General features: G+C 49.9%; 46 protein-coding genes and 1 pseudogene. 23 read left to right on the top strand and 24 right to left on the bottom strand.

Annotated elements, in window-relative coordinates:
• Together ACQY6F_RS08075 and ACQY6F_RS08070 are read left to right on the top strand one after the other, a co-directional pair.
• Positions 1-128 (top strand): annotated as a pseudogene (locus tag ACQY6F_RS08075) (aldo/keto reductase); the annotation flags it as partial.
• A gap of 341 nt (positions 129-469) precedes the next feature.
• Positions 470-1156: a MaoC family dehydratase gene (locus ACQY6F_RS08070; RefSeq protein WP_428773511.1), complete on the top strand. Its 687-nt coding sequence runs from the start codon at positions 470-472 to the stop codon at positions 1154-1156.
• A 79-nt stretch (positions 1157-1235) separates the two neighbouring features.
• Here ACQY6F_RS08070 and ACQY6F_RS08065 read toward each other — a convergent pair whose 3' ends face one another.
• Complete coding sequence (locus ACQY6F_RS08065; protein WP_428773510.1) at positions 1236-2054, bottom strand: phosphate ABC transporter substrate-binding protein; 819 nt, start codon at positions 2052-2054, stop codon at positions 1236-1238.
• Between the two features lie 135 nt (positions 2055-2189).
• Between ACQY6F_RS08065 and ACQY6F_RS08060 the strand changes: the two genes are divergently transcribed.
• Positions 2190-2543, top strand: a complete 354-nt coding sequence (locus ACQY6F_RS08060; RefSeq protein ID WP_428773508.1) for a DUF3024 domain-containing protein — start codon at positions 2190-2192, stop codon at positions 2541-2543.
• A gap of 113 nt (positions 2544-2656) precedes the next feature.
• Here ACQY6F_RS08060 and rnb read toward each other — a convergent pair whose 3' ends face one another.
• Positions 2657-4663 (bottom strand): exoribonuclease II, encoded by a 2007-nt coding sequence (gene rnb, locus ACQY6F_RS08055; protein ID WP_428773513.1) that lies wholly within the window; start codon positions 4661-4663, stop codon positions 2657-2659.
• Between the two features lie 365 nt (positions 4664-5028).
• On the opposite strand from rnb, the gene ACQY6F_RS08050 reads away from it, so the two are divergent.
• A complete protein-coding gene (locus tag ACQY6F_RS08050) occupies positions 5029-6897 on the top strand; it encodes a DEAD/DEAH box helicase (RefSeq protein ID WP_428773507.1) in 1869 nt (622 codons plus the stop codon).
• A gap of 225 nt (positions 6898-7122) precedes the next feature.
• Here the strand turns inward: ACQY6F_RS08050 and malK are convergent, their stop codons facing one another.
• Positions 7123-8244, bottom strand: coding sequence for a maltose/maltodextrin ABC transporter ATP-binding protein MalK (gene malK, locus ACQY6F_RS08045; RefSeq protein WP_428773506.1), 1122 nt, complete (start codon positions 8242-8244; stop codon positions 7123-7125).
• 652 nt (positions 8245-8896) lie between these two features.
• Here malK and malE point away from each other — a divergent pair.
• The 3 genes from malE (at position 8897) to malG (ending at position 12630) form a co-directional block, all read left to right on the top strand.
• Positions 8897-10078: a maltose/maltodextrin ABC transporter substrate-binding protein MalE gene (gene malE, locus ACQY6F_RS08040; RefSeq protein ID WP_428773504.1), complete on the top strand. Its 1182-nt coding sequence runs from the start codon at positions 8897-8899 to the stop codon at positions 10076-10078.
• Positions 10079-10153: 75 nt separating this feature from the next.
• Positions 10154-11728, top strand: a complete 1575-nt coding sequence (malF, locus tag ACQY6F_RS08035; protein WP_428773502.1) for a maltose ABC transporter permease MalF — start codon at positions 10154-10156, stop codon at positions 11726-11728.
• An 11-nt stretch (positions 11729-11739) separates the two neighbouring features.
• Positions 11740-12630: a maltose ABC transporter permease MalG gene (gene malG, locus ACQY6F_RS08030; RefSeq protein ID WP_428773501.1), complete on the top strand. Its 891-nt coding sequence runs from the start codon at positions 11740-11742 to the stop codon at positions 12628-12630.
• Positions 12631-12993: 363 nt separating this feature from the next.
• Here malG and ACQY6F_RS08025 read toward each other — a convergent pair whose 3' ends face one another.
• The 3 genes from ACQY6F_RS08025 to ACQY6F_RS08015 all read right to left on the bottom strand — a co-directional run bounded on the left by ACQY6F_RS08025 (position 12994) and on the right by ACQY6F_RS08015 (position 15568).
• Positions 12994-13242 (bottom strand): hypothetical protein, encoded by a 249-nt coding sequence (locus ACQY6F_RS08025; protein ID WP_428773500.1) that lies wholly within the window; start codon positions 13240-13242, stop codon positions 12994-12996.
• Positions 13243-13366: 124 nt separating this feature from the next.
• Entirely contained in the window at positions 13367-13852 is a 486-nt protein-coding gene (locus tag ACQY6F_RS08020) for an acyl-CoA thioesterase (protein ID WP_428773498.1), read from the bottom strand.
• 279 nt (positions 13853-14131) lie between these two features.
• Positions 14132-15568 carry a glyceraldehyde-3-phosphate dehydrogenase gene (locus ACQY6F_RS08015; protein ID WP_428773497.1) on the bottom strand — a complete coding sequence of 479 codons (1437 nt, stop codon included), beginning with the start codon at positions 15566-15568 and terminating at the stop codon, positions 14132-14134.
• A 536-nt stretch (positions 15569-16104) separates the two neighbouring features.
• On the opposite strand from ACQY6F_RS08015, the gene ACQY6F_RS08010 reads away from it, so the two are divergent.
• Positions 16105-18837, top strand: coding sequence for an ATP-binding protein (locus tag ACQY6F_RS08010; RefSeq protein WP_428773496.1), 2733 nt, complete (start codon positions 16105-16107; stop codon positions 18835-18837).
• On the opposite strand, the gene ACQY6F_RS08005 is transcribed toward ACQY6F_RS08010, so the two are convergent.
• A complete protein-coding gene (locus tag ACQY6F_RS08005; RefSeq protein WP_428773494.1) occupies positions 18820-19272 on the bottom strand; it encodes a dCMP deaminase family protein in 453 nt (150 codons plus the stop codon). The two genes, ACQY6F_RS08010 and ACQY6F_RS08005, sit on opposite strands and share 18 nt — an antisense overlap.
• Positions 19273-19646: 374 nt before the next feature.
• On the opposite strand from ACQY6F_RS08005, the gene ACQY6F_RS08000 reads away from it, so the two are divergent.
• From ACQY6F_RS08000 to ACQY6F_RS07985, 4 genes are all read left to right on the top strand, one after another.
• A complete protein-coding gene (locus tag ACQY6F_RS08000; RefSeq protein WP_428773492.1) occupies positions 19647-20261 on the top strand; it encodes a LysE family translocator in 615 nt (204 codons plus the stop codon).
• Between the two features lie 43 nt (positions 20262-20304).
• Entirely contained in the window at positions 20305-21291 is a 987-nt protein-coding gene (locus tag ACQY6F_RS07995) for a Gfo/Idh/MocA family protein (RefSeq protein WP_428773490.1), read from the top strand.
• Between the two features lie 63 nt (positions 21292-21354).
• Positions 21355-21753, top strand: coding sequence for an OsmC family protein (locus ACQY6F_RS07990; RefSeq protein ID WP_428773488.1), 399 nt, complete (start codon positions 21355-21357; stop codon positions 21751-21753).
• A gap of 92 nt (positions 21754-21845) precedes the next feature.
• On the top strand, positions 21846-22445 hold the full coding sequence (locus tag ACQY6F_RS07985) for a hypothetical protein (RefSeq protein ID WP_428773487.1): 600 nt from the start codon (positions 21846-21848) through the stop codon (positions 22443-22445).
• Between the two features lie 89 nt (positions 22446-22534).
• Here ACQY6F_RS07985 and ACQY6F_RS07980 read toward each other — a convergent pair whose 3' ends face one another.
• From ACQY6F_RS07980 to ACQY6F_RS07945, 8 genes are all read right to left on the bottom strand, one after another.
• Positions 22535-23014: a L,D-transpeptidase family protein gene (locus tag ACQY6F_RS07980; RefSeq protein ID WP_428773485.1), complete on the bottom strand. Its 480-nt coding sequence runs from the start codon at positions 23012-23014 to the stop codon at positions 22535-22537.
• A gap of 114 nt (positions 23015-23128) precedes the next feature.
• Positions 23129-23296 carry a hypothetical protein gene (locus ACQY6F_RS07975; protein ID WP_428773483.1) on the bottom strand — a complete coding sequence of 56 codons (168 nt, stop codon included), beginning with the start codon at positions 23294-23296 and terminating at the stop codon, positions 23129-23131.
• A gap of 61 nt (positions 23297-23357) precedes the next feature.
• Positions 23358-24989 (bottom strand): BatD family protein, encoded by a 1632-nt coding sequence (locus ACQY6F_RS07970; protein ID WP_428773482.1) that lies wholly within the window; start codon positions 24987-24989, stop codon positions 23358-23360.
• Positions 24983-26830 (bottom strand): vWA domain-containing protein, encoded by a 1848-nt coding sequence (locus ACQY6F_RS07965; RefSeq protein WP_428773480.1) that lies wholly within the window; start codon positions 26828-26830, stop codon positions 24983-24985. Before ACQY6F_RS07965 ends, ACQY6F_RS07970 begins: the two co-directional genes overlap by 7 nt.
• A complete protein-coding gene (locus ACQY6F_RS07960; RefSeq protein ID WP_428773479.1) occupies positions 26823-27788 on the bottom strand; it encodes a vWA domain-containing protein in 966 nt (321 codons plus the stop codon). Before ACQY6F_RS07960 ends, ACQY6F_RS07965 begins: the two co-directional genes overlap by 8 nt.
• A 1-nt stretch (position 27789) precedes the next feature.
• A complete protein-coding gene (locus ACQY6F_RS07955) occupies positions 27790-28263 on the bottom strand; it encodes a DUF4381 domain-containing protein (RefSeq protein ID WP_428773477.1) in 474 nt (157 codons plus the stop codon).
• 6 nt (positions 28264-28269) lie between these two features.
• The gene (locus ACQY6F_RS07950; protein ID WP_428773476.1) at positions 28270-29190 is read right to left on the bottom strand and encodes a DUF58 domain-containing protein; all 921 of its coding nucleotides are present in this window, start codon (positions 29188-29190) and stop codon (positions 28270-28272) included.
• 6 nt (positions 29191-29196) lie between these two features.
• Positions 29197-30153: an AAA family ATPase gene (locus ACQY6F_RS07945; protein ID WP_428773474.1), complete on the bottom strand. Its 957-nt coding sequence runs from the start codon at positions 30151-30153 to the stop codon at positions 29197-29199.
• Positions 30154-30461: 308 nt separating this feature from the next.
• Here ACQY6F_RS07945 and ACQY6F_RS07940 point away from each other — a divergent pair, with 308 nt between their 5' ends.
• Entirely contained in the window at positions 30462-30662 is a 201-nt protein-coding gene (locus ACQY6F_RS07940; protein WP_428773472.1) for a restriction endonuclease subunit S, read from the top strand.
• A 125-nt stretch (positions 30663-30787) separates the two neighbouring features.
• On the opposite strand, the gene pyrC is transcribed toward ACQY6F_RS07940, so the two are convergent.
• A complete protein-coding gene (gene pyrC / locus ACQY6F_RS07935; protein WP_428773470.1) occupies positions 30788-31816 on the bottom strand; it encodes a dihydroorotase in 1029 nt (342 codons plus the stop codon).
• A 202-nt stretch (positions 31817-32018) separates the two neighbouring features.
• Here pyrC and ACQY6F_RS07930 point away from each other — a divergent pair, with 202 nt between their 5' ends.
• Entirely contained in the window at positions 32019-33839 is a 1821-nt protein-coding gene (locus tag ACQY6F_RS07930) for an MOSC N-terminal beta barrel domain-containing protein (RefSeq protein WP_428773469.1), read from the top strand.
• 80 nt (positions 33840-33919) lie between these two features.
• Here ACQY6F_RS07930 and ACQY6F_RS07925 read toward each other — a convergent pair whose 3' ends face one another.
• Positions 33920-34816: a DMT family transporter gene (locus ACQY6F_RS07925; protein ID WP_428773468.1), complete on the bottom strand. Its 897-nt coding sequence runs from the start codon at positions 34814-34816 to the stop codon at positions 33920-33922.
• Positions 34817-34915: 99 nt separating this feature from the next.
• Between ACQY6F_RS07925 and ACQY6F_RS07920 the strand changes: the two genes are divergently transcribed.
• The gene (locus ACQY6F_RS07920; protein ID WP_428773466.1) at positions 34916-35704 is read left to right on the top strand and encodes an AraC family transcriptional regulator; all 789 of its coding nucleotides are present in this window, start codon (positions 34916-34918) and stop codon (positions 35702-35704) included.
• Here the strand turns inward: ACQY6F_RS07920 and ACQY6F_RS07915 are convergent.
• Positions 35699-36610, bottom strand: coding sequence for a M14 family metallopeptidase (locus tag ACQY6F_RS07915; protein WP_428773465.1), 912 nt, complete (start codon positions 36608-36610; stop codon positions 35699-35701). The genes ACQY6F_RS07920 and ACQY6F_RS07915 overlap by 6 nt on opposite strands.
• 164 nt (positions 36611-36774) lie before the next feature.
• On the opposite strand from ACQY6F_RS07915, the gene ACQY6F_RS07910 reads away from it, so the two are divergent.
• Positions 36775-37683, top strand: coding sequence for a DUF808 domain-containing protein (locus tag ACQY6F_RS07910; protein WP_428773464.1), 909 nt, complete (start codon positions 36775-36777; stop codon positions 37681-37683).
• Between the two features lie 21 nt (positions 37684-37704).
• Here ACQY6F_RS07910 and ACQY6F_RS07905 read toward each other — a convergent pair whose 3' ends face one another.
• A complete protein-coding gene (locus tag ACQY6F_RS07905; protein WP_428773463.1) occupies positions 37705-38355 on the bottom strand; it encodes a DsbA family oxidoreductase in 651 nt (216 codons plus the stop codon).
• Between the two features lie 215 nt (positions 38356-38570).
• Between ACQY6F_RS07905 and ACQY6F_RS07900 the strand changes: the two genes are divergently transcribed.
• Positions 38571-39941 (top strand): alpha-amylase family protein, encoded by a 1371-nt coding sequence (locus ACQY6F_RS07900; protein WP_428773461.1) that lies wholly within the window; start codon positions 38571-38573, stop codon positions 39939-39941.
• A 24-nt stretch (positions 39942-39965) separates the two neighbouring features.
• Here the strand turns inward: ACQY6F_RS07900 and ACQY6F_RS07895 are convergent, their stop codons facing one another.
• On the bottom strand, positions 39966-40604 hold the full coding sequence (locus tag ACQY6F_RS07895; RefSeq protein ID WP_428773460.1) for an AraC family transcriptional regulator: 639 nt from the start codon (positions 40602-40604) through the stop codon (positions 39966-39968).
• Positions 40605-40762: 158 nt separating this feature from the next.
• On the opposite strand from ACQY6F_RS07895, the gene ACQY6F_RS07890 reads away from it, so the two are divergent.
• Complete coding sequence (locus tag ACQY6F_RS07890; protein WP_428773458.1) at positions 40763-41866, top strand: 1-acyl-sn-glycerol-3-phosphate acyltransferase; 1104 nt, start codon at positions 40763-40765, stop codon at positions 41864-41866.
• A 93-nt stretch (positions 41867-41959) separates the two neighbouring features.
• Here ACQY6F_RS07890 and ACQY6F_RS07885 read toward each other — a convergent pair whose 3' ends face one another.
• On the bottom strand, positions 41960-42556 hold the full coding sequence (locus tag ACQY6F_RS07885) for a hypothetical protein (protein ID WP_428773456.1): 597 nt from the start codon (positions 42554-42556) through the stop codon (positions 41960-41962).
• Positions 42557-42738: 182 nt separating this feature from the next.
• Positions 42739-43038: a YfcZ/YiiS family protein gene (locus tag ACQY6F_RS07880; RefSeq protein ID WP_428773455.1), complete on the bottom strand. Its 300-nt coding sequence runs from the start codon at positions 43036-43038 to the stop codon at positions 42739-42741.
• A 498-nt stretch (positions 43039-43536) separates the two neighbouring features.
• On the opposite strand from ACQY6F_RS07880, the gene ACQY6F_RS07875 reads away from it, so the two are divergent.
• From ACQY6F_RS07875 to ACQY6F_RS07855, 5 genes are all read left to right on the top strand, one after another.
• A complete protein-coding gene (locus ACQY6F_RS07875; protein WP_428773453.1) occupies positions 43537-43998 on the top strand; it encodes a TetR/AcrR family transcriptional regulator in 462 nt (153 codons plus the stop codon).
• A 150-nt stretch (positions 43999-44148) separates the two neighbouring features.
• Positions 44149-45153, top strand: a complete 1005-nt coding sequence (locus tag ACQY6F_RS07870; RefSeq protein WP_428773452.1) for a response regulator — start codon at positions 44149-44151, stop codon at positions 45151-45153.
• Positions 45153-45599, top strand: a complete 447-nt coding sequence (locus ACQY6F_RS07865; protein WP_428773450.1) for a PAS domain-containing protein — start codon at positions 45153-45155, stop codon at positions 45597-45599. The genes ACQY6F_RS07870 and ACQY6F_RS07865 overlap by 1 nt, the downstream gene beginning before the upstream one ends.
• 42 nt (positions 45600-45641) lie before the next feature.
• Complete coding sequence (locus ACQY6F_RS07860) at positions 45642-47099, top strand: NAD(P)H-hydrate dehydratase (protein WP_428773448.1); 1458 nt, start codon at positions 45642-45644, stop codon at positions 47097-47099.
• A 278-nt stretch (positions 47100-47377) separates the two neighbouring features.
• On the top strand, positions 47378-48421 hold the full coding sequence (locus ACQY6F_RS07855) for a GMP reductase (protein ID WP_428773447.1): 1044 nt from the start codon (positions 47378-47380) through the stop codon (positions 48419-48421).
• Between the two features lie 166 nt (positions 48422-48587).
• Here ACQY6F_RS07855 and ACQY6F_RS07850 read toward each other — a convergent pair whose 3' ends face one another.
• Together ACQY6F_RS07850 and ACQY6F_RS07845 are read right to left on the bottom strand one after the other, a co-directional pair.
• Positions 48588-49409: a TniQ family protein gene (locus ACQY6F_RS07850; RefSeq protein WP_428773446.1), complete on the bottom strand. Its 822-nt coding sequence runs from the start codon at positions 49407-49409 to the stop codon at positions 48588-48590.
• Positions 49410-49853: 444 nt separating this feature from the next.
• The coding region (locus ACQY6F_RS07845; RefSeq protein WP_428773445.1) for a PhzF family phenazine biosynthesis protein at positions 49854-50375 on the bottom strand (522 nt) is incomplete at its 5' end.

Below are 50375 nucleotides of genomic sequence, written 5' to 3'. Positions count from 1 at the left end.
CGCTGCCGATTATCGGTTCCGGTAAGCTGGAGCGAGTGCAAGCTGCTGTAGCTGCGCTGGAAATTGAGCTGACCCGCGAACAGTGGTATCGCGTTTGGGTAGCATCAAAAGGACACGGGGTACCATAGAGCTCTGTCGTTATAGTCTTATTCAATGAAGCCACTGACATGTCAGTGGCTTTTTACTTTCTAGTGAGTTCTTTGAATAGCTTGGCAAACTTTATGCTTAGTTTTTATTCGATGTGGTTTTGCGGCAAAAAACTACCGTTTCCGTATCATTCTTACAGAAAAGTAAAGTTAAAACTCTAATTTGCACTTTCCCAATAAAATAGTGTTTTATTGATAAGTTATTGATATATAGAATTAAAACAGGTTTGATCATACACATGTACGCCCGAAAGTCGTTGCACATCAGTGTGGAGTGTTTCACAATTACGTAAATTCATTCTTATTGAATGTTGAGGAGCAATATGAAAGTCGCGGATCTGTTTAAACATCGTGGTGAATCTGCATCTAAGCAGCACAATGAATTTATCCAGTGGATGTCACCGACTATGCGCGAGTATTGGGGGGATTTTCTCACCAAGACTAATCACAGCCGACAAATATTGTCCCGGCTGCGTGATTTTCATTTTCCGGCCAATAACGATGATGTAGTTGAGGCTGAGCCCGCGCCGGTAGTATTAAAGCCGGAAGCTCAGAAGTTGTATGATCAGTTGCAGCTACAGCTGGGTGATATTATTCACACCGGTGACTGGCTGGAAGTGGGTCAAGACAGAATCAATCAGTTTGGCCAGGTGACAGAAGACATGCAATGGATCCATACCGATCCTGAGCGTGCCGCTGAAGAAAGTCCGTTCAAGACCACCATCGCACACGGTTTTTTAACCTTGGCGTTATTACCTAAACTGACTGACAGTGTTGATGAAAGCAATGCGATGTTTCCGACCGCTAAAATGGTGGTCAACATTGGCCTGAACCAGGTGCGTTTTCCTTACCCGGTAAAAGTGGGCAATCGCATTCGGGCGGTCAGTACACTCAAGAGTGTTACGCCACTGAAGTCTGGGTTAGAAATTGAGCGGGAAATTAAAGTCGAAATTGAAGGTGTTCGTCGTCCTGCTGCGGTTGTCGTCTCAGTGATCCAACTGCGCTTCTAGACTTGGAGCAAGCGCGTTCAACGCGCCGGAAAGTTACATTGAAAAAGGAGAGCACTGCTCTCCTTTTCTGTTTTGTGGCTTATTTTTTCACTGGAATATAGCCATATTCACTGATGAGCGCTTTTGCCCTTTCACTTTGCAGGTACTTGAGGAAATTCTCACCATCCGCTGAAAGTTTGCCATCCGGGTACACGACGATAAACGGACGTGACAGCTGGTATTCACCACTGGCAATAGACTTGGAACTGGCGTGTACCCCTTCAAAATCGATCGCTTTAATGGACTTGTCCACCGAGCCAGTGGAAATAAAACCGATCGCCTGTTTGTTGTGATTAACAATGGTTTTCACCATAGAATTACTGTTCACGACCAGATTGTCAGGGTTAATGTCAGACACCAATCGATCGTTGATCACTTGAGTCAAACCAAGCAGGCTTTCAAAACTGTAGCGGGTACCGGATGAAGCTTCTCGAGTTACAACAGCAATTTTCTGATCGTTGCCGCCGACTTGCTTCCAATTGTCTATCTTGCCTTTGTAAATATTGTACAGTTGTTCCCGGCTCAGGTTCTGCACCGGGTTAGACTGGTTCACTACCACCGCCAGTCCATCAAAGGCGATCGTCACTACTTTAACCGATTCGTCCTGCTCTTGTTCGGTCAGGTAGCGTGAACTCATGCCGAGGTGAGCAACGCCTTTTTTAACCAGAGTAATACCGGCGCTTGAGCCAACGCCCTGTACCGCAATGTAAGTTTCCGGATGGGTGGTATTAAAGTCTTCAGCCAAAACATCCATTAAACGAGCCACCGATGTCGACCCCGAAATGTTGACCTCTTTTGCCATCAATTGGCCAGGGATCAGTAAACTTGCCATAAGCGCAACCAGTGCGGCTCGAAACATAACTCTCTCCATCATAAAAACGCTGTTGGCGGCTATGATATGTCGACTAGATGACATTTTTGTGAAAATGTATACAGAACATCTAACTTCGTGTATCTATTATGGATTGAAGTATTCCACTGCAGTGAAACGATTATGAGTTTAATCAGTCTGTTGCAAAAACAAGTTGAGAGTCGGGCCGGTAGTGTGTGCGAAACTCGCAACCAAAGCTTGCCGGTGGAATTGGGCAAAGCAATTTATGAAGTGCGCGACAAAGGCGTGGTGTTTTTTCAACAACATTATCTGCTGGACTCATCACACTGTGACTACACCAGTTATGTTGCCAAAGTGGAGTGGGATGAAGTGGAAAAATGCTGGCAGCTGTCGATCCCTGATTTGGAACATCAACAAGAGAACGCCTGGCTGCCGTATCCCTATTTACCACAGAGTAATGATTTAACAGCGATAATGCGAGAGATCAGCAAAGATCCCAAGCAGCTGTTCTGGTAAGGCTTCGCAAAGGTGGGCTACCAAGCCCATCCTGCCATCGACGTTCTGTTGTCGCAACCAGAAACTAAAAAAGCGCCTCGAGGCGCTTTTTTATTCATCAAGAACAGCAGTGGTTATTGCTGCTCCAATGCGACTTCTTGCGGTTCTGGTGCTGAATCGGCAAAGACTTCGGTCGGTTTGGCCAACAGACTGCGGTTTTCCTGGTTCACTTCCACCAGGACCACTTCCAGTGTATCACCGAGTCGGTAGACCACTTCGTTGTCAATGCTGACGCTGCCCTGTTCGCCGTCACATTGCAGGCGCTCTTTGTTATTCAGGATCATTGAACCTGGAATGAAAGCCGCAGCGCCGTTTTCCAGCAAGCGGATACGCATACCGGCACGGTTTACGTCAAACACTTCACCGGTAAACGCGGTCTCTTTGGCTGGTTCTTCAGCCAGAGTGCGGGCATACAGCCAATCAGCGACGTTACGTTCGGCGATTTTGTGGTGTTTACGATGAAGTGCCAGTTCCTCACCAACGCTCTCATCGGCGTGTTGAACCGGTTCTTTACCAAGAATGTGCGCTTTCAGTAAACGGTGGTTGATCATGTCACCATATTTACGGATCGGCGAAGTCCAGGTCGCGTATAACTCAAGACCCATTGCGTAGTGTGGCAGTGGCTGATTACCTATTTCACTGTAGGTCTGGTATTTGCGGATCCGGTTGTCCAGATAGCTGGTTTCCTGCTGACCTAACCAGCGACGCAATGCTGCAAAGCCTTCCAGCGTGGTAATGCTTTCTGCGCTGAATACTTCATTACCCTCTGGATTAACCAGTTCTACCACATCTTTAATCTTGTCGGACTTGAAACCTGAGTGGCTGTTGAATACGCCACTATTGAAACTGGCTTGCAGAATCTGACCCGCACAGATATTGGCGGTAATCATAGATTCTTCTACCAGACGGTTAGCACTGCGACGCAGGTCCGCATGGATGGCAATAACGTCGTTATCTTCGCTCAGTTCAAATCGGTAGTCCGGGCGATCCGGGAATACAACCGCATGCTTTTCACGCCACTCTGCGCGCGCCAGAGAGAACTGGTACAAATCCTGAACCACCTGGGCGATGGTTTCATCTGGTTGCCAGGCGTCACTTTGGCCATTTTCCAGCCAGTCTGATACATGGTTGTAGGCCAGGCGCGCATGAGATTTGATGTTGGCGGCAAAGAAACGAATGTCGTCACCAATCACACCGTCTTTGCTGATGGTAACACTGCAGCAAATCGCTGGCCTGACCTGGTCCTGGATCAGCGAGCAGAGTTCGTCGGCTAAATCGCGTGGCAACATAGGAATATTGCGACCAGGCAGATAAATAGTAAAACCGCGTTCACGTGCGACTTTATCCATTTCATCTTCCGGGGTGATGTAAGCGGTAGGGTCGGCGATGGCGATGGTCAGTTCAAAGTCACCTGACTCGGTTTTTCTGGCATGCAGGGCGTCATCCATATCTTTGGTTGACTCGCCATCGATGGTGACGAACGGCATTGAGGTCATGTCCACCCGCTGCAGTTCAGGGTCATCTTTGAGCTGCCAGTCATCAATACCAGCAGGTTCGCTGTTCGGCAGATCGTTCTCAGCCAGCGTTACCCACCATGGTGCGATTTTGTCTGCCGCATCGGTGATTTTTTCACTGATCTCGACAAAAAATCCGTTGTCACCTTTCAGAGGATGGCGAATAAGATGGGCAACCACCCAGTCGCCTTCGGCAAATTCGTCTTGCTTCAGGCCCTTACGGGTTTTTGCTTTCAGAGACATTCGCTTGAGTTGTGGATGGTCAGGGGACACATTCAGTTTGCCCTTGAACATTTTTACCCGGCCGATAAAGCGGGTCAGATTCTGTTCCGTCAGCTCTTGCGGCTCGGCGACTTCGCGATCATTCTCGGTACGAATGATGGCGACGACCTTATCACCGTGCAGACATTTTTTCATGTACGGTGGCGGGATGAAAAAGCTGGTTTTGCTGTCGACTTCCAGAAAGCCAAAGCCTTTATCAGTAGCTTTAATCGTGCCTTCTTTCTTGGGTAAATTTTCTTGAATTTGCTGCTTGAGCTGAGCGAGTAACGGGTTATCTTGGAACATCTTCATCGATCTAACTTAACGGATTGCGCTCACTATAAACATTGCGTTGCGCGATTACTACCAAAAGGCGGACTTTAATGGTGGTTTTTTTAGACATTTTCAGTGGAAGAATAATGGATCAGTCACTTATTGACAGATTAATGACCAATTTTGCCTCCTGAGAGAAAAATATGTGATGTGACTCAATTTTTTCTGGCTTTTTTTGTGCGTTTAGGGAATAATCCGCCTCCCTTATATGTCCCTAGTGGCTTGATGCGTTGTGGTAAATAGCTCGCATCTGGAAGAGATCAATACGGTTATTGGATTGATTTTGGAATTGGTAAAGCACGTGGGACCTTTCTTTCATTATTATTAGTGGGATCCCAATGCAAGATTCTGTAATTCAATTCAGTGACTTATCGCTGAATGACGCCATCCTTTCTGCTCTTGATTCGATGGGCTTTGTATCACCAACCCCGATTCAGGCTGCAGCCATTCCGCATCTGATGGAGGGCAAAGACGCCCTTGGTAAAGCGCAAACCGGTACCGGTAAAACAGCGGCATTCTCATTGCCTCTGCTTAACAAGCTGGACCTGGCGCAACGTAAACCTCAGGCTATCGTACTGGCACCGACTCGTGAACTGGCTATCCAGGTTGCGGCAGAAATGAAAAACCTGGGTCGCAATATCCAAGGTTTGAAAGTTCTGGAAATTTACGGTGGTACCTCAATCGTTGACCAAATGCGCGCGCTGAAAAATGGTGCTCACATCATCGTCGGTACGCCGGGTCGTGTACAAGACTTGATCAACCGCGAACGCCTGCATCTGGACGAAGTTCATACTTTCGTACTGGATGAAGCGGACGAAATGCTCAATATGGGCTTCGTTGATGACGTAACCGAGATCATGGAACATGCGCCGGAATCGGCTCAGCGCGTGCTGTTTTCTGCCACCATGCCTCCAATGCTGAAAAGCATTGTAGAGCGTTTCCTACGTTCTCCGGCTCATATCGACGTGGCAGGTAAAAACCACACCGTTGACAAAGTAGAGCAGCAATTCTGGGTAGTGAAAGGCGTAGAGAAAGATGAAGCCATGTCTCGCCTGCTGGAAACGGAAGAGACTGATGCGTCTATCGTATTCGTTCGTACCCGCCAGGATACTGAGCGCCTGTCAGACTGGCTGTGTGCCCGTGGCTTTAAGTCCGCTGCACTGCACGGTGACATTCCTCAGTCACAACGTGAGCGTACCGTTGACAACATCAAGCAGGGCGTGATCGATATTCTGGTTGCGACAGACGTAGTTGCTCGTGGCCTGGATGTGCCGCGTATTACTCACGTATTTAACTACGACATTCCTTTTGATGTTGAGTCATACATTCACCGTATCGGCCGTACTGGTCGTGCCGGTCGTAAAGGTAAAGCGATCCTGTTGGTACGTACTAACCAGATCCGTATGCTGCGCACCATCGAGCGTGTAACCAAGTCTTCAATGGAAGAGATCCAACTGCCATTGCGTGACCAGGTTGCAGAAGCACGTGTTGCTAAACTGGCCACTGAACTGGCAGCAGATACAGAACACAAGTCGCTGGACAAATTCGCTGAACTGGTTGAACAGCTACAACAATCTCTGGAGATTGATGCTGCGACGCTGGCTGCTATTTTGCTGAAACGTCAGCAAGGTAAACGTCCACTGTTCTATGTTGGCCCAGACCCAATTATTGAAGCGATTGAGCGTGATAAAAACCGCCGTCGTGAACGCCGTGAGACTGGCGGCCGTGGCCGTGATTTTGGTGGTAATTCAGGTGAATGGGATACTTACCAACTGCAAGTGGGCCGTGAGCAGGGCGTTCAGGTTAAAGACATTGTCGGTGCGCTGGCAAATGAGCTGGGCCTGACCAAAGGCTCTATCGGGGCTATCAAGCTTGAACGTGGCGAGACTTATGTTCAGCTGCCGAAATCTATGTCAAGTGCCGTTACTGGCAAGCTGCGCAAGCTACGTATCCGCCAGAAAGAAGCTGGTGCGGTTGTGGTGCAGTATGACGACTTCCGTGAGTCGCGTGGCCGTCGTGAAGGTGGTCGCCGTGACAACTTCCGCGGTGGTCGTGAGGGCGGCCGTGACGGTAATTTCCGTGGTAACCGTGAAGGTGGCCGTGGCGAACGTCGCTTCGACCGTAACCGAGGTGGCGACCATCGTGGTAACTACCGTGGCGAACGCGGTCATAGTCAAAGCCAAAGCCAAAGCCGTCGTGACGCATAATCACAACGACTGATCTTGTCTGGTAGTAATTGATATCCCCGCTGGTCACCCAGCGGGGATTTTTTTATCTGTACAATTATTTGACTTATATTGGCGGCAGGGTGAATGGTGTTTGCACGACCAATTCGTTTCAATTCAGACGTGTAGAAAGAAAAACCCCCGACAGGTGTCGAGGGTTTGATTAACATTTTTAGTTGATAAGCGTCGGTACGCTTGTGTAACCAATTACTCTTTGAAGTCCACACCACTTTCACGGTGCAGACGGCGGCATGCATTGCCGTCTGCGTGGAACAGGTGGCAGCGGTGCGCAGGAATGCCAATTGACAACTTGTCACCGACTTCCAGCGGCAGCGTATCTGGCTGGCGGTAGATGATGTCGGCATCCGCACCTTCCAAATTCATGTATGCCTGGGTTTCGTTGCCCAGTTTCTCGATGATCATGATTTCACCATCGATAACTGCATCGCCTTCTTCGGCAGTAACCAGGTGTTCAGGACGAATACCCAGTGACATACGCTCGCCGCGGTTTACGGTAGTGCCGTCGACCGGAATCCAGAAAGACATACCGTTGGATAACTGGACTTTCACGCGCTCTTTTTCGACTTCATCGATAAATACGCTCATGAAGTTCATCTTCGGTGAGCCGATAAAGCCTGCAACGAAACGGTTCTCTGGGTAGTGGTACAGCTCCAGTGGGCGACCAACCTGTGATACAAAACCGGCATCCAGCACAACAATTTTGTCCGCCATGGTCATGGCTTCTACCTGGTCATGGGTTACGTAAATCATGGTACAACCCAGCTTGCGCTGTAGCTTGGTAATTTCTGAACGCATCTGTACCCGAAGGGCAGCATCCAGGTTAGAAAGAGGTTCATCAAGCAGGAATACGTTAGGTTGAGAGACCAGTGTACGGCCGATAGCGACGCGCTGACGCTGACCGCCCGACAGGGCTTTTGGCTGGCGTTCCAACAGGTGGCTTAGCTGCAGGATTTCGGCGGCATGCTCAACACGCTTATCGATTTCCGACTTGTCTGCTTTAGCCAGTTTCAGGCCGAAAGACATATTGTCGTAAAGGTTAAGGTGTGGGTAGAGAGCGTATGACTGGAACACCATACCGACGCCACGCTTAGAAGGTTCTACTTCGTTCATGCGCTGTTCACCGATGTAGAGATCACCTGACGTGATGTCTTCCAGACCTGCGATACAGCGGAGTAGAGTCGATTTACCACAACCTGATGGACCAACGAAGACGACAAATTCGCCCTCTTGAATTTCCAGGTCGACGTTTTTTGAAATTAATACGTCACCGTAAGCTTTACATACATTTTTTAACGTGACACTCGCCATCTAGCTTGTCCTCGATCAAGATTTGTTACCACTGTCACTCATTATAGAAATGATCTGGAGCTCAGTAGTAGTAGGAATTTGGTAAGGTGAACGTGAACTTTAAGAAAATATGGGTGATGGAGCAACGGTTGCTCACATCACCCACCAAAGCCAAAGGCAGGTTTGCCTCCCCCTCACAAAAAAAGTGTCTCCCCCGTACTAAAATAATTACCACGAACACAAATTTTGCAACAACAAACCAACCAGGCAATGCAAGCCAGTCTTATTCGTTAATGAATTACTGGAAAGGGTTCTTACCATCCACTCTTGGATGTGAGGTAGTTTGCTGAATATTAGGGGGTCTTACATCCTCCTACTCTATTTTTTTATAGGGGTAGTAATAGGGGAGGAGGTAGTAAGGGGCGGAAAATACAGAGCGGGATCCACATCAAAGAAATTCAACCACTAAGCGAGATATCGATCACGTCCAGGTTTTATTTTGTGATCTTACTCAATAGCCAAACAGGATGACGATCACGAAAATAGTCCATAATAGGGAGGGCGTAGCTTGCAGGAGGATGAGTCACTTAGCGTTTTCTATGAACATGTATGTCGAAATACGGCGAAACCTCTTGGTTGAGCCCTACACACAAATATAAAAAAGGATATGAACATGAAAAATGCCCTAAGCACAGTAGCACTAGGTACTCTGGTTGCTCTAGGCTCTTTTGGTGCACATGCTGCCATCGAAGAAGGTCAACTGACTATTTGGATCAATGGCGATAAAGGCTATAACGGACTTGCCGAAGTTGGTAAAAAGTTCGAAGAAGATACTGGTATCAAGGTGACCGTTGCTCACCCTGATGCACTTCAAGACAAATTCCCTCAAACCGCTTCTACTGGTGACGGTCCGGACATCGTATTCTGGGCTCACGACCGTTTTGGTGGTTACGCAGAAGCTGGTCTACTGGCTGAAGTAAAACCTTCTAAAGAGATCAAAGAAGGTATCGTAGACTTCGCATGGGACGCAGTGAAATACAAAGGTAAACTGGTTGGTTACCCTATCGCTGTTGAATCTCTGTCTCTGATCTACAACAAAGACTTGGTTCCAAACCCACCTAAGAACTGGGAAGACGTTGCAGCGCTGGACGCTCAACTGAAGAAAGACGGCAAGTCAGCCATCATGTGGAACCTGAAAGAACCGTACTTCACATGGCCGCTAATGGCTGCTGACGGCGGTTACGCATTTAAATACACCGCAGATGGTTACGATGTTAAAGACGCTGGTATCAACAACCAGGGCGTAAAAGACTCCATGAACTTCGTAAAAGGCCTGGTCGACAAAGGCGTGATTTCTCCAGATATGGATTACTCAGTATCTGAATCTGCATTCAACCAAGGCAAAACGGCTATGACTATCAACGGTCCTTGGTCTTGGGGCAACATCGAGAAGTCTGGTATCAACTACGGCGTAGCGACTCTGCCTAAGTTTAACGGTCAATCTTCTAAACCATTCGTTGGCGTTCTGACGGCTGGTATCAGCACTGCTTCTCCTAACCGTGACCTGGCTGTTGAGTTCATCGAGAACTACCTGCTGACTAACGAAGGCCTGAAGAAAGTGAACGATGACAAACCACTAGGCGCTGTTGCTCTGAACTCATTCCAGCGTGAACTGGATGCAGATACACGCATTGCAGCGACTATGGACAACGCGATGAACGGCGAAATCATGCCTAACATCCCTGAAATGGGCGCGTTCTGGGGTTCTGCTAAGAACGCTATCATCAACATCGTTGACGGTCGTCAATCTGTAGATGAAGCACTGGCAGACGCAGAAAAACAAATGACTAAGTAATCTTGTAGTACTCTTTTAAGGAGGGGGTAACCCCTCCTTCATTTCCGATTTTTTTTCGCTAGCAGGTTCGTTTTTATGCAGTCAGTTCAAGGTACAGATGCTATGACATCTCCAGCAACTAACTTGCCAACAAGTAAAAGTGTTTTCATTAAATGGGCACTTCTTGGCACGGTGGGAATAGTTAATGGCTATGCCTCCATTCTCATGTATTCACGTGGTGAGCTCGCTTTCGCCTTGCTTACCGTCATCTTAACCGCACTGGCACTGTTCATTTTCGGTAGTAAAAAGACTTACGCACATCGCTATATCTATCCGGGTATTGCCGGGATGATTTTGTTCATCCTTTTCCCGTTGGCGTATACGGTAGGTCTTGCATTCACAAACTACAGTGCTAAGAACCAGCTCTCTTTTGAACGTGCGCAGTCTGTGCTAATGGACAGAACTTTCCAAAGTGGAGACAGCTATCCGTTTAATCTGTATAAGACTGATTCTGGCTACCAGATCGCCATTGAAAAAGGTGAGCAGCTGTTTGTCACAGAGACTTTCGACCTGAGCAGTATCGACAGTTCTGAACTGGAACTGATGCCAGCAGAATCGGTTAGTGGCGATAAAGCGCCAATTAAAACAATTATTCAAAACCGTCCGGTATTGAGCAGTATTGACCTGCATATGCCGGAAGGGAATTCCATCCGTATGAGCGGTCTGCGTAAATTTGCCGCGGTAGCGCCACTGTTTACGCTGCAAGAAGACGGCGAAACCCTGCTCAATAATGAAACCGGTGACCTGCTGCGACCAAACCTTGAGGTCGGATACTATCAAGCGGTCGATGCAAACGGTGAATTTACCGGTTCAACGATTTCTCCCGGATTCGTGGTCGGGGTCGGCTCCCACAACTTTGAACGCGTCTGGAAAGACGAAGGCATCAAAGAACCGTTCATCAGTATCTTTATCTGGACTGTCGTATTCTCGGGTTTGACGGTAATACTTACTGCCGTTATCGGTATGATCCTGGCCAGTGTAGTGCAGTGGGAAGAGCTGCGTGGTCGCTCTGTATACCGGGTGCTATTGATTCTGCCCTACGCGGTACCAGCATTTATCTCTATCCTGATCTTCAAAGGTCTGTTCAACCAGAGCTTTGGTGAAATTAACATGGTACTACAAGGTCTGTTTGGTCTGAGCCCAGCCTGGTTCTCCGACCCGATCCTGGCGAAAACCATGGTCCTGATCGTTAACACCTGGCTTGGTTTCCCTTACATGATGATTCTGTGTATGGGTCTGCTGAAAGCGATTCCGGATGACCTGTACGAAGCTTCCGCCATTGACGGCGCCAACTTCATGCACAATTTTACCCGCGTCACTATGCCGTTGATGATCAAACCGCTGACGCCACTGTTAATTGCAAGTTTTGCCTTTAACTTTAACAACTTTGTACTGATTCAACTGTTGACCGCAGGTGGTCCGAACATGATTGGTACATCCGAGCCTGCCGGTTACACCGACTTGTTGGTGAGCTATACCTACCGTATCGCCTTTGAAGGTGCCGGTGGTCAGGACTTTGGTCTGGCAAGTGCGATCGCAACTCTGATCTTCTTGCTGGTAGGTGGTTTAGCATTGCTCAACCTACGCTTCGCAAAAGTGTCTCAGGATTAAGGAGAACTCAAATGGCAATGGTTCAAGGTAAATCACTTAAATACCGTGTATTGGCAACTCACATTGGCCTGTGGTTGTTCCTGGCATCGATCATCTTCCCGCTGCTGATGGTGGTGGCTATCTCATTCCGTGAAGGTAACTTCGCGACCGGTAGCCTGATTCCAGACAACCCGTCTCTGGAACACTGGAAGCTGGCGTTAGGCTTCTCGGTAACCAACGCAGATGGCTCAGTCACTCCACCACCATTCCCGGTTCTGACCTGGTTGTGGAACTCAGTGAAAGTGGCGGGTATTACTTCAGTATTGATCGTGGCTCTGTCTACCACTTCAGCTTATGCGTTTGCCCGCATGCGTTTTAAAGGTAAAGAGACCATCCTGAAAGCGATGATGATCTTCCAGATGTTCCCGGCGGTACTGGCACTGGTAGCACTGTACGCCCTGTTTGATAAGTTGGGTCAGTACATTCCGTTCCTTGGCCTGAACACCCACGGCGGTTTGATATTCTCTTACCTGGGTGGTATTGCGCTGCACGTCTGGACCATCAAAGGCTACTTTGAAACGATTGATAATTCGCTGGAAGAAGCGGCAGCACTGGATGGTGCAACTCCTTGGCAAGCATTCCGACTGGTATTGTTGCCACTGTCGGTGCCAATCCTGGCGGTGGTGTTTATTCTGTCGTTCATTGCGGTTGTAGGTGAAGTTCCGGTAGCATCTCTGCTGCTATCTGATGTAGACTCTTACACACTGGCTGTCGGTATGCAGCAATATCTCTACCCGCAAAACTATCTGTGGGGTGACTTTGCCGCAGCAGCTGTGTTGTCTGCACTACCGATCACCGTTGTATTCTTGCTTGCACAGCGTTGGCTAGTCGGAGGGCTAACCGCCGGCGGTGTGAAAGGATAACAACGATAAGGGCGGCCAATGGCCGCCCATTTTGTTTTTTGATTTAACCTAATTTGGTTTGGCCGCCGATCAGTTAAATCTGAAACAATCTGGCGTTACGCATAGCTGGCTGTTAGCTAGATTCCTTACTTCAGTTACTACTAACAGTTTTTGTAACCAAAGCCCCGGGTTTACCCGGGGTTTTTTTACGCGCTTAAGGTACGTGTGGTGCAGTGTAAGCTATCAATTAGGCAGGTATAGAGTCGACGAGACGAAATGCGATTGATGCGTTGTAAGGCAATGAAAGGTAAAGATAATATACAAATTCGTGCGTGGCAGGTCCAAGTTTGTGATTTCACTTTATGCCGGTGTTAGGTTGCCTGGTTACTTTAGCTCTCTGTTGGATGGGGCGCAGCCAAGGTATTGCAGTAATACGTATACGCTTTCTTGCTTCAGCGCGACTTTGCGAAATAAATCGGCAAAGGTATCGTTGCCGCCAAAGCAGGTCTGAATATAGTGATTGATTTCGTCTGCCTGATAACCTTCGACATATAACGTACGTACCCACTGATATTCGACTGATTTAAGGTCTTGTAGCGTTGCTTCGCTAAGTTTGGTGTCGCTAAGATTCAAGCGATGGTCCTTGCCATGGAATATGTTGTTAGCGGATTAAAGCAAATTTTGATGAAGGAATGATTACAATTATGCCTAAGTTCAGACGCAGCGGTGTATTGCTGCGCCTTTTGGAACGGAAGTATTAGCGAAGGTATTTTACGTGGGCTTCCATTTCGTTACCGATTTGTTTGCGCATGTTCATCAGCCGAATCGCAGATTCGCGCAGTTCAATGTCTTCGTCCGTTGTCGGTACCCATTCCGGTACCTGAGTCGGCTTACCGTTTTCGTCAACGGCAACCATGATGACAATGCAGTGGGTGGTGAGCCGATTTTTCTGTACTTTAGGATCGCGCGCCTGAACATCTAACGCGATGTGCATTGACGTCTTACCGGTCAAGATCACTTTGGCACTGACTTCCACCAGAGCCCCGACCTGAATGGGTTCAACAAACCGGATACCGCCAGCATAAGCGGTGATACAGTATTTACCACTCCAGCCCGCCGCGCAGGCGTAGGCGGCTAAGTCAATCCATTTCATGACTGCGCCACCATGGACTTTACCACCAAAGTTGACATCACTCGGTTCGGCCAAAAAGCGCAAAGTGATGCTTCTTTCACCACTACTCATATTGTTTTCCTTGCTGTGAAAGTGAATAACGTAATCATAGCTGAGCCACACTAACTGTTAGTCGATTGACCGCAGTCTGATCTGGAAAATAGGGATTATGTATTATGCGAGTTGATTCTGACTGTAACACTCAGCTACTAGGGGATCATTTATCCACGTATCTCGCTGACTGGCAAGTAACAATGTCCGAGAGAGAGTCAAAAAGGCCGCCCTTATGAAAAAGAGCGGCAACTACGGGGGTGAATTATTATAAGTTATCGTTGTGGAGTTGAATTCTTATTATTGTGCCGGGTAGGTTTTGTAGCGAACGCCCATCATCTGTTCCATACAATGTACGACCTGGCAGCTGTAACCAAATTCATTGTCATACCAGATGTACAGAACACAGCGGTTGTCCTGCGCGATAGTAGCCGCGCCATCAACCACGCCAGGGTAACGGGAGCCAACCAGGTCCGTTGACACAATTTCAGTGGAATCGGTGTAGTCCACCTGAGCAGACAAGGCTGAATCAAGGGCGATTTCACGTAGATAGGTGTTCAGCTCGTCTTTATCAGTACCCTTTTCCAGGTTCAGGTTAGCAACCGCCATTGACACGTTTGGCGTCGGTACACGAATAGCGTTACCGGTCAGTTTACCTGCCAGCGCCGGAAGGGCTTTCGCCACAGCTTTGGCGGCGCCTGTTGAAGTCAGAACCATGTTTAATGACGCACTACGTCCGCGACGTTCGCCAGAGTGGTAGTTGTCGATCAGATTCTGGTCGTTGGTGTACGAGTGAACGGTTTCGATATGGCCGGAAATAATGCCGTATTTGTCGTTAACGGCTTTTAGAACCGGAGTGATTGCGTTAGTGGTGCAACTTGCCGCAGAAATGATGGTATCTTCCGGCAGAATGTCGGCTTCGTTGACGCCGAATACCACATTTTTGATGTCACCTTTACCTGGTGCTGTAAGCAGTGCTTTCGCCGCACCGTTACAAGCCAGATGCTGGCCCAGGCCTTCGGCATCGCGCCACACGCCAGTATTATCTACGATTAACGCATCTTTGATGCCGTAATCGGTATAGTCGATATCTGCAGGTTTATTTGCATAGATAATTTGGATGTAGTTACCGTTGGCAATGATGGCTTTACGCTCATTATCAACCACTATGCTGCCGTTGAACTGTCCGTGTACAGAATCACGACGCAGTAGGCTGGCACGCTTTTCCAAATCGCCATCTTTACCGCCACGTACTACGATGGCTCGCAGGCGCAGTGGGTAACCCGGACCGCTTTTTTCAACCAACAAACGAGTCAGCAGACGACCAATTCGGCCAAAGCCATACAGCACAACGTCACGTGGAGTTGTTAACGTATCGCCGGTCATAGCACCTTGCAGGTTAGAGAATAAAAAGTCTTGAATGCCGTGTGCGTCGTCGCGACCTTGCCAGAACTGATGGGCCAGTTTGCCAATATCGATTCGGCACGGCGACAGTTCCATTTCAGAAATAGCTTTAATAATTGGCAGGGTTTGTTCTGGGGACAGAGGCGTCCCGGTGTAGCGGCGGGCGAGGCGGTGAGTCTTGATGATGTCTATCGTTGCTGCATTAACCAGGGTTTTTCCGAACAAGATGACTTCGACGCCTTTTTGACGATATAGCTGACCGAGTAGTGGCGAGATCGATTCCGCAATCGTTTGGCTGGTTTGCCAGTCTAAAAGATGTTTCTCTGGACTCATTGTCTTTTTTGGACCTTTCACGTTTTTTGGGGGAATGTCCTGAGCCACAGCTGAAGTGCTGTAGTCAGGTGGTACAGGGATACTGTAGGTATCTTGTAATATTTATGTGGCAGGATTGTAATGTCTAACATCTTATTCTGCTAGTAAAATTAATGTCAGATAATTAGTCTTGTAAATGTTCGATATTAGCCTTTAAATCTGGCGTGTTGTCTGTTTGGTGATACTTGACAAGTTAAAAGCAGTCGACTTATTTTTCGACGATAAATACCCAGTCAGCATTTTATTCTGCAATTATAGATAATGTGCCTGTAGGTTTTCGTGCCAGATCAAATGATCAACAGATTTGGTAATAGTTATACTGGCCGGTTTGGCGAAAAATATTTTGTTTCAGCTTACTTCAGGTTTGCGGCACGCTTTGGCGCTAAGATCTCCGGTTGATGACACGCTCCAAACAAAAATATATTCCTACCTAATATATGAAATGTGTCTAATATTAGCTAAAGGAGCTCGGATTGGGTTAAGGGAATTAAATCAGCATGTTAATGACAAGGATGTCAATAAGAGGCCGATTACTGGTTCTGTCACTTATTCCAACAGCGGTCATTCTCGGCTTGTGTGGCCAGTTTGTGATGGATATTGAACAGAAGCTCAACAACTATTTGGTGATTGGCGAAAAGATCGTTTCTGCCCGCCAGATAAGTAAGTTGTATCCGCAGTTTCTAGATGGTGTCGAGCAAATTGCCAACAGCCGGGATGAGCAGGTAGATTTCACCACCGCCCGGCAGGCCATTGAACAACTCCGTCAGACTGCACATAGCGAGCTTCACGAACACTTTGGTATCAACGAAGTCAATAATGTATTGCTCTATCTCGATAGCCTGGAAAGTCTGGTCAATAAACTGTCGCTCACCAGTGGGCCAGCGGCGATAGAGTTGGGTGAGAAGGCGTTTGAGCAACTTAACCAGCTAAATTCAGAGATCCTGGGCAATACCAGACATCACATAGACTCAGATATCCACATGCTGGACATGTCGCTCAATCAGCTCTACTGGCTCTATTACTGGATGGAAAGGGAGTCCTGGATAACGTTGAAAATGCGCTATCGGGAAGGAGATGCTGTTGATGTCCTGAGCGAGTTTATCCAGGCTAACGAGCGGCAAAAAATTTACCTGGATCAGTTTGTACGCGAGGGCAGTAATAATGAAATCGCCAAGCAACTTATGGTGGTTTTTTCCTCACAAAATCAACATTTTAGTGATATATACCGGCAGCAGCTGGCCAGTAATGCAATGTCGGAAGGCGAGTTAACCAGCCACCAAAATGCTATTTCTATACGAAATGAGCAGTTGCAGCGACAACTCAGCTTGTATGCAGACCAGTTTACCCAAGACATTCACGACCAGATCGCCTGGAGCCGCTACCAACTGGTACTGATCGCTCTCGCCTTGCTGGCTATTGTCACAGTAATGTTTTACTCCAGTGCCAGCACGGTTATCCGTATCAATGGCAAGCTCAACCGGATTCTGCAATCGATGGGCAGTATGCGAAAACAGGATGGAGAGACTCCGCTAATTCCTGTGGACGGTAATGACGAATTCACTGATTTTGCTCACGATCTGAATCATATCATTCGCGAACAGAGAAATTACCAGCAGGAACTTGTGGCAGCTAAGGAGTACGCGGAAGCCGCCAACCAAGCGAAAAGCCGTTTTCTGGCTAATATGTCCCATGAGATCCGGACTCCGCTTAATGGCATCATCGGGATGACGGAAATTCTGGCTGACAGTCACCTCAATGGCAGTCAGAAGAGTATTCTGGAAGATATTGATACTTCCTCCCATTCTCTGTTGGTGCTGCTAAATGACATACTCGATTTGTCGAAAATCGAATCCGGTAATCTCACCCTGAGCAAACACAGTTGCAACTTGTCTGAAGTGGTGTTCGATGCAGTCAATATGGTCAGCGCCAAGGCGCTGAAGCAACATGTTGAATTAACGGTTGCTCTCCATCCGGCACTGCCTGATGTGGTGTTAATTGATGAGTTCCGCTTCAAACAAATATTGCTCAATCTACTCAGCAACGCCATCAAATTCACCAATGATGGTTTTGTTAACGTTGAAGTTCGCTTTAATCGCTCCGCTGCTGCCAGTGACTATCCAGCACAGCTTAACAAATCGACCGAGGCGAGCTGTGATACGCGCATTGACGGGCCACCTGGTCTCGGCACACCGGAAATAAAAGTGAACATCATTGATTCAGGTGTGGGTATCGAGCCGGAAAAATTGAATGTTATTTTCCGGCCTTTTACCCAACAAGACGATGGTATTACCCGACGTTATGGCGGGACTGGCCTGGGGCTAACCATCTGCCGACAGCTGCTCGACTTAATGGGAGGAGATATTTCGGTTGAATCGACCCGCGGTCTGGGAAGTAATTTTGAAGTCCGGTTGCCGGTCGAGTTACCTCACCAGCGTCAACCAAGAGTGAGACTGGGGATGACGGCACTGATCATCACCAATGGTTCCAGGTATGAATCTTTGATAATCAGCGAATGTGAGCGGCTCGGGGTGCAGTGGAAGCTCTGTTCAGACAGCAGGCACGCGCGAGAACAAGGGAATTCGTTTGATGTGATTCTGTACTGCGTTAATAAGCCACATGGCAAGAAAAACGATCTGGCGAGGTTAACGGAGCAGTTCCCGATGAGTGACATTATCGCCTTGCAGCATCATCTCTACATTGCTACTGAACTGGAAAACCTGGTGTCAGGTTCAGTCACCCTGCCGGTATTGGGCAGCCGGTTTGAAAACTGTTTACGCCACGTGATGAATAGTGCTCAGCGACAGCACACGCTGGAAACCGATCAATCCGGAAAGACCAACCGCTCTTTAGTGAAAAAGATCCTGATCGTGGAAGATAACCTGATGAATCAGAAGATCGCCAGTTTCTTCCTCAATAAGGCTGGATTTGAGTATCAGTTGGTCAGTAACGGTCAGGAAGCACTGAATAAGGTTTTTAGTGAAGAACCGTATGCGGCCATCCTGATGGACTGCATGATGCCGATAATGGACGGCTTAACGGCGACCCGCAAAATACGTGAATGGGAGCAGGAAAATCAGCGGCCGCCTGTACCGATCATTGCATTGACAGCCAGTGTGCTGGAAGAAGAGATCAGCAGCTGCTTTGAAGCGGGTATGGATGCGTATCTGCCCAAACCCTACAAATCTCAGCAGCTAATAGAGGTATTCAATGAATTAAAAGTCGCGGTTTAGTTCAGTTAACGGCAACCAGTCTATTTCCACCCCGGCTTGTACGAACATATCCTGGCTGACGGAAATTTTATCCCCCCAACGAGACAGAAAATCTTCGGTTTGCTCCGGACAATGGACTGCAGAAATACCGGTTTGGATAATTTTTGCCGCACAGTTGGGACAAGGGAAGTGGGTGACCCAAATATGGCAGCCATCAAGATCTCTTTTGGCAAATAGAATGGCATTTTCCTCTGCATGCAGAGTTTTCAGGTATTTCATCTCGCGATCGTCGGTCTCTGCACTGTCAGAAATCCCATGGGGATAACCGTTGAACCCAACCGAGACAATACGATTTTGTTTCGTGATCACCGCTCCGACTTGGGTAGAAGGGTCCTTACTCCATGAGCCCACTAACTCAGCCATTTGAAAGAAACGATGTGCCCACTTAGAAATCATCCGCTAATCCTCTTTACTGTGAACGGCATATTACTATCAATAGGGAACAGTTTACTGACAGAAAATGGCAGAAGGAAGTCGCTTTTTTGCCGGTACCGGGAGATTTTGCCAAATTACCGTCAATTATTGCCTGAGTGGCGACTATTTGCTCTGCTGTTGCGGTTTGGCCACCGGGCAAGCCAGAGTATCTGTGGTTCCCCCAAAATCCTGCTGTCTCCCAAGAGCAAAGTTTTATCTGCGCCAAACCGGGATTTGGACAGTGGCAAAAGCAGCCAGAACAGCTTAATGCGCCAATAAATATTGGCTGATAGTGCATCTTTGATTTCAATTTTCGCTGCGCTTAGTTATGGTACTGAGCATCAGGAGGATTAATTATGACCTTTACCATTTGGCTGTCTCTTTTTACCGTGTGCATTCTTGGTGCCATGTCGCCGGGTCCCAGCTTGGCGATGGTTGCGAAACATAGCCTGGCAGGAGGGCGAACCAATGGCCTGGCTACCGCCTGGGCGCACGCGTTTGGTATTGGTATCTATGCTTTTGTGACCATCATAGGACTGGCAGTCGTACTGCAACAATCGCCGCTTCTGTTCCGGGTGATCAGTTACAGTGGCGCACTATATCTTGCGTATCTCGGCTTTAATGCTTTGCGGTCCAGAGGTGGTGTGGCGGCTAAGCTTGAATCCGGGGAAACAGTCAGCGTGCTGCAATCGGCTCGCGAAGGGTTTCTGATTTCCCTGCTCAGCCCCAAAATTGCGCTATTTTTTATCGCCTTGTTCAGCCAGTTTGTCGCTCTGGGAAGCGATATGGTCAGCAAGTCTGTGATTGTCGCCACGCCGTTATTGGTCGATGGTTTATGGTATACCTTCATTACTTTCCTTCTTTCCAGCCCACGCTTATTGGATAAAGTCCGCTCTAAAGCGCAGTTGATTGACCGACTGTCCGGGGTAGTTTTAATATTTTTGGCGATTCGCGTCGTCATGACCGTTTAGCTCATCTCAGTCGCAGGATGAGGTTATAGGAACACCATTATTTATGATTAGACTTGCTGTTGTCGGCACCAACTGGATTACCGACCAATTTATTGACGGAGCTCTGAAAACCGGCCGATTCGAGCTGGCAGGGGTGTATTCACGAGACATCACCAAAGCCGGTGAGTTTGCGGCCAAATACGGCACTCCAGAACTGTTTGATGACTTAGAGGTCCTGGCGTCCAGTGAGGCCATAGACGCCGTTTATATTGCCAGCCCCAACTCGTTACACGGTCCCCAGTCGATTACCCTGTTGTCCGCGGGCAAGCACGTAATTTGTGAAAAACCGCTGGCTTCACACTACCTGTTAGCCAAGGAAATGTATCAAACGGCCAGGGAAAACAATGTAGTGCTGTTTGAAGCCTTTATGACGCCTCATACGCCAAATTTTAAATTGTTAAAGTCAGAACTGGCTGGGTTAGGACCGATCAGGAAAGCATTCATCAGTTATTGCCAGTACTCCTCTCGGTACCCTAAATATCTGGCCGGCGAAAACCCCAACACCTTTAATCCTGAGTTTTCCAACGGCTCAATCATGGATATTGGCTACTACTGCCTGGGTTCAGCGATCGAACTGTTTGGTGAACCGAAATCCATTAAAGCCCAGGCTCATCTGCTGGATACCGGTGTGGATGGCAATGGCAGTGTCATCATGGGCTATGATGGCTTCGATGTGGTATTGACTCACTCCAAAACCAGTGATTCTTATTTACCTAGTGAGATCCAGGGTGAGGATGCGGCCCTGCAGGTGGAGATGATTTCGGTTGGAAGACGGGTTTATCGTATTGCTCGTGGTGGTGAAAAGCAGGAGATCACGCTACCACAGGAAGAGAATCAGATGCGTTACGAGGCAGACGTTTTTGCCGACCAGGTGGAAGCCAACCAGATGGACGAGCAGTGCGTGGCCCGTTCGCTGCAGGTTGCTAAGGCATTAACGGAAATTCGTCATCAAACCGGAGTGGTATTCCCGGCTGACCATGTCAGTTTATAATTGCCGTAGACGGTTTGAGTCTATCTAAACTAAAAACGTCATTGTTTTGATAAAGAGAATGTTATGCAAGCAGAAGTAAAATGGGTCGAAGAGTTCAAGTTTCTCGGTCAGTCTCAGTCCGGCCACTCTGTAGTAATGGATGGTAACGGCGGTGCCACAGCTCCTAGCCCGATGGAGATGGTACTGATGGCCGCTGGTGGCTGTAGCTCAGTGGACGTGGTTGACGGGTTGAAACAAGCTGGCCAGCAGATCGTGTCCTGCAATGCCAAATTGACCACTGAACGTCGCGAAACAGCGCCACGGATATTTACTCAGGTTAATATCCATTTTGAACTGTCTGGCGAACAGTTGGACAGCGAAGTTGTGGCACGCGTTTGCGCTGACTCTCTGGAGAAGTACTGTTCGGTGTGCCTGATGCTGGGCAAAGGGGTCGAAATGACTCACAGTTGGGAAATAATCTGACCCACTATAAATAATTCTGACTAAGCCGAGCATTTTGCTCGGTTTTTTCCTATTCTTAATTCCACATAAAGGGAAATTATGCTGGCGTTAATTTGAAAGGAAAAGTAACGGAGTGGTACCCGGGTAAGCTCTATGGGTATATCACTCCGGATAGCAGCCGAGTGCGGATCAAGTTTGTGGAACAAGAGTTGATCGGCTTCGACGGCAGCGACATCTTACATCGTGACGTTCTGTTCAAACTCAAACGAGATGAACAGGGGACAGGTCATGCCACTAAGATTCGCCCACAACAACCTTTCCATTTGTCCCTGCTGGTGGCCCTCTGGTTTGTAATGGCCATTGGTGCCAGCTACTGGCTATTGCAAATTCCGATAGAGTGGGTGCTGTACTACGCGGCGATCAATGTTGTTGCACTGCTTATCGTGCTGCATGATCGCTGGGCACTGGCAGCGCATAAGCCGATAACCAGCGAATCAAGTTTACTGTTTATTTCACTGCTTGGTGGCTGGCCTGTGCTGATCCTCGGCCATTATGTGGGTAATTTTCCTAAAAACAGTCCGCTTTACCGGTTGCTGCTGACACTGGTTGTATTAGGCCACATCGGCGGTTTTGCCTGGTTACTGTCGCCGCCTGGATACCAGTGGTTCAACGACGTTATCCAGCAAGGGATGACGCTATTGGCTCAGTTGTAGGTGAGGTGGTGAATTTATTGACCCCATCTTCACGGAATTAGTCTGAAAGGAAGTACTGATCCCGGAGTGCCAGCCAGTCAACAATCAAATTACCACTCGATTAAAATGGGTGTACCTACCTCCACTAAACCCAGCAGTTCATCCATCTGGTCATTGGTAATGGCGATACAACCGTTGGTCCAGTCAAAACTTTGCACTATCTCCGGCAGATCGGTAAAGTCGTTTTTCAGGCCGTGGATCTTGATATCGCCGCCAGGATTACGGCCCTGGCTTAGTGCTGTCACAATATCATGCTCATTCGGATAACTGATGTGAATCGAGCGGTGAAACTCGGAATTTTCAATAATAAAGTCAAGAAAATACAGCCCTTCCGGCGTACGCTGATCGCCTTCCTGCTGTTTGTGCCCTTTGGGTTGTTTACCGAGCGCGATGCGATACTCCCGGATAACTTGATCCTGATCCAGCAGGTACATTCTGCGTTTGGACTTATCGACTTTCACCAGATCGACGGCGGCATGAGTGTGCGGTGACAGCACGATTGCGATAAGGAATAGCCAACCTTTTAGCATGACATTTTTGTTGATTAAAAATTTGGCCGCTATTGTACGCGATTACGCTTTAGGATGGCAGAGTGAATGGACGCAAGAAAAGAGACTGCTTCAACTGCTGGAGAGGGTTTTATGCTAGGGCGTAATAGAAAAAACATCGCGATAGCTAATCCCCAGTGGCTTGGCGAGTTCAAGTGCTTCTGAGCGGGATGTCGCCTGCAGTTCAACACGCACCATCTTCTGTCCGTCAAAATACACAATAGAAAAACAATAGGTGGTTTGCAGCTTAGCCAGCGCAGACATAACTAACCTGATCCTCAGTTTAATTCGGGTGGCTGATTATGCCGCAAACCTCGCCACTTAGCTATAGCTTTGCTAATGAAACCATGGAGTTAGCCTTATCCTGCTGCATTTTTTGCGCTTTCTTAACTAACTTCAACAAACGCTGACCGTTCCAGTTCGATTGCTGACGGGAAAAGTGTTGCTGTATCTGCTGCTGTTGCTGCTGCAACTGTTGTTTCAAATCGTCTTCCACCAGCGTGATATCCTGCAACCAAACGGTTAAACAGCGTTGTAGGATCATTAAATCGCCCTGATCGATGGCCGCGAGCAGACGATGGTAGCTATCTGGATCCGACGCCTCTTGTCCAGCGTCCTCAGACACTCGATTACGCCGGCTACGTAACAACAGGGTGAGAGTCGCTAACCAGAGCAAGGCGAACAGGGCTGTCAGGTACGGCCAGACTCCTGGCTCGGAGACGTTGGCGGCTGGTGGTAACGGCATAGTTGCCTGTGGCAGCGTCGCAGAAACGTGGCTACCGGCAGAAACTGTCAGGGACAGCGGAGCGAGTTTGCTGACCTCAAGCTGATCTTGCCCGCTATTCCACCAATTGACGGTCAAACCGGGAATGGTACTCTCGCCAGCCTGCTGTGGTATCAGCACCTGTTTGAGAGTCATGATGCTGCGATTGTCCTGGCGATCAAATTGCGGCTTTTCACTATATACGCGCAGACTGGGTGGATAGCTTGGAGTCAGTTCCGGTAGCTGTTCAGGCAGCAGTCCGGTTACGTCAAGCCTGATAGTGCGGGAGAGGGCATCGCCGATAGTCAGCGCCAGGGGCTGCGCACCATTGACTAACTCACCATTCTGATCGCGCCACTCCTGGGTCAGCACTAGGTTTTTGGTGGGCAACCAAACGCCCTGGTAGTCAGCCGGTTTGGTTTTGACATCGATAGTAAACTGTTCCGCGGGCAGATCGACCGACAAAATGCGGGTGGTGCCGGTGCGGTTGTCGCCATAAATCACCGCTCCTTTAAAGGTTGCGGAGCTGAGCGAGTACTGGCCTGGTTTGTCGGCGGTAATGCGAAACCGTTGCTCAACCACCGTTACCTGGATGCCATTCTGCACTTCCTGATACTGTTTGGCTTCCCCTTCCAGCTGAATTTGCAGTCCGTCCGCTTCGGGGGGCACAATCTGTGGATTTTGTAATCGTCGGGGGTCGGTTTTGACCAGTAGTCGGGCAGTAAGATAAGTACTCTCCTGCGGATACAGGGTGCTCCGATCCAGTTTGCTGTCAACTTCTATCAGGTCTTTACTGTTGGGGGCAAAGGCATCATAGCTAACTCTGATATGAATCGGTTCAGAACGGGCCCCATTGATTTCAAAAGCCGGGATAACAAAACGCCCCAGCGACTGTCCTGCAAGGGTCAGATTCCATTCACTGCGTATGCTTCTGTCGCCATTGATGATGTTGATTGAACTGCCGAAATTGGGCTTGCTGAGCAAAAAGTCCTTTTGCAGCGAGCTGAAATCAATTGCGTCGGCAGACGCCTTTTCGTCATAGACAATTTTTAACTGGAACACTTCATTCTTCACCACCTCATTCTTACTGACGGTGGCGGTCAGGGTCGCTGACCAAGCTAGTGGTGCTGTCATCAGTAAGACAAAGAGTAGCCAGAGCACTGGGCGTGGCAAAAAAGCAGCAATGTTTACCATGGTTTACTCGTTGGTTGCGGTGGATTTTTTTGTTGAGCCTGCAGCATTAACTGGGCGCGTAATAGCCTGCTGGGGTCACGAGCCGATTCCACTTGTTCAAGTTTACGCAGTTCTGGCTCTACTTGTCGGGTGGCCGCTTGTGATGAAGTTGCCGATACAGAGTCATCGTTGGCTGCCTGGCCAGGTTTAGTTGACGCTGAGCTGGCAGCATTGTCAGGTGATTTGTCCGGATGCGCTGAATCGGCATCGTCCTTTGCTGGCGCCGTAGCATCGGACGACTGAGCGTTGTCATTAGGGGCAGTTTGCGAACCAGACGGTCGAGACTGCTGCTCATTGTCAGTGGCTGTGCCAGACGTAGACGAATTGGCACGCTTTTGCGGTGCGGAGTTCTGGCCTGGTTGCTTTTCAGCATGTTGCTGATCAGAATCCTGCTGTTGCTGTTGCTGTTGCTGTTGCTGTTGCTGTTGCTGTTGCTGTTGCTGTTGCTGTTGCTGTTGCTGTTGCTGTTGCCGTTTAAGAGCCTGCTCGACCACGCTAAGATTATCGCGTGCGTCTTGATGGTCAGGCTGCTGGGCCAGAATTTGCTGGTAGAGCTGCTGTGCCTGTGCCAGTTGTCCATTCTGCGCATAAGCATTGGCCAGGTTATAACGGCTGACGGTATCCTGCCTGCCTTTCAGCGCCTCGATAGCCGCGGGGAAGTCTCCTGCACGATAGGCTGCCACGCCTTTCCAGGCACTGTCTTCAAATGTTTCGGCTGCTTTCTGATACTGCTGCTGCTGATAGTAGCGGGCGCCCTCCTGGTCTGCGGTCAGCCATGGGCTGGCCATCGTAGTGTCGGGCACGGCCATGATCATGACGAAAGCCAGGGTGAAAAAGATTTCGCCGCGGCGAAACAGCAGAAGTGCCGGGATTAACAGTAGCGGTACCAGCCAGTATCCGTTGTTCTGCCGCTCGGTAACCGTCTGGTCACTCATTTGGGCCACCGCCGCGAGCGGAGTCGTGGTTCGGGCCAGCAGCTGGGCCACATCACTGTTGTCCAACTGGTAGCGAACCAGCTGGCCACCGACCGCCTCACTCAGCTGGCGCATCGCGGTCAGGTTGGTTTTGGCGATCACCGTCTGGCCGTTGCCGGTTTTCAGCAGTGAACCGTCTGCTTTCTGAATAGGTGCACCTGCAGCAGTACCCATCGCCAGAATGTCCACAGTCCAGCGATCGTCCAGCAATTCAATGATGGCATCCCGTTCGTTCTCATCCAGGTCATCACTGATTAGCACTATGTTCCCCGAGCCTAGGCCGGTGTTTTGCATCATTTCGATCGCCAGCGCCACCCCCGCAGCGGCATTGCCACCCTGGTAGGGCATAATATCGGGTGAGAGGCTCGGTAACAGGTTCAAAATCGTGCGGCTATCGCTGGTCATGGGGCTGACCATATAAGCGTCACCGGCATAAGCGACCAGGCCGGTGCTGCCTTCTTTCCAGCCTGCCAGCAGATCGGTGGCTTTGTATTTACTCTGGGTAAGGCGGTTGGGCTTGATGTCGGTGGCATACATCGACATCGACATATCCATGACCAATACCCTGCCACTGGCCTGTGCATAGCTGGGCCGTTCGGTTGACTGAAAACTTGGCCCTGCCAGCGCTATGATGGCCAGACTCCAGATCAGGGCTCTCATCCCCAACTGATGCCGGGCAGACTGTTGTTGGCGAAAACCTAAGAACTTTGCCAGATGCGGGGCGACCAGGCTTGCGCTCTGGCGCCGTTTGGTCAAAATGGCCGCAATGAGCCACACCGCCAGTAAGGCCCATAACCACAGTGGATAGAGAAAAGTAAACTCAGCCATGACGCCTCCGGATAACCGCCAGACACACTGACAATAGCAGCGCAACGCCGAGAGGCAAGCCAAACCATTCTACCTGAGGACGCCAGGTCTGGCTGGTTTCAGAAATCGGCTCCAACTGATTAATGGTGTCATAAATGGTCGCCAGCTCCTGGCTGTCTCGGGCACGGAAATACTGGCCACCGGTAAGGCGGGCAATTTCGATCAGACTTTTCTCATCCAGATCTTCGGCGGTATTAATGGTGCGGGTAATGAACAGATCTTTAACGGTCATCTCCCCGGCACCGACCCCGACGGTATAGATGGTGGTGTTGTACTTAGCCGCGATTTTGGCTGCTTCCAGCGGATCGAGGACACCAGCAGTGTTGGAGCCGTCGCTGAGCAGGATCATCACCCGCTGTGGCGCATCACTGTCGATAAAGGTTTTGGTCGCCAGGCCAATACCTTCACCGATCGCCGTCTGAGTACCAATCAGTCTCAACACGGTTTGGTTGAGCTGCTGGGCGACGGTTTTTCTGTCCAGTGTTAATGGGGTCTGCAGATAGGCATGGTCGGCGAACAGGACTAAGCCGAGCCGATCACCCTGGCGCCGCTGGATAAAGTCCGCCAGAACATTTTTAACCGCAGAGAGCCGGTCGATGTAGTCACCAGCCTGTTTCATGTCCTGCTTGCTCATGGAATAGGAGAGATCCACCACCAACATCATGTCGCGATGTTTCGGTTGGACTGAAACCGGCTGACCATACCAGACAGGACGAGCCGCCGCGAGCAGCAGTAATAGCCAGATCAATACCGCCAGCAGTTTAGCGACCGCTTGTTTGGGCGCTCTGGCATCATGTTTGGGCAGGTAGGGGAGATAGAGCCTGGCGATAGGCTTACGTGGTTTTAACCGCCAGTAAGCGGCTATGGGGAGTGGCAACAGCCAGAGCACCCAACCGTATACCAGCTCTATCTCATTCAACTCAACGTCTCCCTTTTTTCGGTGGCAGGTTTTCTTCAACCCACTGGTAGCAGTGCTCCACCAGTTCTTCAGCATTATCTATTTCGCCACGCTGATAAAGTGCCTGTTGCCACAGTTCATAATTATTGACAAAGACTTCCCTGCCCCATTGACGGTCCAAAAACTGATACCACTGTTCCCCGGTTAGCAGAGCAATATCTTCTCTGGGGTAGTAACAGAGCGCGGCTTGTCTGACTAACTCGATCGCGGCGGACGGTTTTACCCGGCCATGGCCAGGTTTCAGCAGGCGCAAAGCGGTTTTTTTCGGTGCCAGGCGTTTTTTGTTTCTTCGAATCAAGAACATGACCAGGGCCAGTGTCAGGAGAATGGCGCCAAGTGTTGCCCACCAGCCCCAGGCCACAGGAAACCATTCCGGCAGATTCGGGACTTGTATATCTTTTAGCGGCAACAGAGAGTCAGTTGTTGATTCCTTCATTCAGTATTATCCAATTAATTGTTTTAGTAATGGTTGATTGCTAGACAGCGACATGTAGCTGCTGGCAACCGATCGTGCAAGAGATTGTATTTGTTCTTGTTTACTCTGAAAACTATCAGCAAGCCGCTGACGTGTGATCTTAGAGGAAAAATCGAGCCAAATGGTACGCTGTAAGTCAGAAACTTGCTCAATTCCGCGAAAACGGGTTTCGCCATGCTCCAATGGATCACTCAATTGCACAAATCTCAGGTAGTTATGTTGCCGAAGCTGACGAATCGCCGGGTGCAGGTCTGCTTCCAGGCGGACGAAATCGCTCAGCAAAATGATTTCGCTGCCTTTCGGGCACAGCCGATGCAGCGCTTGGATTGCGGGTGCCATGCTTCCCGCTTGGGGCCGGGCATCCGATGCGATTACCCGGTTGTGCTCGTTGATCAGTGCCTGGAGGACGTGCAGCGCTCCCCGTTGCCGTCCTGCGGGTTTTAGGTCAATTAACCGGTCACCGTTGTCGATGACCGCACCAATGCGATCGCCTTTGGCAACGGATAGCCAGCAGATCAGGCTGGCCATATGGGCCAACTGAACCGATTTCAGCAACAGGCTGGAGCCAAAGAACATACTCTGGGTGAGATCCAGATAAAGGATCACTGGCGTCTCTTTTTCCTCGCTGAACAGCTTGGTATGAGGCTTTCCGGTGCGGGCGGTGACCCGCCAATCAATACTGCGGATGTCGTCACCAGGCTGGTATTGGCGCACTTCGGAAAAATCCATCCCGCGCCCCAGTTTGCTACTTTGGTGAATGCCCTGGCTTAGCGACCAAACGCTGCGCGCAGGCGGTAACCAATGGATCGCCTGAGCTTTGTACAGGAGCAGCTCATCCAGAGTCAGATGAATGCCGTCACTGTGTTCCGGTAAGGCTGGCTTGGTCATAGCTTATCAGGCACTACCGACCAGGCTGAGCAGACGGTCAATCACCTGGTTGGCGGTAATCCCTTCTGCCTGGGCGGGGTAAGTGAGCAGCAGACGGTGACGCAGCACCGGGTAAGCCATTGCCTGTACGTCCAGTGGCGAAACATAATCGCGACCGTCCAGCCAGGCATGGGCCCGGGCGCAGCGGTCGAGTGCAATACTGGCCCGGGGGCTGACCCCCATTTCCAGCCAGCTGGCCAGCTTGGTGTCGTACTCGTCGGGTTGGCGCGTGGCCATGACCAGCCGAATAATATACTGCTCGACGGTTTCGGCCATATGCACGTCCAGTACGCTGCGTCTGGCGGCAAAAATGTCCTCCTGGCTCAGGTGGGGCAGGTCAGAAGGCGTTTCGCCTTTGACTTCTCCTCGGTTCAGACGCAGGATTGCCAGCTCGCTTTCGGCGTCCGGATAATTGACGTTTAGATGGAGCAGGAAGCGGTCCAACTGCGCTTCAGGCAGCGGATAGGTTCCTTCCTGTTCAATCGGGTTTTGCGTGGCCATGACCAGAAACAGGTCGGGTAAATGGTAAGTGGTACGTCCTGCGGTGATCTGTTTCTCAGCCATTGCTTCCAGCATCGCCGCCTGGACTTTGGCCGGTGCGCGGTTAATTTCATCGGCCAGGATCAGCTCGTTAAAAATAGGCCCCGGTTGAAAATAGAACTCTGCCGTTTCCGGACGGAAAATATCGGTCCCGGTCAAGTCTGCCGGCAGCAGATCCGGGGTAAACTGGATCCGGTGAAACTCCCCTTCAATACAGTCGGATAATGTTTTCACTGCGCGGGTTTTTGCCAGCCCTGGTGGACCTTCTACCAGAATATGACCATCGGCCAACAAGGCGATTAACAATTGTTTGACCAGTTCAGGCTGGCCGATGATCTGGCCGTTGAGGTGTTGTTGCAGTTGATGCAGTGCTGTTAGGTTCATCAATACCACTCTCCGAACTTTTTCTTATTAGTTGGACATCGTCAAAATTAGTTCCATATTTTTTATACAAACCAAACGCTTGGTGAGTTTTTCACCAGCTGGCTCAGCGCTGCTTGCAGCAGACCGCTACGCTAGCACGATACCGGTTGAAAGCCAGTAACAAACCGGGACTGCATAATATGATGTGATAGACATCACCTATTCCGAGCGATGCACTACTACCAGATATGCATCTGGTGACTTGCTAGAAGTTTGCCGCCGAACTGGTTACACTTGAGCCAGTATTTTGTATTTGGGTAAGTGTAAGTATGAGTGATTTTGAAAAAGAGCTGGAGTTAATGTCTGAAGAAGCAGAGCAGCAGCCAGAAGTGGCTTTGCCTTCGTTGGAAGACCAACAAGCCATCGCCGCAGAACTGAAAAAGCTGGAAGCTGAAGGTAAATTGACGCCGGAAATTCTGGAACATTATTTCGGCCAGTTTTATGCCAAAACAGATGCGCCGATCCATTAACAATGTGGGTCGATAATTGGTGAAAAAAGTAACCAGTTAAACATCACCAGACAAACAAAAAAGCGCCACTGAAATAGTGGCGCTTTTTTATCTGCTATATCAAACAGCCGATGTGCGGCGTTGGATTATTTCACTTGCCAACCGATCGTTTCATTGGCTTTGATCGGCACCACGATATCCTGGCCAAATGGCATGCTAGCAGGTACCGTCCACTCCTGTTTGACCAGTGTGACGCTGTCGCGGTTGCGCGGCAAACCGTAAAAATCGGGACCGTTATGGCTGGCAAATGCTTCCAGCTGGTCCAGTTTACCCTCTTGTTCAAACACTTCCGCATACAGTTCCAATGCCGCATGAGCGGTATAAGACCCGGCGCAGCCGCAAGCGGACTCCTTTTGGTCCTTGGCATGTGGCGCTGAATCGGTACCCAGGAAGAATTTTTTACTGCCGCTGGTGGCGGCTTCAATTAATGCCTGCTGGTGGGTATTGCGTTTCAAAATTGGCAGGCAGTAGAAGTGTGGTTTGATGCCACCAACCAACATATGATTTCGGTTATACATCAAATGGTGGGCGGTAATGGTGGCTGCGACGTTGTCGCCGGCCTGGCGGACAAATTCGGCGGCATCGGCGGTGGTGATGTGTTCCAGCACCACTTTCAATTCAGGGAAGTCACGTACAATTGGCGCCAGTACATTGTCCAGAAAAGCTTTTTCACGGTCGAAAATATCCACGTCGTTGGTGGTTACTTCGCCATGAACCAGCAGCAGCATGCCTTCTTGTTGCATCGCTTGCAGTACCGGGTAAATTTTCTCCGCCGAGGTTACGCCGGAATCAGAATTGGTGGTGGCCCCTGCAGGGTACAGCTTGGCGGCAACGATTTTACCGGAGGCTTTCGCCTTCTTAATTTCTTCAACACTGGTGTTGTCGGTCAGATACAGCGACATCAGTGGCTCAAACTGCGCCGCAGGCTTTGCTGCCATGATGCGTTCGCGGTAAGCCAGTGCTAACTCAGTGGTAGTAACGGGCGGGACCGTATTAGGCATAATCAGCGCGCGGCCATTGTAACGGCTGATATCACGCACGGTATCCGTCAGTACGTCGCCATCGCGTAAGTGAACATGCCAGTCATCCGGACGCGTGATCGTAAGTGTTGTCATTGAGTACTCCCACCTTGAGTTAGTTAACCGAAACCGCCTGACCGGCAGCGCTGCGGGCCACGCAAACGCTTGCTTTCAGGCGACTGGATGATAGAGGAAATAGCCTGATATTTCACCCCCTTTTTCAGACATTAACGCGGTTAGCCAATGTAAGCGGATTAGTTTATGATCTGCTAAGTTGTTCATATGCAAGGAAGAGAGCATGTCAGGGTCTAACGTGTCGCAAATTAACGTCTATCCGGTGAAATCCGTTGCCGGTATTTCACTCTCTACGGCGTGGGTAGAAAAGCAGGGGCTGAGTTTTGACCGTCGCTTTATGCTGGCCACCGCAAAAGGCGGCATGGTGACCGCACGCAAGTATCCGCAGATGGTCACGATCCGTTCATGCCTGCTGGCTGACGGAGTGCGGTTTTCAGCCCCTGGCCAGCCTTCGCTGACGGTAAAATACGCCGATCTGGAACGAAAGCCAGCTCCGGCTCAGGTCTGGAACGACAAATTCAGTGCCTTAACCACCACGGCAGAGGCCAATGACTGGTTCAGTGCTATTCTCAATTTTCCGGTGCAATTACTCTACTGCGGCGAACAGTCTCAGCGGGTGAGGGAAAAGTTTGGTCACAACGTCAGTTTCGCTGACGGCTACCCACTGCTGTTGATCAGTGAAGCCTCTCTGGCTGAGCTGAACCGGCGCAGTCCGGAGCAACATTCGATGGATCAGTTCCGCACCAACCTGGTCGTGTCCGGTGACGAGCCGTTTATCGAGGACAGCTGGAAGCGCATCCGCATCGGTGAAGTGGAGTTTGAGCTGGTCAAACCGTGCGAGCGATGCATTCTGACGACGGTGGATGTGCAGCAGGGTCAGTTCCGTGCCAGCCAGGAGCCGCTAGCCACCTTATCCCTGTTTCGCGCCAATGAGCGGGGCGGGGTATTTTTCGGCCAGAATCTGGTTGCCCTCAACGAGGGAATGATTCATCGCGGTGCCCCTGTTGAAGTTATTGAATATAAAGACAAAGAGTTTTACGCCGACAATTCACCGCTCAAACAGACCCTGACCTGCGTTGAGCGTGAAGAGATTGCGCGGGATTTTGTTACCTTCTGGTTAGAACCCTGTCACGGTGAGATCCCACATTACTTGCCTGGACAGCATCTGCCGATAGAAGTGGAAATAGATGGCAAAGTAGCAAGCCGCTATTACTCGCTCTCATCCAGCCCATCTCGCCCGGGACGGCTGGCTATCTCGGTGAAACGGTTGTCGGCTGGCAAAGTGTCCAACTGGTTGCTGGACCATTTTCAGGTTGGTGACGTGCTCTCCAGTCAGACTCCGGATGGCCATTTCCACATCGGAGCGCACCAGCACCAGCCGTTGCTGTTGCTTTCAGCGGGCAGTGGCGTCACACCGATGTTGTCGATGCTCCGGTATCTGGCAGATCACCAGCAACTGCAGGATGTGATTTTTTATCATCAGTGCCGCAGCCGGGAAGACATTCCCTACCGTCAGGAGCTGGAGCAATTGCATCAGCAACATCCGGGTCTGGAGGTGATCATTGCGCTGTCTAATTCCGATGACCAGTGGCAGGGACAAAAAGGTCGGCTGTCGCTTTCCCATCTTAAACAGCTGCCCAACCTGACTCAGCGGCAGGTATTCGTCTGTGGCCCAGACGGGTTTATGGCTAAAGCCCGCAACCTGATGAGTAAAATGGGTCTGGCAGACTCGCAGTATCATCAGGAATCGTTTGGCGTTGCCACTGCGGTCAACGAGCCGGAAAAATCAGTGCAACTGAGTATTGATGGTCGCCAAATCGAAGGTAACAATCAGCAGACATTGCTGGAGCAGGCCGAGGACGCCGGACTGGAGATAATCCACAGCTGTCGGGCGGGTCTGTGCGGTACCTGCAAGGTGCGGGTTGAGCAGGGGGATGTTCATCAACCGGACGTGCCAGGATTAAAAGCCGACGAGCGTAAGCAAGGTGTAGTGCTGGCCTGCTGCTGCATACCGAGAACCGATCTGGAAGTAGTTAGCCTGTAAGCTTCGCTTTAGGTGAGCAAAACCCGGTCAACAGTTAAAACTAAGTCCCGCCTGAGCGGGACTTAGTTTTTAATGGTTTATTAACTGCTTAACTGCGACACCCGGCTGTTTGCTGGTCGCCTGACTTTGATTTGAGCCAGGCTGACCCCAGCCAGTACCAGCGCACCGCCCAGCAGGTGGTAATCATGCAGGGTCTCATCCAGCAGCAGCACGGCCAGCGTAACGGTGATCACCGGCAGCAGGTTCATAAACATTGCACTGGAGTCCGCTCCCAGGCGGGCAATTGATTTTACCCACAGCAGCGGCGCAACAATCGAAGCCGCAATAGCCGCATAGGCTATCAGCGGCAGCGCCTGTTGTGACGGCAGCAGTTGCTCACTGCTCAGCCAGAGTGGCGTCAGCATTAACACCGCGAGCATGCCCTGCATATAGATAAAACTGGCGTTATCAAACGGTACCGTCCAGCGCTTAAGCAGCACACAATAAGCGGCGTAACTCAGTGCTGATAGCAACATCATTGCATCGCCGGGGCTGACGGCCCTGCGGGTGAAGAACAGCACGTCACCGGCACCCAGCATATACGCCAGACCGAGTAACGACAGCAGTGCTCCGCCAACACTCAGCAGCGACAACCGCTTGCCCAGCAAAGGTACGCTCAGCAGCACGCTCATCAAAGGCACCAGCGAAGTGATCAAGGCCATGTTCGAGGCGGTAGTGGTCAGTCCGGCGTAATAACCGAGTGACTGATTCAGTACCATTCCCAGCAAGCTCAGCAGGGCAATTTTACCCAGGTAAGGGCGTATACTGGCCCAGCGCCGAATAACCCTGGGCAAACAAAACGGGGTGAATATCAGCATCGCCACAAACCAGCGGTAAAAACTCATCGCGCTCGGCTCTATGGCAGTGGATGCCAGTTTATTGACGATGGTGTTGCCGCCCCAGAGAAAGACTGTCACTATCGGCAGTAGATAAATCATGTGAACCCCATCGCGTTTTGTGTGATGGATTCTAGTGTGACAGGTCGTTATGATTACAAGTATCGTTAATCAGACATTCAGCGTTGCAGGAAGACAAGTTTGAGAAAGCAGGCCCGCCATATCCATCCGTCGCTGTCGATAGACACCGCGCCGTCCGATGTCTTTATGAACTTTGAGGCATTTTTGTCCAACACTGAAACGCGAACCCACAGCCACGCGTGGGGACAGGTGCAGTTGATCAGCGGTGGGATTCTGGAAATGGAAGCCGAAGGAACCCGCTTTCTGGCCCCGCCGCACCTGGCGATCTGGGTGCCAGCTGGCGTGCGCCACTGCAGTTATAACCGCAAGCCGATCTCTTACTGCTCGCTCAATATTGCCCAACAACTGACCGCGGCCTTTCCGGACCATACCAGTCTGATCAAGGTGACGCCCATCGTGTCGGCCATTGTGGAAGATTTCCGTCGCCGCGGGATCAATGTGGCCCAGTCAGAGCAGGACAGACGCCTGGTGCAGGTGCTGCTGGATCAGCTGGCCACCCGGGACACCCAGCACCACTTTTTACCCTCTACTGATAACAAATATCTGGCGGTGATACTGGCGGCGGTGGAAGAAAATCCCACTGACAATACTTCGCTGAACGAGTGGGCAGAGCGGGTGCATACTACCGAGCGGACTCTGGCCAGACACTGCCAGACAGAATTAGGTATGAGTTTCACCGAGTGGCGACTGCGCGTGCGCTACCTGTATTCAATGGATCTGCTGAGAAATGGTCACTCGGTTAAAGAGGTGGCGTTAACTCTGGGCTACAATCAGGCCAGTCCGTTTATCGCCATGTTTAAAAAATACTCCGGGCAAACCCCGGAGCAGTATAAGAACAAGCTGTTATAGCTGACTCAGCACATAGTCCAGTCCGCCGATGATGGCCGCTACCTGGGCCTGATTGCACTCCTCGTCGGTTACTTTCGGGCTGTCCGGGTACACTTCAGTAGTGGTGCCAAACTGGCAGTCGGTCATTCCGCCACACAGCCCCAGCTGTTTCATCGGGTAGTTGATCACCCCGTCCTGCACCACCGGTGAACCGATAATCTCACCTTTTTCATCCGCCGGGGCAATGTGAGTCACCCTGCGCACCGAAGCGATCACAGCAGTCTGGAAATCAGCGACAGGATTTTCGCTGTCCCCCACAGTGTAAAAACCATCCGGAATGGTGCCGGGCTCAAATGGCACGCCGTCACGCGCGGCCAGAGCCGGGCGGAACTCGCTTTCATCACTGTCTGTGGTTTCGTGCAGATCAAAATGCACCAGCACCGGTTGGGGCAATTCGGCCACCATCGCCATCAGTTGCGCGGCTTCCTCGGACGGTGTGTCGGCGTAAAACGAACGGTTTGGATCAACCGCGTTGGGATTCCAGCGGTTTATGATTTCGTACCCCCACGGGCTGACGCAGGGAGCAATCACGAAATTGAAATGCTGACTGTACTGTTCAGCGTGCTGCTTGGCAAAAGCCAGGGCTCCGTGCACACCACTGGTTTCGTAGCCGTGTACGCCGCCGGTAATCAATACTGTGGGCTTATCATCCTGCCATTGCGGGCTTTTCAGACAGTAGAGGGGAAAGCGTTCAGGATCGTAAGAGAGTGCTCCATACTGACTGATGGTGAAGCGATCACCAAGTGATTGAATTTTGGTAACGACTTGCTCTTGGTAACTACGTTGAATCTGACGGCTTTCGCGCCAGGCTAAGCGCTCTTTTTCGCCCCAAGGCTGGCCGGGCTGGCCAATAGGATAACGACTCATCTCAGTCCTTTTATTATCGTGATGGTTAGCGGCTCAGCTTAATCGGACTCGCCCGGCAGTTCAATCTTGGTCGCGGGACATTCTGATCAGGCGGGATTGCTGTTCTTCGGTTATTATTGGTGTTACAAAGGCTTACAACGAATTAGTGCAAGGGCAGGCTTATTATGGCTGGAGCGAGTTTACTCACCTTATTGGATGATATTGCCACTATCCTGGATGACGTGGCTGTGATGTCCAAGGTGGCCGCAAAAAAAACCGCCGGGGTACTGGGGGATGATCTGGCCTTAAACGCCCAGCAGGTATCCGGTGTGGCGGCAGAACGGGAGTTGCCGGTGGTTTGGGCGGTGGCGAAAGGTTCATTTCGCAACAAATTGATCCTGGTGCCGGGTGCTTTGCTGATCAGTGCCTTTATTCCGTGGCTGATTGTTCCGCTGTTGCTGGTTGGCGGCCTGTTTCTCTGTTTTGAAGGGGCAGAAAAGGTGCTGGAAAAGCTATTGTATACCGATGAGGAAGAAGACAAACAGCAGTCGCTGACGCAACTGACGATGCCGGAGTATGAAGCCAAGAAAATAGCCGGGGCGATACGGACCGATTTTATTCTGTCGGCCGAAATCATCGTTATTGCGCTCGGTACGGTACAGGGACAGTCAACCACCACCCAGATCATCGTGGTCAGCCTGATTGCGGTGCTGATGACGATTGGCGTCTATGGCCTGGTGGCGGCGATTGTGAAACTGGATGACATCGGCTTTTACCTTGAAGAGCGGGCCCGCCAGCGGCAAACCGAATCAAATCTGGGACGTGCGCTGATCAATTTTGCTCCCAAGCTGATGAAAGGGCTGACATTGGTGGGGACGGCAGCGATGTTTTTGGTTGGCGGGGGCATCGTAGTTCACAATGTGGCAGCAGTACATCATTTGATTGAACCAGTGCTGGATGCCACAGCCGGGCACAGTCTGCTTCAGTCTGTGGCTGCTATCTTAATCAACGGTCTGATTGGTTTAGTCGCCGGATTGCTGGTGCTCGGTGTATTGCACGCCGGACAAAAGTTGTGGGCCGGGTTTCTGCGCTAAGCTTCCCGGTTTCGCAAAGGCTTACTTGGCATCCATATCGACCATCTGTCGCAGCGCGTTGGTGAGCACATCAACGGTCTGCGCTCCGGAAATCAAATGCTTGCGATTGATGATGATGGCCGGTACGGCATTGATCCCGGCATCCAGCCACTGCTGCTCGGTTGAGGCGACGGCATCTGTCCAGTTGGTATCGTCAATCACCAGTTGAGCATGAGTGCGATTTAGTCCGACCTTATCGGCAATATCCAACAGCACCTGATCATCGCTGATATCCTTGCCCTCGGTAAAGTAGGCTTTAAATAACGCCATATTCAGTGCCAGCTGCAATCCCAGCGTTGAAGACCACATCAGTAGCTGGTGGGCATGACGGGTATTGTAGATGCGCATCTGATCGTGAAAGTTGAACTGGAAGTTCACTTCTTTGCCGAGCTGAGTGATGGAATCCCGCGCTGCGGCGCTGGCCTGAACACTGGTGCCATACTTTTCCGCCAGATGTTCACGCAGGTTTTGCCCCTCAGCCCCGATGGCGGGATTGAGCTCAAACGGGTGCCACTGGATGATCGCATTGACCTGACCATCCAGCTGGTCCAGCGCTTGTTCCAGGCGTTTATAACCTATAATACACCACGGGCATACCACGTCGGAGACGATGTCGATTCGAATGTTGATCATCAGGCACCTGTTATAAATCATAGTCTTTCTAACAGTATAGCTTGCCTGTCCGTCATCACCGGTTCATACCTTCTTAATCCAGATCCGACCTCTCTACGCCCCAAAGCTACTACAGGGAGAAAGGTCAACAGGGGGGAATGATTCTTAACAGCAGTTTCTATAATAAGCAAAGTCGGGGGCTTCCCCCATTGCCATAATGGAATAGGAAAAGCAGTATGACGCATTCAAATCACACTGACGTCATTCTACATACGTTTGACTGGCCTTATGCGATGATCGCAGAGCGGGCGGGTGAAATTCATCAGGCGGGCTACAAATCGGTGCTGGTATCACCACCGATGAAATCTCTCAAGCGCAATCAGGGCACCCAGTGGTGGCAGCGCTATCAGCCTCAGGATTATCGGATTATCGATAATCAGTTAGGTGATACTCAGGATTTCAAGCAGATGCTGGCTCAGCTGGCCCTGTACGATATTAGTGTTTATGCCGATGTGGTGTTTAATCACATGGCCAACGAATCATCGAGCCGCAGCGATCTGAATTATCCCAGCGCCGATGATCTGCAGCAGTACCGCCATGATAAAGAGTACTACCAGTCTATCCGTTTATTCGGTGATCTGAGTAAGCCGCTGTTTACCGAGCAGGATTTTGTCGAGGCGTTTGGTATACAGGACTGGCAAGATAAGTGGCAGGTCCAGAATGGCCGCATTACCGGTGGTCAGGCTGATCCCGGTTTACCGACATTGCGGGATAATGACCATGTCGTGGCCGCGCAGCGCGCTTATCTGACCGCGCTAAAAAAACTCGGGGTGAAAGGCTTCCGAATTGACGCCGCCAAGCACATGACCCTGGAACACCTGAAAAAAGTCTGGAGTGATGACATCACTCGGGATGTGCATATTTTTGGTGAAATCATCACCGATGGTGGCTCGAGCAAAGCCGAGTACGAGCTATTCCTGCAACCTTACCTGGAAAACACCGAGCTCGGCGCCTATGACTTTCCGCTGTTTCAGACCCTGTTTGATGCCCTGCAGCCGCAAGGCAGCCTGAAAACACTGGTTGACCCATACTGCTTCGGTCAGGCGCTGTCGCATCAGCGGGCGATCACTTTTGCCATCACCCATGATATTCCGAACAATGATGTGTTCCGCGATCTGGTTATGGACGAAGCGTTGGAATGGCTGGCTTACAGCTATATTCTCGGTCGCGATGGTGGTGTGCCTTTGATCTATACCGACTTAGACACCAGTGGTATCCAGGATCAGAAGAAGCAGCCGCGTTGGTTAAGCAGTTGGCGCGATCCTCGAATGACGGCACGGCTGGAATTTCATAACCGAATGCACGGTTTGGCGATGAAGACCATCGAAGCGGGCGACGATCTGCTGGTGCTGGGCCGTTACGAGGCTGAAACTGAAACGCTGCTAGGGGTGGTGGTAATCAACAAATCCCAGCGCGAACAGACGGTTGAATTGCTACTGACTCAGCCAGTGGTTGATCTGATTTCCGGCCAGCGTTACCGGCCCAAGGACGAACAAGTCACTCTGTCGGTAGCTGGCCTGTCCAGTTTGATGCTGGTGAATGGCTAGTGTGCGCTAAGTGGTATTTGGTAATTAGCCGAGTATCAGCTGCTTTAGTAGCTGATACTCTTGTTGCTGGCCATTGAACAGGGCGGCGATAACGTCAGACTCGCGCTGGCCGGACTGCATGCGTTTGATGGCCTCGCGCATGGTCAATACCAGCAGCTGCTCGCGGTTAAGTGAGTCATCACTCTGGCCTGCAGACCAGCGATTAATTACCTTGGTCAAATGGCTCTGCGCCAGTGCCGGAGTAAACTGACTGACCTCAGCCTGCAGTACTTTCAGCAGATCATGTTGGTAACTTGGCGTTTGCGTGCAGATGCCTGGCTGGTTTTGGCTGTCACTGCCCGCGAGCGAAGCAAGTTTATCCATTAAAGCCAGGCTCAGTGTGTCCAGTTCAACAAAACCGGCCTGATGGGGAAGTGGGGTACTCACTCTGGATGAGATCTCAACCGTTTGCATTTTGCTGCCCGGAAATCGGGTCACCGAGCAGAGACAGTCAAACGGAATCCACACAGCCTGCCCCGGCTCAACTGCATATTCGGTTTTTCCCAACCGAAACAACATCATACCCTCCATAACCCGGATCAAAGAGTACTTAAATACCCGTTTCCGCGGCGAGATAGACAGATAGGGAAAAACGTTAACTTGATGCTGGATCGCGTAATGCATGCTGGACCTCATCGATTTAAGGTCGCTAAGGGTACCTTTTCTGTGGTAAAAAGCCAATTTACAATGTGGTCTGACCTGCTGAAATGTTGAGTGTGCATAATGCGCTGAACTTCGAGTATGCGTAGAATAGGCCAGCTTTTATTTTGATGTAGTGAACAATGACTTCGAACAACGACCCTTATAAAGAAATACGTCCGTACAACGACGATGAAATTCCGGCCGCCCTTAACCGTTTGATCCACGATGAAGAGTTCATCAATGCGATCCTGCAATATCGCTTCTCCAACCATGCCGGTTGGTTTAAAGCCTTGATGGCCCCTTTGGTACGTGTTTACCTGAAATATAAGTGGTCCAAACTGAATTCAGTGAACGCCATTCAGGCCGAAGTGAAGAAGTACCTTGAATCGGCACTGGAAGCCACAACCGATGGCGTAAGCTACTCCGGGTTGGATAAGCTTGATAAAGCTACTGCTTACCTGTTTGTTTCCAACCACCGCGATATCGCGATGGATCCCGCGTTGGTCAATTATGGCTTGTTTGAAAGCCAACACCAGACGGTGCGTATCGCCATCGGTGACAACCTGTTGAAAAAGCCTTGCGCCACTGAGTTAATGAAGCTCAATAAGAGTTTTATCGTTAAGCGCTCAGTCAAAGCCCCACGCGAGATGATGAAATCACTCGGTACCTTATCCGGCTATATCAAGCACTCTCTGGATGAAGGTCATTCGATCTGGATTGCCCAGAAAGAGGGGCGGGCGAAAGACGGCAACGATTTCACCGATCCGGCCATCTTGAAAATGTTTCACGTCGAAGGGCGCAGACAGAAAATCGCTTTTCCTGACTACATCAAGTCTTTGAAAATTGTTCCGGTGGCGATCTCTTACGAGAACGACCCGTGTGATCTGGCTAAAGCGAAAGAACTGTACGAAAAAGCTACTCACGGTTGTTACGAAAAGAGCGAGTTTGAAGACATTGATAGCATCATCCAGGGGATAGTTGGTGAAAAAGGTCGTGTTCACGTCGCGTTTGGTGATGTGATCGAACAGGATTTTGAAACCCCTGAACAACTGGCAGCTGAAATTGATCGTCAGATCCACGCAAACTATAAGCTGTTCCCAATTAATCGACTGGCGGCGGGTGAGACTGCCGATATCGATCAGAAGGTGAAAGCCAAGCTAGATGCCAAGCTTTCCGCGCTACCTGATGGGGCTCAGGAGTATCTGCTGGCCAGCTACGCCAATCCGGTTAGAAATCATCCGTAAGCGAATCCCGCTGATGGACGTAAAAAAGGATGCTGGTGGGCATCCTTTTTTAATATATAAGTCACATCAATAAGTTAACGGCAAGTTTGGTGGTTAGCGGGCAACCGCACCACCTAAAGTCAGATTAGTCGGCCATTTCGAAATCGCATTGCCGCCGAGAAAAATATTGCCGTTGACTGTCATGGTGTCTGGAAACTGGTGGATGTTCGAGCCGCCGATAAACAGATCGCCTTCCACCACAATCCCTTCCGGTAACTCTGCGAGCGGCGTTCGTACTACGCTCAAGTCACCGCTCACTCTGAACTGAGGCGGCAGGCTGGCAATCTGGGTATCGGTCAGGTTGATGTAGCCGCCTACTTTAATTCCGGCTGGCCACTGGCCTATTGGTGCACCGAGTAAATTGGCGAAGCCTTTGATCTTGGTACCACGCGGAATAATAGTGAGCTGGCTATTGGAAGCGTCCAAACTGCCTTGCACATCCAGCCCATTGGGTAGTCTTGTGATCGGAGTTTTAGCCATATTCAGGTTGCCTTTGACGACTAAGCTGTCTGGCAACGATGTATATGGCTTATTGCGTAGGTCAAGGTTGCCGTAGTTGTCCAGGTGGTTGAGGATCTTATACTGATCCAACGGTTGAGCCTGGCTGATGGCGGAAAATAGCGTGAGAACAATCAGTAGGTTTTTTATCATTCGGGTATACCTGATGGTTTTCAACAGTATCAATCTGGTCGTGAGTCAGGTCAATTTAATTGCCAGATGGTCGCCGCGAAGATCACATAAGAACGGGTTCACAAAAGAAATGGGATACAAAAGCGAGCCTAATCGCTCGCTTTGTTTCGACTGATAAATACCGATGCCGACTGGCTAAACGGTTAGCGGACCAGTGAACGGGTTTTCAGTTCAAAGATCATTTTTTCAGCGCTGACTTCGAATTTAAAACGGCCTTTAAGTTCCGTGCTGTCCGGGTTTACGGGAGTCACTTCATATTGAACTTCACTGCTGACTTGCTTGGCCAGCTCGACATATTTATCGAACTCTTGCTGCAGTAGTTCACCGTTAGGCGCGAACACCGTGACTTCTGCCACGTCATCACCTTCTTTGATGATAAACCCCATTTCTCCGGCGAATCCACACGCTTCGCACACCACATCTTCTAACTTATTTTGGTCCATCTTACGTCCCCTTAATTAACTTCATTTAGTGTAACTGTTAGATAAATTAGTATCCATAAAAAAGCTGGGTGTAATCACACTTCTATAGCGTCTATTGTACCATTTGTTATCGTATGATATGCCATTTGATGCTTTTACTGACTTAATGAATGCTATCCCGTATATTTATGTGTGATATAGTTCAAACAATTCAGTCAACAAATGTCATTCTTTTGTAGTAGTTGACTCCGCTATGTTGCTTGCCGGTGTGATTTATACCATTATCGGAAGCCTTATTAGACCAAGATAAGCGGCGAGTCATTCATCATCTGCGTGATGGATTGTTAAGTGTTGTGTCATGTTTGAGACAAGTTCTTTAGCGAGACACTCTAGAAAGGTGTAATTCGTCAGCGAATTGTATCATAACGGCTCGTTTACTAACTTGGCCCCGACATGAATGATTCTCGGACGACTCAATTTTATTGAGTGAGACGGACTTAGATTTAGAAGAGCTTCAACATGCCAAAGCGTAGTAAAGAAGATACTGAAATTACCATTCAGACCATTATGGATGCCGTTGTAGACCAGTTGCTTCGCCTCGGGTATGACAAAATGTCCTACACCACATTGAGCCAGCAAACCGGTATTTCACGAACTGGCATTAGCCACCACTTCCCCAAGAAAACAGACTTTACGTCTGCGTTAGATGAACGTATTTACAATATGTTCGTTGAGCACTTGGATTTTGACAACGAATTAAGCGGTTTTGCGTCAAGTTGGGAAAAAGCCCTCGCGAATAGTGAGTTTCTAGCGATTCTGCGTTTGCTTTTTCACCATATTGTCACTTCCGCCCGCGCGCACGATCTGTCGATCAAATCGATAGAACGCCTGTACTCTATTACTCGACAGCAGTTTGGTCACACCAGTGACAAAGAGCTGGAGTGGTTGATTGGCCGTTCATTGATTCAGATGACCAAATAACACCGCATCGCAAAGCCTTCCATCGGAAGGCTTTATTTTTGTCTTTAGTTAGCCTTATCGTTCAATTTGTCAATAACTTACAGGCAGTTTTGGAATTAATCCTGTACACTATACGGATATTCCTTGTTCACCCGCTTGCTAGGTTGCGCTATGTCTAATTCTATTCTGATCTGTGATGATTCCTCCTTAGCCCGCAAGCAGTTGGCGCGTTCATTGCCCTCAACATTGAATGTGGATATCCAGTTTGCCGAGCATGGCAATCAGGCGCTGGAAAGGTTTGCTCAGCAGCCGTTTGACCTGTTGTTTCTGGATTTAACCATGCCTGAGCTGGATGGCTACGGTACTCTGGAACAAATGGCGAAGCGTGGCATCAACACTCCTGTCATCGTGGTTTCCGGTGATGTTCAGCCTCAGGCAAAGCAGAAGGTGATGGCGCTGGGTGCCAAGGCGTTTATCCAGAAACCGATCGATCAGACTCAGCTCAATCAGCTGTTAAATACCTTTCTGCCCCGGCAGTCGCAATCTGACTTAGCGGATTCAACAGCAGCCAGCCTGCCAGAGGTGAAACGACGCGACATCTATTTGGAAGTGGCCAACATATCTATCGGCCGGGCAGCTGATGCACTCGCCCGTCACTTTGATGTGTTCGTTAACCTGCCGTTGCCAAATGTGAATATCTTGGAACTGGGTGAATTGCATATGGCGCTGCGCGATTTGGTCGATAATGAGCGCGTGTCCGGTGTTTGTCAGGGCTTTAACGGTGAAGGGATTGCCGGTGAAGCACTAGTATTACTGAGTGACAGCAGTGTCGCAGACCTGAACCGGTTAATGAAACTGCCAGCCGATAGCGAACCGTTAGATGAGTCCGAACTGCTGCTGGATGTGGCCAATATCCTGGTTGGAGCCTTTCTCAATGGCTTAGGCGAGCAGGCGGAAGTGCGGTTTTTCCAAAGCCCACCAGTCCTGCTTGGTCAACATATTGCGGTTGAGTCGGTGCTAGAGTCCACCAAAGGCAGTTTTGCCAAAATGATGACCTTTGAAGTCAGCTACACTATAGCGGACAGTTCGATTCGGTGTGATTTACTGCTGATGCTGGTTGATGAGTCTCTGCCGTTGCTGGACAGCAAGCTGAGCTATTTGATGGAGGACTTGTAATGCTGAATCTTCCCGCCGAATTTGACCATTTCCACTGGATGGTCGACATGGTTCAAAACGTTGATCTCGGCTTGATCGTGGTTGATCGTCAGTACCAGGTGCAAGTCTGGAACGGATTTATGACTCACCATAGCGGTATTCAGGCCAGCCAGGCTATCGGCCAGTCACTTTTCGAGCTGTTTCCTGAAATTCCACCCGCCTGGTTTACGATGAAAACCAAACCGGTTTTCGACCTGGGTTGTCGCAGCTTCATTAACTGGCAGCAAAAGCCTTACCTGTTTCACTGTCGCAATGTGCGGCCAGTGACGCAACAGGCCGAATTTATGTATCAGAATATCACCCTCAACCCGATGAGAACGCCGTCCGGCGAAGTTAACTCTCTGTTTCTGTCGGTTCAGGATGTCACTGCAGAGGCGTTAATCTCGCTTAAAATGTCGGAAAATTAGTGCTTTAATTACTGTTAGCCTTCAGTCTGAACGGAAACAGCTATGACCGCCTATTACTTTTATACTGCCCAGCAAGTTAAACAGGGTGAACTTGTTGCCGCCGCCGATTCGGGCGTCACCATGTATAGCCTGATGGAACGGGCTGGGCAGGCCGTGTTTCACCAGCTTAGTCGTTATCCCACTGCGCGCAGGTTACTGGTCTGCTGTGGTGGCGGTAATAATGGTGGCGACGGTTATATTGTTGCAGCGCTGGCGCTCAAATCCGGTTATCAGGTAACGCTTTGGCACCAGGGCAGCCTTGATAATGTCAAGGGGGATGCGAAAACCGCCATGCAGGCCTATCTGGATCTGGGCGGAACGATACAGTCACCGGAAGCACAAGTAATCGAGCAGGACATTATTGTCGACGGCTTGCTCGGAACCGGTCTGGCTGGTGAGGTGCGGCCTGATATGGTGCGGTTGATTGAAACCCTCAACCAGTCACGGTTGCCGGTGATCGCAATTGATGTCCCTTCGGGGCTGTGTGCAGATACCGGCAGTAACCTGGGCGCTGTGGTTGCTGCGGATCACACTGTCAGTTTCATTGGCCTCAAGCAAGGCCTGGTGACGGGACAGGCACGTCAGTTTGTCGGCCAGCTGCATTTTGACGGCTTGGGCGTCTGTGAGGCGTTCAACAAACACAACCAGGCGCCAGTCATCAGTTTAACCAAGCTGGAGCGTTATGCCGTCAGCCGCAATCGAGTGAGCCACAAAGGCAGTCATGGCCGGGCGCTGTTGATTGGTGGCGGCAGTGGCATGGGCGGGGCGTTGATGCTGGCCTCCGAAGCATGTTTGCGCACCGGAGCGGGGCTGACTGCTGCCTTAACTCATCCGGAAAATTGCTCCCCCCTGTTGGCCCGCACACCCGAAGTTATGGTGGCATCCTGGGCCAATACACCGCTGGTGAAGCAAAGATTTAACTGGGCTAATGCCATTGGCATCGGCCCGGGGTTGGGGCAGTCCGAAACGGCCCAGCAGCTCTACCAACAAGTTTCAGACAGCGATATTTACAAGGTGTTTGACGCCGATGCTTTAATCATGCTGGCAAACAAACCCAATGTTGACCAGAAACGCGTGATCACCCCACACCCCGGTGAAGCCGCCCGGTTACTGAACTGCAGTGCAGCCGAGGTGGAGGCTGATCGTTATCTCGCAACCAGAGAGTTGCAAGCCAAATTTGGCGGGGTCGTGGTACTCAAAGGAGCCGGAACAATCGTCTGCGATGGCAAGCAAAGTTACGTGTGTCTGGCCGGAAATCCCGGCATGGCAAGCGGTGGAATGGGTGATGTGCTGACCGGGGTAATAACCTCCCTTATCGCCCAGGGATTACCGCTCAGTCAGGCAGCGCAATGGGGCACACTACTGCACAGCCAGGCGGCTGATCTTGCAGCAGAATCGGGAGAAAAGGGATTAATTGCCAGCGATCTGGCGCAACCGTTACGTAGGCTGTTAAATGAGTAGATTACCAAACGAACAGACAGATTCGTTAATCCATTGATTTAATTAACATGATGAATTTAAAGGATTTATAGGATTAAGCCTGATACCGCTCTGTGACAAAGTGTAAGTTTTATTAAAAACAGGCTTGCCAGAACTGATTCACTGCCTATAATGCTGAAAACCGGAGCGTCTGCCAACGCTCCGGTTTTTTTGTGTCCGATAAACAGCCAACTCGTCTGCCAACGGGTTGACTACGCTGTAACAGTGACACTTACCACATCAGATTAAGGAAAATGCACATGCGTATCGAACAAGAACTCAAGTTAGGTTTTAAAGACGTTCTGTTTCGACCTAAGCGGTCAACGCTGAAAAGCCGCTCTCAAGTAAATTTAACCCGCGAGTTTACATTCAAACACAGTGGCCGTCAATGGTCAGGCGTGCCGGTAATCGCTGCCAATATGGACTCAGTCGGTAGCTTTGACATGGCGACAGCCCTGGCGGAACACGGCGTACTTACCGCCGTACACAAACACTACAACGTGCAGCAGTGGGCAGAGTTCGTAACCAATGCTAAAGCGGATACTCTGCAACACGTGATGGTTTCCACCGGTACCTCTCCCGATGATTTCCAGAAAACCATCGATATTATGGCGATGAGCGATGAACTGATATTTATCTGCATCGATATCGCCAACGGTTACTCTGAACACCTGGTGGACTATGTCCAACAAGTTCGCCAGCAATTCCCGGATAAAGTGATCACAGCCGGTAACGTTGTGACCGGCGATATGGTGGAAGAGCTTATCCTGGCCGGTGCTGATATCGTTAAAGTGGGTATTGGCCCAGGCTCTGTGTGTACCACCCGGGTAAAAACCGGTGTGGGCTATCCTCAGCTTTCTGCCATCATTGAATGTGCGGATGCTGCCCACGGCCTGGGTGGCCGGATTGTCGGTGATGGCGGCTGTACCTGTGCCGGTGACGTTGCCAAAGCATTTGGCGGCGGCGCTGATTTTGTCATGCTGGGAGGCATGCTGGCTGGCCATGAAGAAGCTGGCGGTGAGCTAGTAGAACAAGATGGCCAGATGTACATGAAGTTCTATGGTATGTCTTCCAAGAGCGCGATGGACAAACACGCCGGTGGTGTGGCCAAGTACCGTGCTGCCGAAGGTAAAACGGTATTGATACCTTTCCGTGGCAGTGTTCACTACACCATTGAAGATATCCTGGGTGGCGTACGTTCAACCTGCACCTACGTAGGCGCGTCAGCCCTGCGTGAGCTCACCAAGCGCACGACATTCATCCGGGTGCTCGAGCAGGAAAACAACGTTTTCGGTAAAGAGTAAAGCTCGCTGGTTTGGGACATATTTTCAGTAGTCATCTACGGTAAATGTCCCAACCATAATTTTATGACCATTTCATCCCCCCTTCTACTCATCAAGTGCCTACTAGCCTAGCGCAAGCGTTTTTGTTTCCCGCTAGAAACCTAACCAAATCTCGGGGCAAGAATATTCACCGATACACAAGTGTAAAGATGAAGAAGTCGTCCAAATTAAAATCAATGGTTTGGTTTGTGGTCTTATGGATTGACCCAGGCCAGGTGTTCCAGAAATCGACAAACTTTAGGGCATTGAATTCAGTAGAAGATACTTGCTTCCACCAATGCACCAATCCCCATCGGTAACTTTGGGGTAGGTCAGGGAGAGGAAGGGATGGTACTCCCTTTAACCAAGATGAAACCAACTTGGCATTGGACTCCACGTTGTCTTTTTCAGACAAAATAGGCTGGCCACAATCGGCGCAAGTACCTTTAAGCCCTGAAATGAGATAGTCATAGGGGGCTCCGCAGAGACACTTTGCGACCAACGCTACTTTATGCTCATGGCAAACAGTATAGCCTTCCAGCTGCCATAGGTATGAGGCATAACCTTTTTCTTGCAGGCACAAAGGACATATGGGCACTAAAGTGCTTCGCAATAGTGATCGAGGGAAAATTTCCGCTCCACGAATAAGTGCACTGGTACCAGGAGAATACTTCACTGAACTGCGATTAACGGCTAATTGCATTAGTTCTGCCGGCTCATTAAAAGTCATCTGGCTTAACTTCTGTAGAGCCTCAGTGCGTGAACGGGAATTGTTCTTGGATGAGCAGGGATTTATACGGCCAATTTCGGTTGGAAAAGATTGAAAACCATCATAGTCAATATCTAGAAGGAAGCTTTTGATAGCCATTAAAAAGCGGTGTACGTCGTCATAACCATTCTTGTTCGCCACTCGTATCACAAAGCTTTCCAGTGACTCGTCTTCATATGGTGTTGGCCTCTGTAACAACATACATTTGTCCGTAAAAATGACCTTCTCTAACTCTAGTCATTGAGGATTAGCCTTGTTGAACAATGTCGGTTTAATGTGATGTATTCCAAGATTTACAGTGCAGCGGTAGTTTGAATTCAGATACCAAAAATGAGTTAACACTATGTCAATTTGCTTACGAAGTACTAGTCAATCAGTCGGCTTCAGAAACAATTCTCTGCAATTAAGTTTTGAATAGTACGGCGAGGCAGGCTTTGTGTAACACAGAAATGCCCCAAAACAATTTAGAGTAAACATTCCTCCCATTCTAACACCACGACTTGCTGTCTAGAAAAGTTAAACGAGACTCAACTTGATGCGTTCTCAAATCAAGGATGTTCATCGCTACGATTCAGGGGGAGAGGGCTGCGCTTAAAATAATTAGCGTTATTAAACAAATAAAAATGGCCCAACACGACTTGAGTACTACGCTCTTGTTGACATGGGAAGCGCCGAAATATATTGATTCCAGGTCTCGCTAAGTTGTAGGTCATCGGTGTGAGATAAGCTTACTGTCATCTTCTTCGTTCCTTCTAACGATGCTTGACCTCCGACTCTAACCCGATGAATGATATTTTGTTCAGAGTCAATGGTAACTTTAATCAAAGACAAGGCACCCATTGCGCGTCCTTGCTCTAAAGAGAACGTTAAGCTATCAGTGATACCATGCTTAACAAGATAACAACCTAAAGCCCCACTCGCACTGCCTGTAGCAGACTCCTCATTTATGCCATACAGCGGTGCAAAATTTCGGCATTGAGCAACGGTTGACTTCTCATTACAGAGTTCAAATACGTGGAAGCCGATAGTATTGAACTCTTGGCTTAGCTTAGATATCGCAGCAAAATTAGGCGTTAGGCTATCTAAACACCCATCTACTAAAGGAACGAAGACATCTGGTAGACCTGTCGAGATGATTTCAATGGGCAATCCCGTATTCGTAATAGC

It is taken from the genome of Vibrio sp., from assembly GCF_050299255.1.
In the GTDB taxonomy this organism is placed as follows: domain Bacteria; phylum Pseudomonadota; class Gammaproteobacteria; order Enterobacterales; family Vibrionaceae; genus Vibrio.
The sequence above is the reverse complement of the archived record's forward strand: the minus strand, read 5'-3'. Positions and strand labels throughout refer to the sequence as shown.

Coding starts and splice junctions, on each gene's coding strand:
- ACQY6F_RS07925 (WP_428773468.1), bottom strand. CDS start 34,816: ATGATTTATCTACTGCCGATAGTGACAGTCTTTCTCTGGGGCGGCAAC.
- ACQY6F_RS07965 (WP_428773480.1), bottom strand. CDS start 26,830: ATGGCTGAGTTTACTTTTCTCTATCCACTGTGGTTATGGGCCTTACTG.
- ACQY6F_RS07930 (WP_428773469.1), top strand. CDS start 32,019: ATGTCAGGGTCTAACGTGTCGCAAATTAACGTCTATCCGGTGAAATCC.
- ACQY6F_RS08010 (WP_428773496.1), top strand. CDS start 16,105: ATGTTAATGACAAGGATGTCAATAAGAGGCCGATTACTGGTTCTGTCA.
- ACQY6F_RS07860 (WP_428773448.1), top strand. CDS start 45,642: ATGACCGCCTATTACTTTTATACTGCCCAGCAAGTTAAACAGGGTGAA.
- malG (WP_428773501.1), top strand. CDS start 11,740: ATGGCAATGGTTCAAGGTAAATCACTTAAATACCGTGTATTGGCAACT.
- rnb (WP_428773513.1), bottom strand. CDS start 4,663: ATGTTCCAAGATAACCCGTTACTCGCTCAGCTCAAGCAGCAAATTCAA.
- ACQY6F_RS08020 (WP_428773498.1), bottom strand. CDS start 13,852: ATGAGTAGTGGTGAAAGAAGCATCACTTTGCGCTTTTTGGCCGAACCG.
- ACQY6F_RS07975 (WP_428773483.1), bottom strand. CDS start 23,296: ATGTCTGCGCTGGCTAAGCTGCAAACCACCTATTGTTTTTCTATTGTG.
- ACQY6F_RS07890 (WP_428773458.1), top strand. CDS start 40,763: ATGACTTCGAACAACGACCCTTATAAAGAAATACGTCCGTACAACGAC.
- ACQY6F_RS07970 (WP_428773482.1), bottom strand. CDS start 24,989: ATGGTAAACATTGCTGCTTTTTTGCCACGCCCAGTGCTCTGGCTACTC.
- ACQY6F_RS07905 (WP_428773463.1), bottom strand. CDS start 38,355: ATGATCAACATTCGAATCGACATCGTCTCCGACGTGGTATGCCCGTGG.
- ACQY6F_RS08000 (WP_428773492.1), top strand. CDS start 19,647: ATGACCTTTACCATTTGGCTGTCTCTTTTTACCGTGTGCATTCTTGGT.
- ACQY6F_RS07910 (WP_428773464.1), top strand. CDS start 36,775: ATGGCTGGAGCGAGTTTACTCACCTTATTGGATGATATTGCCACTATC.
- ACQY6F_RS08050 (WP_428773507.1), top strand. CDS start 5,029: ATGCAAGATTCTGTAATTCAATTCAGTGACTTATCGCTGAATGACGCC.
- ACQY6F_RS08060 (WP_428773508.1), top strand. CDS start 2,190: ATGAGTTTAATCAGTCTGTTGCAAAAACAAGTTGAGAGTCGGGCCGGT.
- ACQY6F_RS08005 (WP_428773494.1), bottom strand. CDS start 19,272: ATGATTTCTAAGTGGGCACATCGTTTCTTTCAAATGGCTGAGTTAGTG.
- ACQY6F_RS07885 (WP_428773456.1), bottom strand. CDS start 42,556: ATGATAAAAAACCTACTGATTGTTCTCACGCTATTTTCCGCCATCAGC.
- ACQY6F_RS07895 (WP_428773460.1), bottom strand. CDS start 40,604: ATGCATTACGCGATCCAGCATCAAGTTAACGTTTTTCCCTATCTGTCT.
- ACQY6F_RS07980 (WP_428773485.1), bottom strand. CDS start 23,014: ATGCTAAAAGGTTGGCTATTCCTTATCGCAATCGTGCTGTCACCGCAC.
- malE (WP_428773504.1), top strand. CDS start 8,897: ATGAAAAATGCCCTAAGCACAGTAGCACTAGGTACTCTGGTTGCTCTA.
- malF (WP_428773502.1), top strand. CDS start 10,154: ATGCAGTCAGTTCAAGGTACAGATGCTATGACATCTCCAGCAACTAAC.
- ACQY6F_RS07855 (WP_428773447.1), top strand. CDS start 47,378: ATGCGTATCGAACAAGAACTCAAGTTAGGTTTTAAAGACGTTCTGTTT.
- ACQY6F_RS08070 (WP_428773511.1), top strand. CDS start 470: ATGAAAGTCGCGGATCTGTTTAAACATCGTGGTGAATCTGCATCTAAG.
- ACQY6F_RS07870 (WP_428773452.1), top strand. CDS start 44,149: ATGTCTAATTCTATTCTGATCTGTGATGATTCCTCCTTAGCCCGCAAG.
- ACQY6F_RS08015 (WP_428773497.1), bottom strand. CDS start 15,568: ATGAGTCCAGAGAAACATCTTTTAGACTGGCAAACCAGCCAAACGATT.
- ACQY6F_RS07875 (WP_428773453.1), top strand. CDS start 43,537: ATGCCAAAGCGTAGTAAAGAAGATACTGAAATTACCATTCAGACCATT.
- pyrC (WP_428773470.1), bottom strand. CDS start 31,816: ATGACAACACTTACGATCACGCGTCCGGATGACTGGCATGTTCACTTA.
- ACQY6F_RS07915 (WP_428773465.1), bottom strand. CDS start 36,610: ATGAGTCGTTATCCTATTGGCCAGCCCGGCCAGCCTTGGGGCGAAAAA.
- ACQY6F_RS07940 (WP_428773472.1), top strand. CDS start 30,462: ATGAGTGATTTTGAAAAAGAGCTGGAGTTAATGTCTGAAGAAGCAGAG.
- ACQY6F_RS07950 (WP_428773476.1), bottom strand. CDS start 29,190: ATGACCAAGCCAGCCTTACCGGAACACAGTGACGGCATTCATCTGACT.
- ACQY6F_RS07880 (WP_428773455.1), bottom strand. CDS start 43,038: ATGGACCAAAATAAGTTAGAAGATGTGGTGTGCGAAGCGTGTGGATTC.
- ACQY6F_RS07900 (WP_428773461.1), top strand. CDS start 38,571: ATGACGCATTCAAATCACACTGACGTCATTCTACATACGTTTGACTGG.
- ACQY6F_RS07865 (WP_428773450.1), top strand. CDS start 45,153: ATGCTGAATCTTCCCGCCGAATTTGACCATTTCCACTGGATGGTCGAC.
- ACQY6F_RS07850 (WP_428773446.1), bottom strand. CDS start 49,409: ATGTTGTTACAGAGGCCAACACCATATGAAGACGAGTCACTGGAAAGC.
- malK (WP_428773506.1), bottom strand. CDS start 8,244: ATGGCGAGTGTCACGTTAAAAAATGTATGTAAAGCTTACGGTGACGTA.
- ACQY6F_RS07995 (WP_428773490.1), top strand. CDS start 20,305: ATGATTAGACTTGCTGTTGTCGGCACCAACTGGATTACCGACCAATTT.
- ACQY6F_RS07955 (WP_428773477.1), bottom strand. CDS start 28,263: ATGAAGGAATCAACAACTGACTCTCTGTTGCCGCTAAAAGATATACAA.
- ACQY6F_RS07945 (WP_428773474.1), bottom strand. CDS start 30,153: ATGAACCTAACAGCACTGCATCAACTGCAACAACACCTCAACGGCCAG.
- ACQY6F_RS08065 (WP_428773510.1), bottom strand. CDS start 2,054: ATGTTTCGAGCCGCACTGGTTGCGCTTATGGCAAGTTTACTGATCCCT.
- ACQY6F_RS07990 (WP_428773488.1), top strand. CDS start 21,355: ATGCAAGCAGAAGTAAAATGGGTCGAAGAGTTCAAGTTTCTCGGTCAG.